Raw genomic sequence first — 55,867 nt, forward strand, 5'->3', positions numbered from 1 at the left:
CTTCGTGCTCGGTGATCGAGCAGAAGGTGCAGCCGCCGAAGCAGCCGCGCATGATGTTGACCGAGAAGCGGATCATTTCCCAGGCCGGGATATTGGCGTTGCCGTAGCTTGGGTGCGGGGCGCGGCTGTATTCCAGGTCGTACACGCCGTCCATTTCATCCATGGCGAGCGGCAGCGGCGGCGGGTTCATCCACACGTCGCGGTCGCCGTGCTTCTGCACCAGCGCGCGCGCATTGCCCGGGTTCGATTCCAGGTGGAACACGCGCGAGGCGTGCGCGTACATCACCGGGTCGTCCTTCACCACCTCGTACGATGGCAGGCGCACCACGGTCTTGTTGTGCTTTTCCTTGGCGGCGGCCAGGCGCTCTTCGCGCGTCATGATGACGATCGGCTTGACGGTCGGTTCCGGCGCCGCGTTCTCGGTCGCGCATTCCTTCTTGTCTTCCTTGGCCATGGCGTAAGGATCGGGATGCGGGTCGACCCGGCCCGGCACGTCGACCCGGGTCGAGTTGTGCACGGCCCATTCTTCCGAGGGCAGCCAGCCGTGCGGCACGAGGAAGGCGGTGCCGCGCAGGTCTTTGATGTCCTTGATCTTCTCGCCCATGTCCAGGCGGCGCGTCAGGTCGACCAGGGCACGTTCGGCGTTGCCGAAGATCAGCAGGTCGGCCTTGGATTCGGTCAGCACCGATTTGCGCACCTTGTCCGACCAGTAGTCGTAGTGGGCGATGCGGCGCAGCGAGGCTTCGATCGAGCCGATGATGATCGGGGTGCCGGGGAAGGCTTCGCGCGCGCGCTGGGCGTACACGGTCACGGCGCGGTCCGGGCGCTTGTTCGGTTCACCGTTCGGGGTGTAGGCGTCGTCGGAGCGGATCTTGCGGTCGGCCGTGTAGCGGTTGACCATGGAGTCCATATTGCCGGCGGTGATGCCGAAGTACAGGCGCGGCTTGCCCAGCACGCGGAAGGCTTCGGCCGAATTCCAGTCCGGCTGCGCGATGATGCCGACGCGGTAGCCTTGCGCTTCCAGCAGGCGGCCGACGAGGGCCATGCCGAAGCTTGGGTGGTCGATGTAAGCGTCGCCGGTCACGAGGATGATGTCGCACTGGTCCCAGCCCAGGGTTTCCATCTCCGCACGGGACATGGGCAGGAAAGGGACAGCGGCAGCACGCGCAGACCGCTTGGCGACGGCCGCGAAAAGATTGGTAGGGGGATTCATCCCGGCATTGTACCGGAAATCGCTGGCTTTCGCCCGCTACGGCCCACAAAAAACCTTTAAGTTTCAGTAACTTGTGACGTTCCGGCAAGCCGCCGCGGGCAAAATCCCATTGAACATCGTGCCATTTTTGCTATAACGGGTATACAACGTCTTCCATGGAGCGTAAATCATGCGACGCAGACTGTATTACATGCTTCCCAACGTTAAGGCCGCCCGCGCAGAATTGGACGAGCTGCTGCTGGCACGCATCGAAGAACGGCATATCCACTTCCTGGCGAAAGAAGGCACCCTGCCTGATGACATGCCAGACTGCAATTTCCTGATGAAAACCGATTTGGTCCACGGCGCCAAGCTGGGGATCGCCATTGGCGGGATTGTGGGCTTGTGCGCCGGTATCTTCCTGGTGGCTTTCCCTCCCGAAGGGCTGACGCTGCGCGCCATGACCATCTTGCTGGTCATGCTGGGCGGTGCGCTGTTCGGCGGCTGGGCCAGCGGCATGAATGCGGCGGCAATCCCCAATAAAAAGCTGGAGCAGTACGCGGAAAGGATTGAACAGGGTCAGGTTTTGATGATGGTAGACGTGCCAGTGCGGCGCATGAAGGAGATCGAGGAAATGATCGCCAAACGTCATCCTGACTTCAACTTTGGCGGTGAAGAACCGCCCTTGCTGGCCTTCCCATAAGGCCAGCCTCCCGGGGGTCGGCCCATGGCCGGCATAACCCCGGGTTCCCTACCGGAGGCGGGCTGCGGCCCGCCTTTTTATATGCCCATATTGCCCAGGATGCGCGTCAACTCGCGCAGGGTCGGCTCCAGCGCCGGATGCTTGGCAGCAAATTGTGCGGTGATTTCCTGGGTGCGCTCGGCCAGGCCGTAAGTGCTGGTGCCGCCCTCGGGCTCGGGCGGTTGCTCGAGGATGTGCTTGATGTCGCCATCGAGCTGGCGCAGCAAGTCTTGTAATTCCTCGTCGACCGGGCCGTGGTGGGCCAGCGTGGCGTGCAGTTGGCGCAAGGTCTCCTTCAGCTTGGTTTCCATGGTGCTTCCCCGTTGAAGTGGCTATACCCCATTTATACACCCATCCGCCGCGACCAGCTACGGATGCGCTCAATTTCGGCGGCTGGCAGGCCGAGCGAACGCAGGAAGCTGGCGTGCGCCTGCGGCGCCTGCTGCTCGAACAAGGCATGCCAGCGCGCCATGGCGTCGTCGTCGAGGCCTGCCGCGCGCAGCAGGGCGCTCCAGCCGGCCTTGTCGAGGCCGCCCGCCCCGGGGCCGGGCGCGGCGGCGCGCGGGTCGGGCCGGCGTCCACCGGCGGCGCCGGCCAGGACGCGCAGCAGCACCTCCTGCTGTTCGCGCAGGCGCGCCATGTCGGCGGCGATCTGCGCCAGGCGCTGTTCGATCGGCCCGTGCCGGCCGCCATCCTGCAGCAGCGCGGCGATGGCATCGATACCCATGCCGGTGGCGCGCCAGGCGCGGACCTGCTCGGCGCGCGCGACGTCGGCCTCGCTGTAGCGGCGGTAGCCGGCCGCGCTGCGGCGCGGCGCCAGCAAGCCCTGCGCCTCGTAATACAGCAGCGTACTGCGCGAGATGCCGCAGCGGCGCGCCAGCTGGCCAATGCTGAGGGTGGCGGCGTTGTTCATGGCAGCGGCGCCCGGTCGGGTGCGGCGAAGGCGGCGCGCGCAGCGGGCGAGGCGAGCAGCTCCGGGCTGTAGTGCAGCGCCAGCACGGCGCGCGCATCGTCCAGTGCGGCCGGACCCAGCGCATGCACCAGCCGCACCAGGGCGACGGTGATGGTGGCGTGGTATTTGTCGGCGGCGCCCAGGTGGCGGGCGTAGGCGCGGATGGTGGCGCAGGTGCGCGCCACAGCCTCGTCCAGCGGGTGCTGTGCGAGGTAGAGGCACGCCAGCCGCAAATGGCCGGCGTGGTTGAATTGCTGCGCGGGCAGCGTGCAGTTTTCCAGGCTGCGGAGGAAGGTTTGATCGTCCATGGCAGTAGCATAAAGCTGTCTACCATGGACAGGTCAAGCGCCTGGCCGCCGCCTTTACTTCAGGCCGCGGCGTTCCAGCAGCGGGTCGATCTTGGCATCGCGGCCGCGGAACTCGCGGTACATCTGCATCGCGTCCATGGTGCCGCCTTTCGACAGCAGCGCCTTGCGGAAGTGGTCGCCGTTCTTGCGCGACAGGCCGCCGTTTTCGGTGAACCATTCCACGGTGTCGGCATCCAGCTTCTCGGACCACAGGTAGCCGTAGTAGCCGGCCGAGTAGCCGCCGGCGAACACGTGCGAGAAGTAGGTGGTGCGGTAGCGCGGCGGCACCGGCGCGAAGTCGATGCCGGCTTCCTTCAGCACGGACGATTCGAAGCCCAGCACGTCGGTCGGGATCTTGTCGGCCGGCAGCTGGTGCCAGCGCTGGTCGAGGATGGAGGCTGCCAGGTACTCGGTGGTGCGGAAGCCTTCGTTGAACTTGGCGGACGCCTGCACCTTGTCCAGCAGTTCCTTCGGCATCGGGGCGCCGGTCTGGTAGTGCTTGGCGTAGTTATTCAGGATTTCCGGCCAGGTCATCCACATTTCGTTGACCTGGGACGGGAATTCCACGAAGTCGCGTGGCACGCGGGTGCCGGCGAAGCGTGGGTATTTCACATCGGAGAACATGCCGTGCAGGGCGTGGCCGAATTCGTGGAACAGGGTGCGCGCCTCGTCGTAGGTCAGCAGGGTCGGCTCACCGGCGGTCGGCTTGGGGATGTTGAGGTGGTTGGCCACCACCGGCTTGGTGCCCATCAGCTTGGACTGCGACACGTAGGCATTCATCCAGGCGCCGCCACGCTTGTTGCTGCGCGCGTAGAAGTCGCCGAGGAAGATGGCCAGCTGCTTGCCGTCGGCATCGAACACGTCCCACACGCGCACGTCAGGGTGGTACACCGGCAGGTCCTTGCGTTCCTTGAAGGTGATGCCGAACACCTTGGTGGCGGCGAAGAAGACGCCGTTGTTGAGCACATTATCCAGCTCGAAGTAAGGCTTCAGCTGGTTCTGGTCGAAGGCGTACTTGGCCTGGCGCACCTTGTCGGTGTAGTAGGCCCAGTCCTGCGCGGCGTTGGTGAAGCCGCCCTTTTCGGCATCGATCACGGCCTGGATATCGGCCGCTTCCTTGCGCGCGTTGTTCACGGCTGGCTTGGTCAGTTCGGCCAGCAGCTTGTTGACGGCATCGGTATCGTGCGCGGTCTGGTCTTCCAGCTGGTAGGCGGCGTGCGATGGATAGCCGAGCAGCGCGGCGCGTTCGGCGCGCAGCTTGGTGATCTTCAGAACGACGTCGCGGTTGTCGAATTCGCCACCGCGGCTGCCGCGCGCCAGCGAGGTTGCCAGCAGGCGTTCGCGGGTGCTGCGGTTGGTCAGTACTTCCAGCGGGGCCTGGCCGGTGGTGTTGGAGACGGCGATCAGGAACTTGCCTTCCATGCCTTTGGCCTTGGCGGCGGCAGCGGCGGCGTCGATGGCTTTGTCGGACATGCCGGCCAGTTCTTCGCGGGTGTCTACCACCAGGGCCGATGCATTGGCTTCCTTCAGCACGTTCTGGCTGAAAGTGGTGGACAGGGCGGCCAGCTGCGAGTTGTAGGCCTTCAGCTTTTCCTTGTCGGCGGCGGACAGCTTGGCGCCGGCGCGCACGAAATCGGTGTGGTAGCGCTCCAGCAGGCGCTTGGATTCAGGGTCCAGCTTCAGCATGTCGCGCTTGTCGTACAGGGTCTTGATGCGGGCGTACAGCTTTTCGTTCAGGCGGATCGCGTCGCTGTGCGCGGACAGCTTGGGCGCCAGCTCGCGGTTCAGGGCTTCGAATGCGTCGTTGGTATTGGCGCCGGACAGGTTGCTAAAGACGGAGCTGACGCGGTCCAGCAGGCGGCCGGAGCGTTCCATCGCGACGATGGTGTTCTCAAACGTTGGCGCAGCCTTGTTGTTGGCGATCCTGGCGATTTCGGCAGCCTGCTCCTTCATGCCTTCTTCAAAGGCCGGGCCGTAGGTGTCGTTGCTGAATTTGTCGAAGGCCGGGTAGTTCAGCGGCAGCTTGGACACTTCGGCGAAGGGGTTGGACGCCGGCAGGGCGGCACTTGCTACACCGGCAACAGCCAGGCTGGCGGCCAGCACCAGCATTTTCGGACGGAACATTCTCTCTCCTGTTTGTAATGTTTCGGAGCGCCAGATGATAGCAACCCTGCTGGGCAAAGTCATGCTGCGCTGCGTATCGAAACGTTGCAGGATCAGTAGTGCGGCGGGCGCTCGTTGAGCGGGGTCTGGTTGGCCAGGGTCGAGGTGCGGACGCGCTCGGCGAGGGCGCGTACCAGGTCTTCCAGCATGTCGATCTGCTTTTGCTGCTCGTAGACGCGCTGGTTGAGCGACTCCACCAGGTCTTCCTGGTGTACCAGTTTCAATTCAATGTTGACAAAACGTTCTTCGCTGTCCACTGCCGGCTCCTGCTTTCGGGTAAAGCGGGCATTTTACCGGCTAGCGCAGAACATTGACGATGATGACGCCTTGCAGGGAGCAAACGGCGATGACGATACCGATCGTCCAGCAAATGGTTTCCCATTTGGCTTTCTCGATCCTGGCTTCAAGTTCAGCCCGGTTGCGATCGATCTTGGCGTCCAGCTTGGCCAGGCCGGCGTCTATCTTGGCGTCAAGCTTGGCCAAGCCAGTGTCGATCTTGCCGTCAAGCTTGGCCAGGCCAGTGTCAATCTTGGCGTCAAGCTTGGCCAGGCCAGTGTCAATCTTGGCGTCGAGCTTGGCCAGGCCAGTGTCGATCTTGGTGTTCAGCGCATCAAGATCTTTTTCAATCTTGGCAAAGCCTTGATCAACTTTGCATTCAATGCGCATCCCATTGGCGCGCTCGTCGATAGCGTCCAGCTCGGTCTTGACCTGGCCGATGGCCTCGGCGTGCACGTGCGCCTGCTCGGCCGGCACCCCGGCCTGGGTCAGGCGTTCTTCGTAGTCGAGCGGGTCGATACTGTTCGGCATGGCGGCTCCCGTTGCCACCATTATCCCGCCAGCCGGCGTGCGCTGGACGCACGCCAGTTTGATGCAGCGCAGCCTTACTTCAGATAGACCCCGCCACAGACGATCATGTCCTCTTCCGGCACGCAGTACATGGTTTTCGGTTCGATCTTGCCGGTGACCGGGTTGTTGAATTTATAGTCCTGCCAGAACGGGACCTTCTTCTTCGCCATGTCGACGCGCTCCTTGACGAAGGCTTTGCCGTCGACGTCTTTCAACTCCATCAGGTTCTTGCCGATCATCTTGGCGTTGGCGCCGTGCGCGCGCACCACACCGTCATTGCCGTAGACAACCAGGTACAGGTCGCGGTCGACGAACTGTCCGTCTTTCTTATTAATTTCAGCGAAGGTCTTGTCGGGGCCGTTGGCCTTCAGATAGCCCAGGGCTTTCTTCACCATGGCCTCGGCTTCAGGCTTGGTCACCACATCCGCGGCAGACGCTAGCGGCGCAACGCTCACCAGGGCAGCAAGCAGGCAAGTGCGTAAAAACATTGGAGCCTCCTGTTCAAAGGAAGAGCTTCCATCCTAGCACGGGGTGCTGCGCATTATTTGCAAATGTTGTCGATGTCCGGCGGAGCCGATGCCTTGAATTTGATGGAAAACGCAAAACGCAATTCGCTGAGCGTCGCAGAGCATTCCAGCTCATGCCCCGAATTCACCGCGCTTCTGACAATGCAGGCACCGCCAGGGTCCACTTTTGCCAGTACCGGCTTCCTGCCCTGGTCGGAATTGGAAATCATGAGCTCCCCTAGCACGTAGTGTTGCTCATTTTCGACATTGGCAGCGTCGCCCGGAGTTCCGATGTAAGTCCAGCGGATATTCTCCATCGCTTGGAAAACGAACATTCGCTTACCGTCGCTCTGGACAATGCTGGTCGCCACGCCGCCGCATTCGCGGGTGCGGTCTTCGCCCATTGCCAACGCTTCGAGGCATTTGCCCTCATAGCCGATTAATTGGTCAAGGTTCTTGAATTGCTCAATCCTGGGGACGCATTTCTTCGTCTCCGCCTGCGCCCAACCGAGCGAAATGCTTGCCGCAAGCAAAACCACTACTTTTTTCTTCATTGCACTCAGGTCGGGGCAGGCTTCGGCGTGGACAACAGCTCCTTCATGCGCGCCAGGCGTTCGCGCGGCGAGAGGATTTCGGTTTCCTTGGGCGGTGCGTCGCCCACGTCCAGCGCCATTTCGGCGATGAAGCGCGACACGTCGCACTGCACATGCTCGCCGCCGCGCTTGCGCTTCTTGCACCAGGTGAGCTGCAGGGTGCGCTGGGCGCGCGTAATGCCGACGTACATGAGGCGCCGTTCTTCCTCGATGCGCTGGCCCAGGGTTTCCACCGGCGCGTCCGGGTCGCCCTTGTGCGGCAGGATGCCTTCTTCCACGCCGACCAGGAAGACGTGCGGGTACTCCAGGCCCTTGGAGGCGTGCAGGGTGGACATGCGGATCGCATCCGGCTCCTCGTCTTTCCCTTCCAGCATGGACATCAGCGCCACCATCTGGGTCAGCTCGAGCACGTTCTTCTCTTCGCCGTCGCGGTCCTTGCCGCCGCGGCCGCGGTCTTTCAGCCAATTGACGAAGTCCAGCACGTTCTGCCACTTGCTCTGCGCGGCGCGCTCCTCGAACGAGTCGTACAGGTAGTGCTCGTAGTGCATGCCTTCCATCAGGTCGTCCAGCACCTGCGCCGCGTTGTCGCCGCTGCCGGACGGGCCGGGACGTGTGGCGCGCGACTCCAGCTCCAGGATGAAGTTGCAGAAGTCCTGCAGGGGCTTGAGCTGGCGCTCCTGCAGCACCGCTTCGATGCCGCCTTTGAAGACGGCTTCGAACAGCGAACATTGCCACTTGCCGGAGAAGGAGCCGAGCGCTTCCAGCGTGGACTGGCCGATGCCGCGGCGCGGCGTGGTGGCGGCGCGGATGAAAGCGGGATCGTCGTCCGGGTTGGCCATCAGGCGCAGGTAGGCCATGATGTCCTTGATCTCCGCCTTGTCGAAGAAGCTCTGCCCTCCCGAGATCGTGTACGGGATGCGCTGCGTGCGCAAGGCTTGCTCGATCACGCGCGCCTGGTGGTTGCCCCGGTACAGGATGGCGTAGTCCGACCACTTGTTCTTGCGCTCGAAGTGGTCGGCCGAAATCATGATCGCCACCTGCTCCGCTTCCTGCTCCTCGTTCGGCATGGAATGCACCTTGATCGGTTCACCGATGCCCAGCTCGGACCAGAGCGACTTTTCGAACAGCTTGGGATTGTTCTGGATCACCGCGTTGGCCGCCTGCAGGATGCGGGTGGTGGAGCGGTAGTTCTGTTCCAGCTTGATCAGCTTCAGGTCGGGGAAGTCGACCTGCAGCAGCGCCAGGTTTTCCATGGTGGCGCCGCGCCAGCCGTAGATGGCCTGGTCGTCGTCGCCCACTGCGGTGAACATCGGCTTCTTGCCCAGGCCCGTCACCATCAGCTTCACCAGCTCGTACTGGCAGGTGTTGGTATCCTGGTATTCGTCGATCATCAGGTAGCGCAGGCGGCGCTGCCACTTGTCGCGCACCGTGTCGTGGTTGCGGAACAGCTCCACCGGCAGGCGGATCAGGTCGTCGAAGTCGACCGCCTGGTAAGCCGCCAGGGTGGCGATATAGCTGCCGTAGATGCGCGCCGACTGCGCCTCGTCCTCGGTCTGCGCCTGCTTCAGTGCCTCTTCCGGCGTGACCAGGCCGTTCTTCCACAGCGAGATGTCGTTCTGGATGCTGCGGATCAGGTTCTTGTCGGTGGTGATGGCCAGATCCTGGACCAGCGAATAGCAATCGTCGCTGTCCATGATTGAAAAGCGGTCTTTCAGCCCCAGATGGTTACATTCCTGGCGCAGGATGCGCACGCCGAGGGAGTGGAAGGTGCAGACGGTCAGCAGCTTGGCCTGTTTCGGCTGCTTCAGCATTTTGCCGACGCGTTCCTGCATTTCCAGCGCCGCCTTGTTGGTAAAGGTGAGCGCGGCGATCGTGCGCGGGTCGTAGCCGCGATCCTCGATCATATGGGTGATTTTTTGCGTGATGACGCGTGTCTTGCCCGAGCCGGCCCCCGCCAGTACAAGGGCAGGGCCGTCGAGATAGAGCACGGCTTCGCTCTGGGGGCCGTTCAGGCCGAACTGGGGTGCATTGGACATCCCGGCATTGTACAGAATATAGTGGTATCCAAGCCCCAAATACAGCAGGACTAAGTGTTATGAAATTTGAACATTTGATAGAAGTGAACGACATCCTCAATCCGCTGGCCGACACCATCAGCCACCTGCAATTGTGGCGCGGCCTGGTGCTGCGCGCGGAGTCGCCGAAATTGTTCGTGCCGCACCTGGACGAGGCGGATATCAGCGAGCGCACGGGAACCGGTTTCGCGCGCCGCCTGCGCTACGGCGAAGTGGTGATCGAGGACGTGGTGGAGCTGCACGAACCCTACGTCGTGCGCTACAACGTGCCGGCGCAGAAGGACATCAGCGCATCGAGCCTGACCATGACGATTGAAATGCCGCAGCCGGACCGCCTGTTCGTGCGCTTCCAGTACGATGACGGCCACGACGCGGCAACCGACGCCGCCAACCAGATGTACGACGATTTCCGCCGCTCCGCCTACAAGGAGTCGGACCTCGACACCATCCGCGTGGTGCGCGAGCTGGCCAGCCAGGGCCGGCTCGACGCCTCGCTCAATTAATCAGCAGCCGGGCGTGCAGTCCGGCACCGGCTTGGGCGGGGGCGGCGGTTTTTGCAGCTCCTGCGCCAGGCCGCGCAGGGCGGTGCGCAGGCCTTCCTCCACCACCGGGTGGTAGAACGGCATATCCAGCATCTGCGCCACCGTCAGCCCGGCCTGGTGCGCCCAGGCCAGCAGGTGGCCGATATGTTCTGCGCGCGGCCCCACCATTTCGGCGCCCAGGAAGCGCCCGCTCCCATATTCCGCATACACGCGCAGCATGCCCTTGTTCTGGCGCATGACGCGGCTGCGCCCCTGGTCGTCGAAGCTGACGGCGCCGATCGCGAACGGTTCGCGGCCGTTCGACAGCTCCTTGTAGCCCTGGCCCACGGTGGCGATCTGCGGCTCGCAGAAGGTGATGGCGAGCGGCGTGCGGCGCAGGCCGGGCTTCACAGCGGGATAGCTGGCGGCGTTGGCGCCGGCGATCTTGCCCTGGTCGGCCGCTTCCGGCAGGACCGGGATGTCGGCACTGGCGTCGCCGGCGATGAAAATGCCGCTGCCGCCGCACTGCATGGTGTGCCGGTCGTACTTGGGCACGCCGCGTTTGTCCAGCGCCAGCCCGGTGTGGTCCAGGCCCAGTCCGTGCACGTTGGGCGTGCGGCCGGTGGCCACCAGCACGTAATCGAAATGCTCGACGCGCTCGGCGCCGTGGGCGTCGCGCGTGCGCAGTTCCACGCCGTCGGCGGCGCGCGCCATGCCCGCCACCTCGGTGCGGAAGCGGATGTCGAGTTCCTCGCTCAGCGCCTGCGCGGCGGCGGCCAGCACCTGCGGGTCCTTCAGCTGCGCCACGCCGTTGCTGCGCGCCACCACGGCAACGCGCACGCCCAGGCGGTGCAGGGCCTGTCCCAGCTCCAGCCCGATCACGCCGGCGCCGATCACCGCCACGGAGCGCGGCAGGTCGGTCCATTCGAACACGGCGTCGCTGTTGATCACGCGCGCGCCGGCGGCGGCCCATTCGGACGGGATGTCGGGACTGGAACCGGTGGCGATCACCACAGCGCGCGCCGCCACTTCCAGGTTGGCGCCGATCTGCAGCCGGTTGGGGGCGATGAAACGCGCGCGGCCGTGCAGCTTGTCTGCGGCCGGCATGGCGGCCACGTTCTCCAGCACGAAGCCGACAAAGCGGTCACGCTCGCTGCGTACGCGTGCCATCACGGCCTTGCCGTCGATGGCCAGCGGGCCGGGAAGCACGCCGAAGCCCGGCGCCTCGCGCACCGCTTGCGCCGCCTCCGCCGCCGCGATCAGCAGTTTGCTGGGCATGCAGCCGACGCGGGCGCAGGTGGTGCCGTGCGGGCCGTCTTCGATCAGCACCGCGTGTTTGCCGGCGTTGCGCGCGGCCCGATAAGCGCTTAGCCCGGCCGTTCCGGCCCCGATCACCGCCACATCGCACTGGATGGTTTCCATCTTGCCTCCGCCATGATTAATGCATTAGTATGACTTATCTTTTCAAGCATATATAAGCATACCTTATGGAAAATCTGGACTACCGCGCGCTGGCGGTGCTGGATGCCGTTGCCAGCCAAGGCAGCTTCGAAAAGGCGGCCAACGCGCTGGGCATCAGCCAGCCGGCCGTATCCCAGCGTATCAAAGCGCTCGAGGACGCGGTCGGACGACTGCTGATCGTGCGCGGCTCGCCCGCCGAAGCGACCGGCCTGGGCCAACGCCTCATTTCGCACTACCGTAACGTCAAACTGATGGAGGCAGCGCTCGACATCGACCTGGGACACCAGACCAGCATGCCGGAAATCGCCATGGCTGTCGATGCCGCCAGCCTGGCGACCTGGTTCCCGCTCGCCCTGCGTCCCCTGCTGTCGCCGCCGCGCTGCCAGGTCGATGTGGAATGCGCCGGGCGCGACGCGGCGCTGCACCTGATGCGCGAGGGCGCGGTGTTCGGCTGCGTGGCGGCGCGCGGTGAAGTGCCGCTGCCGGCGGCTGCCGGCTCGTCGGCCACGGCGCTGGGGGCCATGCGCTATGTGTGCGTGGCGGCACCGTCCTTCGCGGCGCACTGGTTCGGCGACGGCGTGGGCGCCGATGCCCTTGCGCTGGCGCCGGCCGTGGTGCATGAGCGCGACCTGATGGCGCGCTTCCTGGCGCGCGAGGCAGGCTATGTGCGGCCCTTCCCGCACCACACCCTGCCTTTGTCGACGGCTTTGAACGATACGGTGTTCAACGGGCTGGCGTATGGGCTGCTGCCCTACCTGCAGGCGGCGCAGGGTTTGGCGCAGGGGGCGCTGGTCGACCTGCTGCCGGGGCGCTTTATCGACGTCGAGCTGGACTGGCATGCGTGGGAGCTGGATACGCCGTTCACGCACGCGCTGGCCGAGCAGATTATCGGCACCGCGCGGCGCTACCTGGTGCAGCCTTAAGCGGTCTTCCAGTCAGATATCCACCGGGTCGACTTCCAGCGACCACTTGATGCGCGTCTTCTGTTCGCGCAGCGCCTGCATCCACTCTTTGAGGAACGCCTGCAACGCCGGGCGCGAGGCCGATTCCACCAGCAGCTGCGCGCGTTCCATATTGTGCACGCGCGCCATGCTCATGGGGATCGGGTCATTGATGGTGATGCCGTCGTGCGCCACCAGGCCGCGCGCCGCGCGCAGGAATTCCAGCGCCAGTTCCAGCTCGCGCGCCTCGGCGCGCAGGATGGCCTGGTACAGGAAGGGCGGCAGGCCGGCCATTTCGCGCTCGCCCAGCAGCGCGTTGGCGAAGTAGTCGTAGTCGTGCGCCACCAGCGCCGAGAACAGCGGGTGCTGCGGATAGCTGGTCTGCACCAGCACCTCGCTCTCGCTGCCGCCCTGGCGCCCGGCGCGCCCGGCCACCTGCATCAGCTGCGCAAACAGGCGCTCGCTGGCGCGGTAGTCCTGCGAGAACAGCGAACTGTCCGGATTCATGATGCCGACCAGCGTCAGGTTCTTGAAGTCGTGCCCTTTAGCGACCATCTGCGTGCCGACCAGGATATCCACCTCCTGCCGGTGCACGCTGTCGAAGGCTTCCTGCGCGCTGCCCTTGCGGCGCGTGCTGTCGGCGTCGATGCGCAGCACGCGCGCCTGCGGGAACAGCTCCTGCAGGCTTTCCTCGATGCGCTGGGTGCCGCGCCCGAGCGGCTGCAGGTCGATATTGCCGCAGGTCGGGCAGTGGCGCGGGATGCGCATCTCCAGGCTGCAATGGTGGCAGCGCAGGCGGTAGTCGGTCTTGTGCAGCACCATGGTCGCGGTGCAGCGCTTGCACTCGCTGACCCAGCCGCAGGATTCGCAGGTGATCACCGGCGAATAGCCGCGCCGGTTCAGGAACAGCAGGGATTGCTCGCCGCGCTCCATGCGCAGCCGGAGCGCGTCCACCAGCTGCTCGCTCAAGCCCTCCTGCCCGCGCCGGCGCGAGGTGTCGATCAGCTTCACGGACGGCAGCACCGCCTGCTGCACCGCGCGTTCGCGCAGCTCCAGCTTGCGGTAGCGCCCTTTCAGCGCGTGGTGCCAGCTTTCCAGCGAGGGCGTGGCGGAGCCCAGCACCACCGGGATCTGCAGCTGGTGCGCGCGCCATACGGCCAGGTCGCGCGCCGAATAGCGCAGGCCTTCCTGCTGCTTGTACGAGGGATCGTGCTCCTCGTCGATGACGATCAGGCGCAGGTTCGGCAGCGAGGCCAGGATGGACAGGCGCGTGCCCAGCACGATGCGCGCCTTGCCTTCATGCGCGGCCAGCCAGTGCAGCATGCGTTCGCCCTCCGACAGGCGGCTGTGCAGGGTGGACAGCATGACGCCCGGGAAGCGCGCGCGGATGTTCGACTCCAGCTGCGGCGTCAGGTTGATTTCCGGGACCAGCACCAGGACCTGACCCTGCGGCTCGCGCGCCAGCACTTCCGCGCAAGCCTGCAGGTAGACCTCGGTCTTGCCGCTGCCGGTCACGCCGTACAGCAGGAAGGGCGCGAAGCCCCGCGCGCCGGCAATGGCGTCGGCGGCCGCCTGCTGCCCCGCGTTCAGGGGCGGCGCCGCGACCGGCGCCGGATCATGCGGCAGCTCCATCTTGCCCAGCTTCTTGATGGCCCGGTCCAGCGCCACCGTGGCCACCACGCGCAGGTTCTTCGGCAAGCCCGGCAGGGCGACCTCGCCCAGCGGGCGCTGGTAATACTCGGCGGCAAAGCCGGCCAGCGCCAGCCATTGCGGCGAGAGCGGGGCCAGCTGGCTGCGCACGGCCAGCGCATCCTTCAGCTTTTCCTCGGGTACGTCGGTTTCATCCAGGATATCCACAATCAGCCCGACCACTTCACGCGGGCCGAACGGCACCATGGCAAGTTGTCCTACATGCGGTCGGCCGGTTTGAGCGGTATCCCAGCGGTAATCAAAGACCGCATTCAGCGGCGTATCGAGGGCAATTCGGAGAATGCAGTGCGCCATCCAGGCCTATCAGTTGAAGTTTTTTAACTATCCACAGAATCTGGGGATAACTTTGTGAACAAAGCCGCTGGAATCCTGAGCAAGCACTAACCCCCAGCTTGCAAGTCGGGAAAACTCAGCCGGAAAGCCAATTTTTTCCCTTTTAAATTCAATCACTTAGAATATGCGCCCTAGGAGAGCCAGAAAGCGCATATTTTTCCACGCTCTGTGCATAAGTGCGCTATTTAAGGACCAGATTTCCCCTGAAATCAAGCTTTTTTTGCGGTGCATCGCGGGGAAATCGTGCCTGCTGCACCACAATACCGAGCCAGCCATTGTACACATGCGCCTGCTGCAAGGTTTGTGTTTCCGCAACCGTTTTGGTCACCCAAAATGTTGGTGAAAAATTATGCAATGCAACATGGGGCTCGGACAATTCCTACGCAATTCGACTAAGTGCCGGTTTACTAAGCGCTTTTGGCTTTTTTCCACAGTTTTTGTGGATAACTTTGTGGAGAATGGACTGGCAAGCCTGTCTTCCCCCTTGGATAAGGTTTACAAAAGCCAAAACATTGACAAAAGCAGAAAATTTTTTGAGCTTTAAAATCAATAACTTACAAGTCGCCTGAGAGGGGAGTTCCGGCAGCTGCCTGTTATTTCCGCAGCAAAAAATTTTGTGCATAAGTCGCTTCTGCTGAAATAAAAAAGGGCGCCGCAGCGCCCTTTTGCTGAGCCGTCTTGCAATCAGGCGCCGCGCAGCTGGCGGCTGTAGCTGTGCACGGTATGCACCAGCACCGAGACCGATTCCGGCGGGGTGAACTGGGAAATGCCATGCCCCAGGTTGAACACGTGGCCGGTATTGTGCGGGCCGTAGCTGTCCAGCACGCGGCGCACCTCGGCCGCGATCTGCTCCGGGTTGGCGAACAGGATGGCCGGGTCGATATTGCCTTGCAGGGCCATCTTGTGGCCCACCAGCGCACGGATCTTGCCGATGTTGGCGGTCCAGTCCAGGCCCATGGCGTCGGCGCCGATGGCGGCGATTTCCTCGGCCCAGTGGCCGCCGCCCTTGGTGAACACGATGGCGGGGATTTTCACGCCGTCTTTTTCACGCTTCAGCAGGCTCACCACCTGCTGCATGTATTTCAGGGAGAACTGCTGGTAGGCGCCGTCCGCCAGCGCGCCGCCCCAGGAATCGAACACCATCACCGCCTGGGCGCCGGCATCGATCTGGGCGTTCAGGTATTCCGCCACGGCGCGCGCGTTGATGTCCAGGATGTGGTGCATCAGGTCCGGGCGCGCGTACATCATCTTCTTGATGGTGTGGAACTCGCGCGAACCCTGGCCTTCCACCATATAGCAGGCCAGCGTCCATGGGCTGCCGGAGAAGCCGATCAGCGGCACGCGGCCATTCAGCTCGGTGCGGATCTGGGTCACGGCCTTGAATACATAGTCCAGCGAGCCGGCTGGCGGCAGTTGCAATGCCTTGACGTCCGCTTCCGTTTTCAGCGGGCGCTCGAATTTCGGGCCCTCGCCTTCCACGAAATACAGGCCCAGGCCCATCGCGTCCGGCACCGTCAGGATGTCGGAGAACAGGATGGCCGCGTCCAGCGCATAGCGGTCGATCGGCTGCAGGGTGACTTCGGTCGCCAGGTCCGGATTGGTGGCCAGGCCCATGAAGGAACCGGCCTTCTGGCGCGTGGCGCGGTATTCCGGCAGGTAGCGGCCCGCCTGGCGCATCAGCCACACCGGGGTGTACTCGGTCGGTTGGCGCAGCAGCGCGCGCAGGAAGGTATCGTTCTTCAGCTGGGCAAATTGTGGCATGAAAGACAATCTAAAGCAGGTAGAAAGGCGTTATTATCGCATCCCTGCCCTGTTTTTATGCGTTTTGGAGACCCAATGACATCCACCTCCACCGCGCCTTATGGCGCCTGGCCTTCGCCGATCAGCGCTGGCGTTGTCGCCGCAGGCGCCACGCCGCTGTCTTCGGTCATGCTGGACGGGGCGGATATCTATTGGCTGGCCGGGCGCGCTGCGGAAGGCGGCCGCACCACCCTGATGCGCAAGCGCGCCGCCGCCCCGGCCGGCGAGCTGACGCCGCAGCCGTTCAATGTGCGCAACCGCGTCCACGAGTACGGCGGCGGCGCCTATGCCGTGGCCGATGGGGTGGTCGTGTTCTCCCATCATGCCGACAACCGCCTGTACCGCCTGGCGCCCGGCGCCGGTGGCGCGGCCGAGGCCTTCACCTCGCCGGGCCGCCAGCGCTTTGCCGATTTCGTGATCGATGCGGCGCGCGCGCGCCTGGTCGCGGTGCGCGAGCAGCACCCCGAGGACGACGGCTCGCATGCGCAGCCGGTGAATACCATCTGCGCGGTGGGCTTCGACGGCGGCGAGCGCGTGCTCGTGATGGGCAACGACTTCTATTCCTCGCCGCGCCTGGCGCCGGACGGCAGCCGCCTGGCCTGGCTGTCCTGGGACCATCCGCGCATGCCGTGGCAGGGCACCGAGCTGTGGGTGGCCGAGGTGCAGGCCGATGGCTGCCTTGGTACGCCAACGCGCGTGGCCGGCGGGCCGCAGGAATCGATCTGCCAGCCCGAATGGTCGCCATCCGGCGTGCTGCATTTCGTATCGGACCGCAGCGGCTGGTGGAACCTGTACCGCCTGCGCGACGGCGCAGCCGAGGCGCTGTGCCCGATGGAGGCGGAGTTCGCCACCCCGCACTGGACCTTCGGCAATTCCCTGTACGGCTTTGGCGCCGGCGGCGACGTCATCGCCAGCTATATTGAACAAGGCGTCAGCAAGCTGGCGCGCCTGCGCGCTGGCGGCGCGGCGCTGGAGCCGATCGACACGCCCTACCAGGAGATCCGTGAACTGCGCGTGGGCGACGGTTTCGTGGTGGTGCTGGCCGGCAGCCCGACCATCGCCGCCGAGATCGCGCGCATCGACCTGGCCACCGGCGAGCGCGCGGTGCTGGAACGCTCGATCGCCGAACTGCCCGCGCTGGGCTACCTGTCCGTCCCGGAGAGCATCAGCTACCCCAGCGCCAACGGCCGCACGGCATATGCCTTCTACTACCCGCCAGCCAACCAGGACGCGCGCGCGCCGGCCGGCGAAAAGCCGCCGCTGATCGTGATCAGCCACGGCGGCCCGACCGGCATGGCGGCCAGCACCCTGAACCTGAAAACCCAGTTCTGGACCAGCCGCGGCTTCGGCGTGCTGGACGTGAACTATGGCGGCAGCACCGGCTTTGGGCGCGCCTTCCGCGATGCGCTGCAGGGCCAGTGGGGCATCGTTGACGTGGAGGACTGCATCGCCGGCGCGCGCCACCTGGTGGCGCAGGGCCTGGCCGATGGCGAACGGCTGATCATCCGCGGCAGCAGCGCCGGCGGCCTGACCACGCTGTGCGCGCTGACCTTCCATGATGTGTTCAAGCTGGGCGCCAGCTACTACGGCGTGTCGGACCTGAAGGGCCTGGACGACGATTCGCACAAGTTCGAATCGCACTACAACGAATACCTGATCGCGCCGAAAGCGCAGGCCGACGCCGTCTACGCCGCGCGCTCGCCTATCAACCACACGCAGCGCCTGTCGCGCCCCATGATCTTCTTCCAGGGCCTGGACGACAAGGTGGTGCCGCCGCAGCAATCGGAAGCGATGGTCAATGCGCTGCGCCAGCGCGGCATCCCGGTCGAATACGTGGAACTGGAGGGCGAAGGACACGGCTTCCGCAAGGCCGACACCATCGTGCGCACGCTGCAGGCCGAGCTGGCCTTCTACCAACGCATGTTCGGCCTGGCTGCATGAGCGACACCCTGCTGGCCGAGTTCGAGGCGCTCGCACAGCCCGAGAAAGCCATCCTGGCTCTGCTGGCACTGGTGGGCGACCCGGTCGGCCGTACCGCCATCCTCGACCACATGGTGGCCGCAGGCGTGACCGACACCGATGGCCAGCCCTTCACCGCGCTGACGCTGGACGACCCGCTGCTCAAGCTGGAACGGCTGGCCTTTACCACCTCGGTGGTGGGGCGCGGCTACGTGTGCAATGCGCGCCTGCGCTGGCCGGCCATCCGCGCCGCCATCGGCGCCCACCTGCTGGACGACATCTGCAAGGCCTACGAAGCGCTCAACCCGATGCGCCAGAACTGGAACGGCGCCTACGAGCCGCGCAGCTACCGCCACGGCGTGGCGCGCCTGCGCATGGCCCTGCTGCGCGGCCGCCCGCCGCAGGACGTGCTGCCGCTGCTGACGGCCTGCATGGTGTGCTACGAGGCGGCGCAACTGAACCCCATCGTCGATATCTTCTCGCGCCCGTTCGAAGCCGGCATGCTGCTGCTGGTGCACCCGCTGCTGCAGGACGACGTGCTGATGCTGCTGGTGCAGCACACCCAGCGCGAGCCGGCGCTGGCGCCGCTGGTGCGCGGCTATGCCGAGCGCCACCTGCAGCGGCGCCAGGCTGCCGAGCAGGGCGTCAGTCCGGCGCTGCGCCTGGCGCTGGCGGAGCACGCCATCCTGTGCGGCAAACTGGCCGAGGCCACGCGCCTGCTGGAAGGGATGGACGGCGCCCTGGCGCAATGCTTCGCCAGCGCGGTCCTGGTGCTGCGCGGCGACGTGAACGGCGCCATCGCCGGCTTTGAAGCGGCGCTGAAATCGATCCGGCGCGAATCGGGCAAGCGCAAGCACCTGTTCCAGGGCATCGCCGGCCACCTGTACGTGCTGGCCCTGCTGCGCAACGGCGACCCGAAGCACCTGAAATCGGCCGAAAGCTACCTCGACCTGGCGGTGCACGCCCAGCACAACGCCGACAGCGCGGTGTACCAGCAACTGAGCATGCTGCGCCAGATCCGCGCCGGCACCATGCAGGCCGACCTGGTCACCCAGCGCGCGTGGGAGGCGCCGCTGCAGGCGCAGATGTTCCAGTCCATGCTGTACTACTGGCTCGCGCTGCCGCAGCTGAAGCAGCGCCACGCCGAACTGCAGGACCTGTCGCAGGCGGCCGAGGCGGCCGGCTTCCTGCTGCTGGCGGCCGGCGCCGAGAGCCTGCTCGGCCACCTGGGCGACGAGGCCGCGGCGGCGCGCGCGGCCGCCTGGCGCGAGCAGCTCGGCTTCAGCGACATGGCGGCCTGGTTCGAGCGCCAGGAAGCGTGGCAACGCCAGCTGGCGGCCCTGATCAACCTGCAGCAGGGCGGCGCCGACAGCGGCGGCGAAATGCGCCTGGTGTGGGTGGTCAGCTACGGCGAGCGGCAGGGCATTGCGGAAATCGAGCCGCGCGAACAGAAGCGCGACCTGCGCGGCGGCTGGGGCAAGGGACGCCCGGTGGCGCTCAAGCGCCTGCGCGACGACGCGGCGCAGATGGAGTACCTGACGCCGCAGGACCTGCGCATCAGCAGCGCCATCCTGCCGGCGCGCCAGGCCTATTCTTCCGGCCTGCGCTACGACATCGACATCGACCAGGCCGTGCTGGCCCTGGTGGGCCACCCGCTGGTGTTCTGGATGGACGCGCCGGATACGCGCGTCGAGCTGCAGGCGGGCGCGCCGCAGCTGCTGATCCGCACCGTGAAGGGCCAGCTGCACCTGTCGCTGCAGCCGGCCATCGACAACCTGAACGCCAACGTGATCGTGGTGCGCGAGGCGCCCAACCGGCTGCGCGTGGTCAGCGTGCAGGACGAGCACCGCCGCATCGCCGCCATCGTCGGCGACGGCCTGGCGGTGCCCGAGCATGCGAAGGACCAGGTGCTGAAAGCCATCGGCGCGGTATCGGCCATGGTCACCGTGCAGTCCGACATCGGCGGCGGCGCCGCCAACACCGAGCAATGCGACGCCGACCCGCGCCTGCACATCCACCTGCTGCCTTACCAGCAGGGCCTGAAAATGCAGATCCAGGTGCGCCCGCTGCGCGATGCCGGCCCTTACTACGCGCCTGGCGCCGGTGCCGAGAACGTGATCGCCGACGTCAACGGCCGGTCGGTGCAGGCGCGCCGCAACCTGGCCGGCGAGCGCGACGCCGAGCGCCAGCTGGTGCTCAAGTGCGAAGTGCTGGAGCAGGCCACCGAGGAGCACGGCGAATGGCTGCTGGGCGAGCCGGCCCTGTGCCTGCAGCTGCTGGCCGAACTGCAGGCGCAGGACGCCGACAAGGTGGTGCTGGCCTGGCCCGAGGGCGAGGCGTTCCGCCTGTCCAAGCCGGTCTACACCAAGCAGCTCAAGCTGAACATCAAGAGCAAGAAGGACTGGTTCGCCGCCAGCGGCCAGCTGGTGGTGGACGAGGACCGCGTGCTCGACCTGCGTTCGCTGCTCGACATGATCCGCGCCAGCAAGAGCCGCTTCATCCAGCTCGGCGACAAGGAATTCCTGGCCCTGTCGGAGGAACTGCACCGCCGCCTGTCCGAGCTGGCCACCTACGGCGAGGACGACGACGCCGGCATGAAGGTGCACCGCCTGGCCGCCTTCGTGCTGGAGGAGCTGGCGAACGACGTCGGCATGCTGGAAGCGGACACCATGTGGCGCGAGCACCTGCTGCGCATCGAGGCCAGCGCCGCCTACACGCCGCAGCTGCCGAGCACCCTGCAGGCCGAGCTGCGCGACTACCAGCTGGCCGGCTTCGAATGGCTGGCGCGCCTGGCGCATTGGGGCGTGGGCGCCTGCCTGGCCGACGACATGGGCCTGGGCAAGACGCTGCAGGCACTGGCCCTGGTGCTGCTGCGCGCGCCGCGCGGCCCGACCCTGGTGGTGGCGCCGACCTCGGTCTGCCTGAACTGGGCCAGCGAGGCGGCGCGCTTTGCGCCGACCCTGAACGTGAAGATGTACGCCACCGGCGACCGCGACGACATCATCAGCAATGCCGGGCCGTTCGACCTGGTGGTCACCAGCTATGGCCTGCTGCAGCTGGAATCGGAGCGCTTCACCAGGCAGAAATGGCACACCATCGTGCTGGACGAGGCGCAGGCCATCAAGAACGCCGCCACCAAGCGTTCGCAGGCCGTCATGGCGCTGCAGGGCGACTTCAAGATGGTGGCCACCGGCACGCCGCTGGAAAACCACCTGGGCGAGCTGTGGAACCTGTTCCGCTTCATCAATCCCGGCCTGCTGGGCAGTCATGAGCAGTTCAACCTGCGCTTCGCCGGGCCGATCGAGCGCCAGCAGGACCACCGCGCCGAAGTCGGCGCGCGCAACCGCCTGCGCCGCCTGATCGGGCCGTTCGTGCTGCGCCGGACCAAGGCGCAGGTGCTGACCGAGCTGCCGGCACGCACCGAGATCGTGCTGGAAGTCGATCTGTCGGCGGAAGAAACCGCGCTGTACGAATCGCTGCGGCGCGAGGCGCTGGAGAACCTGGCCGCCATCGAAGGCCCGGCCGACCGCAAGTCGATGCAGATCCTGGCCGAGATCATGAAACTGCGCCGCGCCTGCTGCAACCCGAACCTGGTGGCGCCAACCCTGCGCCTGGAATCGAGCAAGCTGGCGGCCTTTGCCCGCCTGCTGGAGGGCTTGCTGGAGAACCGCCACAAGGTGCTGGTGTTCAGCCAGTTCGTCGACCACCTGGCGCTGATCCGCGCCCACCTGGAGCGCAACGAGATACGCTACCAATACCTGGACGGCAGCACGCCGATGGCGGCGCGCAAGCAGGCAGTGGACGCTTTCCAGGCCGGCGAGGGCGATGTGTTCCTGATCAGCCTCAAGGCCGGCGGCGTCGGCATCAACCTGACCGCCGCCGATTACGTGATCCATATGGACCCATGGTGGAACCCCGCCGTGGAAGACCAGGCCTCCGACCGCGCGCACCGCATGGGGCAGCTGCGGCCGGTCACCATTTACCGCCTGGTGGCCCGCAATACCATTGAGGAAGGCATCGTCGAACTGCACGCGCACAAGCGCGAGCTGGCCGACAGCCTGCTCGATGGCAGCGATACCGCCGCGCGCATGACGGCGGAAGACATGCTGGCGATGCTGAACGAAGGCTTGCGCCGCTTCTGAACGGAGACATGATGCAAACAACGACCTGGCCCGCCCGCGCCCTGCGCGCCGCCCGCAGCGCCACCCTGGCCGCAGCAGTGGCTACGCTCCCCGCCGTGGCGTGGGCCAACGCCGTCAGCGAGACGGGCTCAATGTTCATGACTACTTTCGGCGGCAGCGGCAACGCGGCGTCCGGTGCCGCTGCCGCTGCTGGAGCAGGCCGCAGCGCCGGTCCGGCTGACAAATGTCCGGCCGCGGCGCTGCGCGAAGCCAAGGCGGCCAAATGGCAGGTGGCGGACGACACAAAGCGCCAGGCGCTGGCCCTGGAAAGCCTGGCCTGCCTGCGCTCGCCCAATCCCGTCGAGCGCGACGAACTGGCCTTCGAAGCCCTGCAAGCGTGGATGCGCGCCGACAAGCTGGACACCGCCACCGTGCAGGAGCTGCGCACGCGCCTGGGCGCCCAGCTGACCGCCCCCGACCCGCAAGGCTTCGCGCGCCCCTTCGCCGCCCTGGTGCTGGCAGACGTGGCGCGCGTGGACCGCGTCAAGCCCTACCTGGCGCCGGAACAGCGCGCGCAGCTGGTGGCCGCCGCCGCAGGCTACCTGCGCGGCGTGCGCGACTACCGCGGCTTCGACGAGAAGCAGGGCTGGCGCCATGGCGTGGCGCACGGCGCCGACATCATGCTGCAGCTGTCGCTCAACCCGGCGCTGGCACGCGCCGAGCACGAACAGATACTGGCCGCCATCGCCAGCCAGGTGGCGCCGGCGGGCGAACATTTCTATCACTATGGCGAAGGCGAACGCCTGATGGCCCCCGTCTTCTACCTGTCGCGCGCCAAAACGATGGAGTGCAGCGACTGGGACAACTGGTTCGCGGCGCTGGCAGCCAAGCCCGCCGCCGCCGGCACCAGGCAGGCCGCCCTGGCGCGCAAGCACAACCTGAACGGCTTCCTGCAGCCGCTGTACGTCAACATCAGCGAAAGCAAGGACGAGGCCCAGCGCAACTGCCTCAAGCCGCTGCTGCTGCGCGCGCTGAGGCAAGCTGCCGAATGAACGTCCAGCAGGCGCTCGCCTTCGTCGAACAGCATGGCGTGGTGCTGGTGTCCGCGCGCGGCAAGGCGCCCACGCTGACGGAAGCGATTGTGGGTGCGCCGATCAAGGGCAGCTGGTGGGGCCACCCTGAAGGCAAGCGTATTTTCGCCGTGCTGGGCGAGGTACAGGAGCACGACGATATCCTGGTGTGCCGCCTGCTGGCCGGCAAACTGACCCTGGTGCACCGCCGCCTGTGGCCCGAGTTGGCAGTGCTGGCGCAGTCAGGCGCCCTGCCTGCCGCCGCCACCGCGCGCGTGCGGCAGGTGCATAGCGCCGGCGGCAAGCACGTGGACGAAGAGACCCCTTTCCCGCAATGGCTGCCGGCGGAAGCTGCAAAGGCTGCTGCCGCCCTCGACCCCGACCGGGCGCGGGCCGCCCTCCGCTTGTGATAATCTCGCACGCTGCACTACGAAGAGGTTGATTATGATGAAGACCAAGATCGCTCTCGCCGCGATGATCCTGAGCCTGGCATTCGCGCCGGTGGAAGCGGCGACGACGCAAAAGAAATCCGGCACGCCGGCCAAGACCAGCGTGTCCAAAAAGAAGTCCGGCGGCAGCGGCAAATCCGGCAAAAGCAGCAAGGGCGGCAAATCCGGCAAATCGTCCAAAACCGGCAAATCCAAGGGTAAAACGGGCAGCGCCAGCGGCGCCAAAGCCAGCAAGGCCAAGCCGGCGGTCGCCAGCAAGCCCTTGCCGGCGGAGCGCCGCCAGGACAAGTCCTTCGACAACCAGGCCAACCAGTTCCTGGGCGCGCTGTGGCGCATCGATCCGGAAACGGCCATCGCGGCGGGCAAGTACGATACTGCCGCGCAGCTGACCGTCCCCGACCAGGCCACGCGCGACCAGCAGCTCGCCTTCATCGACCAGTGGCTGGAAAAGTTCAACAAGATCGACGCGCGCCAGCTGTCGCCCAAACAGCGCACCGACCTGGGCCTGCTGCAGAACAAGCTGAACTCCGACCGCTGGTACCTGACCACCTTCCGCGAATGGGAATGGAATCCTGCGCTGTACAACATCGCCAGCCCGATCGACTTCGTGCTGAACACCGAATACGCCGCCAAGCCGCAGCGCCTGCGCACGCTGCTGCGCCGCATCGCCGCCGTGCCGGCCTATTACGAAGCGGCGCGCAATAACATCAAGAACCCTACGCGTGAGCATGTGCAGCTGGCCATCGCCCAGGCGCCGGGCGTGCTGGCCGTGCTGTCGGACCTGGACCGTCAAGCGCAGGACTCGATCCTGAACGAGAACGAAAAATCGCTGTTCGCGCAGCGCATCGTCGCGGCAAAAATGGCGGTGGAAGCTTACGCCGCCTGGCTCGGCGAGCTGGAGAAGTCGCAGGCCGTGAGCGGCGCGCGGCCTTTCCGCATCGGCAAGGAGCTGTACGAAGCCAAGTTCGGTTTCGACATCCAGTCGGGCAGCAGCGCCGAGCAGACCTACCAGAAAGCGCTGGCGACGCGCGAGCAGCTGCTGTCGAACATGGAGCGCATTACGGACGAACTGTGGCCCAAATACCTGGCCGACAAGTCCAAGCCGTCCGACCGTTTCGCCAAGATCGGCATGATGATCGACAAGCTCTCCGCCAAGCACGTTTCGCGCGAAGAGTTCTTCCCCGAGATCCGGCGCCAGATCCCCGTGCTGCAGGACTGGGTGGTCAAGAACGACTTGCTGACGCTGGACCCGAACAAGCCGCTGGTGGTGCGCGAGACCCCGGCCTACCAGCGCGGCGTGGCCGGCGCCAGCATCGAAGCGCCCGGCCCTTACCGCCCGCAGGACCGCACCTACTACAACGTGACGCCGCTCGACGACGCCACGCCGGAGCAGGCCGAATCGACGCTGCGCGAGTACAACCACTGGATCCTGCAGATCCTGAACATGCACGAGGCGATCCCGGGCCACTATGCGCAGCTGGTGTACGCCAACAAGTCGCCGTCGATCGTGAAGTCGATCTTCGGTAACGGCGCCATGGTGGAAGGCTGGGCGGTCTACAGCGAACGCATGATGCTGGAGTCAGGCTACGGCAACAACGAGCCTGAGATGTGGCTGATGTATTCCAAGTGGAACCTGCGCAGCGTCACCAACACCATCCTCGATTACAGCGTGCACGTGCTGGGCATGACGGAACAGCAGGCGCTCGACCTGCTGACACGCCAGGCCTTCCAGACGCAGGCCGAAGCGAAAGAGAAATGGCGGCGCGCCACGCTGACCTCGGTGCAGCTCACCAGCTACTTCTCCGGCTACTCGGAAATCATGGAACTGCGCGAACAGCGCCGCGCCGCCCTGGGCAGCAAGTTCTCGCTCAAAGAGTTCCACGAAGACTTCCTCAGCTACGGCAGCGCACCTGTGCGCGTGATCAAAGAGCTGATGCAGTAATTGGTCTAGGCTGCTCCCATGCCCCGCGCGCGCTGCGGGGTGATTCTGCTAACATGAATCGAGGGAGTGGCCATGACCATGCCGATCCAGTTTGACACCGCTCAATACATCAAGCGGCTCATTGAGGCAGGCATTCCGCAGCAACATGCGGAGGCGCTTGCTGACGGGCTACAGTTTGCCCTGAGTCAGCCGGTCGCCAACGACGCCGACCTGCTGATCTGGCGCGCCGAAGTCGAGGCCATGTTCACACGGCATGAAATAAAGATGAAGGAATGGGTCCGCGCCCAGCTCAGGCCGCTTTATTGGCTGCATGGCGTGAACATCATCATGTCGACGATCATCCTTGCCAAGCTCTTCCTTTAATCGGCCTTCTCTTCCGGCGCCGTGGTGGCGCGGACGAACATCGGCGACACCATCACGCCGATCTCAAACAGCAGCCACATCGGGATCGCCAGCGCGAACTGGCTGACGATATCGGGCGGGGTCACAATGGCGGCGATCACGAAGGACGCCACGACCACATAGCCACGCCACTCCTTCAGCTTGGCCACGGACACCAGGCCCATGCGCACCAGCACCACCACCACCACCGGCACTTCGAAGGCGCAGCCGAAGGCCAGGCACATCGACATGACGAAATCGAGGTAGTTCTCGATATCCGGCATCACGGAGATCGAGGTGGGCGACACCTGGTTGATGAAGGCGAACACCTTGCCGAACACCAGGAAGTAGCAGAACGCCACGCCCGCCATGAACAGCGAAGACGAGGCGATCACCAGCGGCGCGATCAGGCGCTTCTCATGCGTGTACAGGCCGGGCGCGACAAAGGCCCACATCTGGTACAGCACCCACGGCAGCGACAGGATGAAGCCGAACAGCAGCGTCACCTTCATCGGCACCAGGAAGGGCGAAATCACGCTGGTGGCGATCATCTTCGAGCCGACCGGCATGGCGGCAATCATCGGCGCCGCGATCAGGTCGTAGATTTTGGCCGGGCCCAGGCCGAAGCCCAGCAGGGCCGTCATCACCGCAATGCCGATGCTGGCCTTGACCAGGCGGTCGCGCAGCTCAACCAGGTGGCTGATGAATGTCTCTTCGGCGGGTTCTTGTTGACTCATTTAGAAAAACGATGCGTTCTTGCGGCTGCCGGGGCGGTGGCGCTTCATGCGCGCCGCGCCGGAGATCACGTGGGTGCGGACGCCGGCCTGCTGCTTGTACCACAGCGGCACAGCGGAGGAACGCACCACGCGCTTGCGGCGGAAGTCCCTGGCCTTGCGGGCCACGTCGTCGGGGGACGGGGTGTACAGGTCCAGCGCCGGGGCCGCGGATGGGTCCTCGTTGCGCAGCGCCGCTTCCACTTCCGCCATATCCTTGCCGATGGAGTTTTCCATCTCATCCTTGAAAGTGCTGGCCGCTTCCTCCGCCTGCTTGCGCAGGTTCTTCAGCTCTTCCAGCTCCATTTCACGCGAGACTTCGGATTTGACGTCGTGCAGGTAGCGCTGGGCACGGCCGTACAGCGTCCCGGCCATGCGCGCCACCTTGGGCAGCTTTTCCGGACCGATGACGACCAGGGCCACTACCCCGATAACGGCAATTTTGGTAAGGCCAAGGTCGATCATCTCAGCTTACTGCTTGGTCTTTTCCTTGGCGTCGACTTCGATCGTGCCCTTGTCGGCCACCTGGGCCGGCGGTGCGGCAGGCTTGCCTTCTTCTTCCGAGCCCTTCACGCCATCCTTGAAGCCCTTGACGGCTTTGCCCAGGTCCGAGCCGATATTGCCCAGTTTCTTGGTGCCGAATACCAGCATGACGACTACCAGGACGATCAGCCAGTGCCAAATGCTCATAGAACCCATTACAAAACCCCTAAAAAAATCATTGGTTTGGACAGTATACGCGAAGCGCGCCTGTCATGTGCTTGTCATAATCTCAAGTCCGCATGCCGCGCCATGGCCGCGGGCCGCCGTACACGTGCATATGCAAGTGGTACACCTCCTGGCCGCCATCCGGACCGCTGTTGATCAGGGTCTTGTAGCCGCGCGTCGGTGTGCCGTCGGCTTCATAGGCCACGGCGATATTATGCTGCTCAGCCAGCTGCGGCACCAGCGCCAGCATCTTGCCCAGCAGGGGCGCGTGCTCCGGCGTGCAGTCGGACAGGGTCGACAGGTGCAGCTTAGGGATGATGAGCAAGTGTACCGGGGCGGCCGGGTTGATGTCCTTAAACACCATCAAGTCATCACCTTCATGTACCACCGTCGAGGGGATCTGTTTGGCTGCAATCTTGCAGAACAGGCAATTTTCCACGTTTATTCCTTACGAGATGCTTTTTCTTCCAGGCCGGACAGGCCTTCGCGGCGCGCCAGCTCATCAAGTACCTGCTGCGGCGTCAAACCGAATTGCGCCAGCAGCACTAGCGAATGGAACCACAGGTCGGCGCATTCGTACAGCACTTTCGACGCATCGCCGCTGGCGCGCGCATCCTTGGCGGCCATCACGGTCTCGGTGGCTTCTTCGCCGATCTTCTTCAGGATCGCATCGTCGCCTTTGGCAAACAGCTTGGCGACATAGGAGGACGACGGGTCGCCGCCCTTGCGCGATTCGATGGTGGCCGCCACGCGGTCCAGTACATTGCTCATTTCTTCGCTTCCGCGTAAATCTCTTCGGGGTCTTTCAGGACCGGCTCGGTGTTCTGCCAGTCGCCATTCTCGAACTTGTTGAAGAAGCAGGAATGGCGCCCGGTGTGGCAGGCGATATCGCCTTCCTGCTCGATCTTCAGCAGCACCACGTCCTCGTCGCAGTCGAGGCGGATTTCCAGCACCTTCTGCACGTGGCCGGACTCTTCGCCCTTGTGCCACAGCTTCTTGCGCGAGCGGCTCCAGTAGACGGCCTCGCCCAGCTCGACGGTCCTGTAGAGCGCGTCGCGGTTCATCCATGCGAACATCAGCACATCATTGCTGCCGGCTTCCTGTGCGATGACAGGCACCAGGCCGTGTTCGTCCCACTTTACCCTGTTCAGCCATTTGGCTTTGGCGACTTGCGCTGCAATTGCGGTAGCCATTGTGTGTTCCCCGAAGTTTAAGAAAGGCGCACGGGAATGCCCTGCGCCGCCATGAATTGCTTGGCTTCCTGCACGGTGTGCTGGCCGTAGTGGAAGATGCTGGCGGCCAGCACCGCATCGGCGTGGCCCAGCTTGATGCCGTCGGCCAGGTCCTGCAGGCCGCCCACGCCGCCGGAGGCGATGACCGGGATATTGACCGCGTCGCTCACGGCGCGCGTCAGGCCCAGGTCGAAGCCGGACTTGGTGCCGTCGCGGTCCATGCTGGTCAGCAGCAGTTCGCCGGCGCCCAGTTCGGCCATCTTCTTCGCCCATTCCACCGCGTCCAGCCCGGTGGCGTTGCGGCCGCCGTGGGTGAACACTTCCCACTTGCCCGGCGCCACGTTCTTGGCGTCGATCGCCACCACGATGCACTGGCTGCCGTGCTTCTGCGATGCCTCGTACACCAGCTGCGGGTTGGTGACGGCGGTGGTGTTCATGCTCACCTTGTCGGCGCCAGCGTTCAGCAGACGGCGGACGTCCTCCACCTTGCGCACGCCGCCGCCCACGGTCAGCGGGATGAAGACCTGCGAGGCCACCGCTTCGATGATGTGCAGGATCAGGTCGCGGTTGTCGCTCGAGGCGGTGATGTCGAGGAAGGTCAGTTCGTCCGCACCCTGCTCGTCGTAGCGGCGTGCGATTTCCACCGGGTCGCCCGCGTCGCGCAGCTCGGTGAAGTTGACCCCTTTGACGACGCGGCCATCGGTCACGTCGAGGCAGGGGATGATGCGTTTAGCAAGCATGTGATTACTCTGAAAGTTCGTCGGCGCGTTCCTGGGCCGATGCCAGGTCGAGCGTGCCTTCATAGATGGAGCGGCCGCAGATCACGCCTTCGATGCCTTCGTCCTGCACCGCGCACAGGGCTTCCACATCCTTCACGGTGTGCAGGCCGCCGGAGGCGATGATCGGGATGCGCACCGCCTGCGCCAGGCGCACGGTGGCTTCGATATTCACGCCGGCCATCATGCCGTCACGGCCGATGTCGGTGTAGACGATGGATTCGACGCCGTAGCCTTCGAATTTTTGCGCCAGGTCGATCACCTCATGGCCGGACATCTTGCTCCAGCCATCGGTCGCCACCTTGCCGTCCTTGGCGTCCAGGCCGACGATGATCGAGCCAGGGAAGGCGCCGCAGGCGTCCTGCAGGAAGCCGGGGCTCTTCACGGCGGCGGTGCCGATGATGATGTAGCTGATGCCGTCGTCGAGATAGCGCTCGATGGTGTCCAGGTCGCGGATGCCGCCACCCAGCTGCACTGGAATCTCAGGCAGGTCGAACTCTTCGGCGTAGTCCTGCACGGCCTTGACGATGGCCTTGACCGCGCCTTCGTTCTTCGGCTTGCCGGCAAAGGCGCCGTTCAGGTCCACCAGGTGCAGGCGGCGCGCGCCTTGCTCCAGCCAATGTCGCGCCATTTTGCCCGGGTCGTCGGAAAAGACGGTGGCATTTTCCATATCGCCTTGTTTCAGGCGAACGCAGTGACCATCCTTCAGGTCGATAGCAGGAATGAGCAGCATGATATTGTTCTTGAGGTTAAGGATTCCAGTGGATGAAATTTTTATACAGTTGCAGGCCGGTGGCCGCACTCTTCTCGGGGTGGAACTGTGTGGCAAAAATATTGTCGCGGGCGACGGCGCAGCAGAATGGCTGGCCGTACACGGTTTCCGCCGCGCTGTGCGCGGCGTCCGCCGGCTGCGCATAGTAGCTGTGCACGAAATAGAACCACGCGTTGTCGGGAATGCCTTCCCACATCGCATGCGGCGCGCGCTGGCGCACCTGGTTCCAGCCCATCTGCGGGACCTTGAAGCGCGAGCCGTCCTCCTGCAGCATGCCGTCGAGCTGGAAGCGCACCACCTTGCCGGGCAACAGGCCCAGGCCCGGCGTATTGCCGCCTTCTTCGCTCACGTCAAACAGCATCTGCTCGCCTACGCACACGCCCATCATCGGCTTGTTCGCCGCCGCGCGCAGCAGCGCGTCGCGCACGCCCGATTCGTTCAGGCTGCGCATGCAGTCGCGCATGGCGCCCTGGCCGGGCAGCACGATGCGCTCGGCGGCATCGATGGCGGCGGGGTCGCCGGAAATCAGTACTTCGGCTTCGGGTGCGACCGCGCGCAATGCCTGCGCCACCGAGCGCAGGTTACCCATGCCGTAATCGACTACTACGATTTTTTTCATGTCAGTCAGCCGTAGGTCGGTTACAGGCTTCCTTTGGTGGACGGGATGGTCCCGGCGGCACGCGGATCAAGCTCGGTGGCCATGCGCAGGGCGCGGCCGAATGCCTTGAACACGGTTTCGCACTGGTGGTGTGCGTTGGTGCCGCGCAGGTTGTCGATATGCAGCGTGACGCCGGCGTGGTTGACGAAGCCGCGGAAAAACTCCAGCGTCAGGTCAACGTCGAAAGCGCCGATCATCGCGCGCGTGAACGGAATGTGGTACTCGATGCCCGGGCGGCCGGAAAAGTCGATCACCACGCGCGACAGCGCTTCGTCCAGCGGCACATAGGCGTGGCCGTAACGGCGGATGCCTTTCTTGTCGCCGACCGCCTTGGCAAACGCCATGCCGAGCGTGATGCCGACGTCTTCCACCGTGTGGTGGTTGTCGATGTGGGTGTCGCCGGTGGCTTCGATATCCAGGTCGATCAGCCCGTGGCGGGCGATCTGGTCCAGCATATGGTCGAGGAAAGGCACGCCCGTGTTCAGCTTCTGGGCGCCGGTGCCATCAAGGTTGATGGCAACGCGGACCTGGGTCTCGCTGGTGTTGCGAGTGATTTCTGCGGTGCGGTTCATGGAAAGCTCTTGGGTTTCGCTTAGGCTGCCAGGGCGGCTTTCAAGCCGTCCAGCAAGATTGCGTTTTCCTCGGGCGTACTGACGGTGATGCGCAGACAGTTGGCCAGTACATTGTGCATTCTACCCACATTTTTGATCAAGACCTTGCGTTCGAGCAGAGCGGCATGCGCTGCGTCGGCGTTTGGTACACGGATGAGGATAAAGTTGGCCGCCGAGGGGAAAACATTGACACCCGGCAATTTCGCCAGTGCATCAGACAACTCACTGCGCTGTTGGCGCAGCAGGGCAGCCTGTTCGTTCAGCACATCGAGGTGGTCGAGGCAGAATTCAGCGGCAGCCTGGGTCAGGACATTGACGTTGTAGGGTGGGCGGATCTTGTCGAATTGCTCCAGCAGGGCTGGCGCGCACGACATATAGCCGAGGCGGATACCCGCCAGGCCAAGTTTCGACAGCGTGCGCATGACGATCAAATTCGGGAATTCCGGCAGGCGGCCCATGAAGCTTTGTTGCGCAAATGGCTCATAGGCTTCATCGACCACGCACAGGCCCTTGTCGCCGAGGGCCGCCAGTACGCGCTCGATATCGGCTGCGTCGAACAGGTTGCCGGTCGGGTTGTTCGGGTAGGCCAGGAACACCAGCGCCGGCTGGTGCTGCGCAATGGCGGCCAGCATGGCCGGCATATCCAGCGTCAGGTCGGCCTTCAGCGGCACGCCGACGAAATCCATGCCGGCCACCATGGCCGAGCGCTGGAACATGACGAAGCTTGGCGCCGGCGCCAGCATCACGGCACGGCCCCTGCCCTCCGCCGGCTGCAGCGCGCAAGCCTGGGCCATGATGGCGATCAGCTCGTCGGAGCCGTTGCCCAGCATGACGTCGTAGCCCTGCGGCACACCGAGCCTGGCGCGGATGCGCTGCTTGATGGTTCCGTAGCTGGCGACCGGATAGCGGTTCAGCGCCACAGCGGCAATACGGTTGGCCAGTTCATGATGCAGGTGGCTCGGCAGCACATACGGGTTCTCCATCGCATCCAGCTTCACAAATCCGCTGGCATCCGGCACATGGTAGATGTGGTCGGAGCGCACATCCTGGCGGATCGTATTGGCGATAAGGCTGTCGAGGGACATCTGCATTACTCCTGTTCTAAAGCCTCGCTGGGGACAGGCGCCGCTTTCGCCCTGCGCCCCTTGCGAGGAGGGGGTGTCTGACCCTCTGGGTCTGACACAGGTTTACCGGGTTCAGGCAACGCAGCCAAGCGCGCCCGAGCTATATCGCAATACTCAGGGTTCAGTTCAAAGCCCACGAAATTGCGCCCGCAACGGCGCGCCGCCACCGCAGTGGTGCCGCTGCCCATGAACAAATCCATCACCACGCCATCCGGCGGGCAGCTGGCCTTGACCATGCGTTCGATGATTTCGAGAGGCTTCTGCGTCGGGTGATCGACCCGCTCCGCGTGTTCCCGGTGCAAGCGCGATACGCTCCACAGGTCTTTCGGGTTGTACCCGACTTCCAGCCACTTCGCGCCGACGAAGATCGAACGCGTGCGAGCCTTCTTGGTCTCGGCGTCATACGGGATACGCACGGCGTCGAGGTCGAAGTAGTAATCCTTGCGGCGCACGAAGAAGCCAATGGTGTCGTGCACCGACGAAAAACTGCGGGTACTGCCGCCCATGGAAGGCACGCGGCGGTCCCAGATAATCTCATTCATCATCGTCATGCGCTTTTTCAGCATGACGAAAATCTCCGGCGAAAAGCGCCAGGTCAGGAAGATGTACAGGCTGCCGTTCGGCTTCAGCTTGGGCAGCGCGGCATCGATCCACGCCTCGGTCCAGGCCAGGTAGTCGTCCACCGACTGCTGGTCGGAAGCGTTGCCGTAATCCTTGCCCAGGTTATAGGGCGGATCGGTCAGGATCAGGTCGACGGAACCGTCCGGCACGCGGGCCAGTCCGGCCAGCGCATCCTCGCAGAAGACCTGGTTCAGCCAAGCAGTCATTTCAGGCGCAGCTCCGCGCTGCGGGCGTGGGCCTGCAGGCCTTCGCCGTACGCCAGTTCGGCCGCCACTTTGCCCAGCGTCTGCGCGCCGGCTTCGCTGACCTGGATCACCGAGGAGCGCTTCTGGAAGTCGTACACGCCCAGCGGCGACGAGAAGCGCGCGGTGCGCGAGGTCGGCAGCACGTGGTTCGGGCCGCAGCAGTAGTCGCCCAGCGATTCGGACGAGAAGCGGCCCAGGAACATGGCGCCGGCGTGGCGGATCTGGTCGGCCCACTGCTGTGGGTTCTCGGCCGAGATTTCCAGGTGTTCGGCGGCGATATCGTTGGCGATGGCGCAGGCCTCGGCCATGTCGCGCACTTTCACCAAGGCGCCGCGGTCGCGCAGCGAGGTTTCGATGACGGCCTTGCGCGGCATGGTTGGCAGCAGCTTGGCGATGCTGGCTTCCACTTGCGCGATGTAGCCGGCGTCAGGGCACAGCAGGATGGCTTGCGCCAGCTCGTCGTGCTCGGCTTGCGAGAACAGGTCCATCGCGACCCAATCCGGGTCGGTGCTGCCGTCGCAGATCACCAGGATTTCGGACGGGCCTGCGATCATGTCGATACCGACGGTGCCGAACACGCGGCGCTTGGCCGAGGCCACGTAGGCGTTGCCCGGGCCGACGATCTTGTCCACCGGCTGGATGGTTTCGGTGCCGTAGGCCAGCGCGGCCACGGCCTGCGCGCCGCCGATGCCGATCACGCGGGTCACGCCGGCAATTGCGGCGGCGGCCAGCACCATCTGGTTTTTCACGCCGTCCGGCGTCGGCACCACCATGATGATTTCCTGCACGCCAGCTACCTTGGCCGGCACGGCATTCATCAGCACCGACGAAGGATAGGCAGCCTTGCCGCCCGGGACGTAGATGCCGACGCGGTCCAGCGGCGTAATGCGCTGGCCGAGGATGGTGCCGTCGGCTTCGGTGTAGGTGAAGCCTTGCAGCTCCTGCTTCTGGCGCTCGTGGAAAGCGCGGATGCGGTCGGCGGCAGTCTGCAGCGCGCTGCGCTGCGCGGCTGGCAGGCTGGCCAGCGCGGCGTCCAGTTCCGGCTGGCCGATGTCGAAATTGGCCATGCTCGCGGCGTTCATGCGGTCGAAGCGGTTGGTGTATTCCAGCACCGCTTCGTCGCCGCGTGCGCGCACGTCGGCGATGATTTTGGCGACAGCGCTTTCGATGGCGTCGTCGGTTTCTGCTTCAAAAGCCAGCAGCGCGTCGAGCGCTTCCTGGAAATCGTCTTGCGTGGAGTCGAGTTTGCGGATCATGACTGGGCGGCCTTCGCAGCGGAGGCGCGTTCAAATGCTTCGATAATCGGTTGCAGGCGGGCGCGCTTCAGCTTGAGCGCGGCCTGGTTGACCACCAGGCGGGACGAGATATCCATGATCTCCTCCACTTCCACCAGGTTATTGGCGCGCAGGGTGCTGCCGGTCGACACCACGTCGACAATCGCGTCGGACAGGCCGACCAGCGGCGCCAGCTCCATCGAGCCGTACAGCTTGATCAGGTCGACGTGCACGCCCTTCTTGGCGAAGTGTTCGCGCGCAATCGAGGTGAACTTGGTCGCCACGCGCAGGCGCGCGCCCTGGCGCACCGCAGTCTCATAGTCGAAGCCCGCGCGCGCCGCGACCGACATGCGGCACTTGGCGATATGCAGGTCCACCGGCTGGTACAGGCCTTCGCCGCCGTGCTCCAGCAAGACATCCTTACCCGCCACGCCGAAATCCGCCGCGCCATGCTGCACATAAGTCGGCACGTCGGATGCGCGCACGATCAGTACGCGGATGCCAGGGTCCGAGGTAGGCAGGATCAGCTTGCGGGAGGTTTCCGGATTTTCGGTGACGGTGATGCCGGCCGCTTCCAGCAGCGGCAAGGTGTCTTCGAAGATCCGGCCTTTCGACAGGGCGAGGATAAGGTCCATAAAAGTTATTTGATTCGGGTGATATTGGCGCCTACGGCGGACAGCTTCACTTCCATGCGGTCATAGCCACGGTCCAGGTGGTAGATGCGGTCCACCAGGGTTTCGCCTTTGGCGGCCAGGCCGGCGATCACCAGCGAGGCCGAAGCGCGCAGGTCGGTCGCCATCACCGGCGCGCCGATCAGCTGCTCCACGCCGTCGATGTAGGCGGTGTTGCCGTCGATGGAGATCTTCGAGCCCAGGCGGTTCATTTCCTGCACGTGCATGAAGCGGTTCTCGAAGATGGTTTCGGTGACCTTGCTGCTGCCGCTGGCGATAAGGTTGACCGCCATGAACTGCGCCTGCATATCGGTCGGGAAGCCCGGGTACTCGGTGGTGCGGAACGACACCGGCTTTGGACGCTGGTCCATCTTGGCGCGGATCCAGTTATCGCCCACGGTCAGCTCCACGCCCATCTCGCGCAGCTTGTCCAGCGCCACGTCGAAGATGTCGGTGCGGGTGTTGCGGATGGTGATGTCGCCGCCGGCCGCCGCCACGGCGCACAGGAAGGTCGCCGCCTCGATGCGGTCGGAGATCACGTCGTGCTTGGCGCCGTGCAGTTCCGGCACGCCCTGGATCACCAGGCGGTCGGTGCCGATGCCCTCGATCCTGGCGCCCATGGCCACCAGCAGGTTGGCCAGGTCGGTCACTTCCGGCTCGCGCGCGGCGTTCTCCAGGATGGTTTCGCCTTCCGCCAGGGTGGCGGCCATCAGCAGGTTCTCGGTGCCGGTCACGGTGATCATGTCGGTCACGATGCGGGCGCCCTTCAACTTCTTGCACTTGGCGTAGATGTAGCCGCCGTCGATGCTGATCTCGGCGCCCAGCGCCTTCAGGCCCTTGATGTGCTGGTCGACCGGGCGCGAACCGATGGCGCAGCCGCCCGGCAGCGAGACCTTAGCTTCGCCGAAGCGCGCCAGCAAAGGGCCCAGCACCAGGATCGATGCGCGCATGGTTTTCACCAGCTCGTAAGGCGCCTCGAACTTGTCGATCTTCGAGCCGTTCAGGGTGACCTTCTCGCCGTCCTGCTCGACCGACAGGCCGGTCTGGCGCAGCAGCTTGAGCATGGTGGACACGTCGTGCAGCAGCGGCACATTGGTCAGTTCCAGGTCGCCCGCGGTCAGCAGGCCCGCGCACAGGATAGGCAGGGCAGCGTTCTTGGCGCCGGAAATCTTGATGTCGCCGACCAGGCGCTTGCCGCCGGTGATGAGCAGTTTGTCCATATTGTTTTTATCCTTGGAATTCTTCTGGGGTCAGGGTTTTCATCGACAGCGCGTGGATCTCCTCGCGCATGCGGTCGCCCAGCGCGGCATACACCAGCTGGTGGCGCTGGATCAGGCGCTTGCCGGCGAAGGCAGGCGACACGATCACAGCCTGGAAGTGCTGGCCGTCGCCCTCCACCTGCAGGTGGGTGCATTCGAGGCCGGCAGCGATGTAGCTGTGGATTGCTTCTGGAGTAGTGGTCACTTTGTATTCCTCAATAAATCAGTGGCGCAGGCGGTAGCCGCTGCGCAAAAGGCGGATGGCGAGCAGCGCCAGCACCACCAGGAAGGCGGAGACGATGGCGAGGCTGGTCCATGGGTTCACGTCGGACTGCCCGAAGAAGCCGTAGCGGAAACCGTCGATCATGTAGAAGAACGGGTTCGCGTGCGATACGGCCAGCCAGAACGGCGGCAGCGATTTGATCGAATAGAACACGCCAGCCAGGAAGGTCAGCGGCACGATCAGGAAATTCTGGAAGGCGGCCAGCTGGTCGAACTTTTCGGCCCAGATGCCGGCGATCAGGCCCATGGTGCCGAGGATCGCCGCGCCCAGCAGGGCGAACACCAGGATCCACAGCGGCGCGGTGAAGCTCAGGTGCGCGAACCAGGCGGTGATCGCGAATACGCCGAAGCCGACGGTGATGCCGCGCACGATCGAAGCGAGCACGTAGGCGGAGAAAATCTCCCAGTGCGACAAAGGCGTCAGCAAGACGAACACCAGGTTGCCGGTGATCTTGGACTGGATCAGCGAGGAGGACGAATTAGCGAACGCATTCTGCAGCACGCTCATCATCACCAGGCCCGGGATCAGGAACGAGACGTAGGTCACGCCCGGATAGACTTCGACATGGCCGGACAGCACGTGGCCAAAGATCAGCAGGTACAGCATGGCGGTCAGGATCGGCGCGGCGATGGTCTGGGTCGCCACCTTGTAGAAGCGCAGGGTCTCTTTGTAGACCAGGGTACGGAAGCCGGTGGAGATCATACGATGTTCTCGTCCATGATTTGCAGGAAGATGTCTTCGAGGTCAGCCTGTTGCAGCTGCATCTCGTCGATGGCGATGCCGCTTTCGCGCAGGCGCGCCAGGATCTTCTCCACTTCCGAGTACTCGTTGATGCGCAGGCTGTACTTGTTGTCTTCCGGCGGATGGTTCAGCAGCGCGGCCAGGTCCTCCGGCAGCTGGTGGTGCGGCAGGTGCAGCACCAGCTGCGAGCCGGACACGCGGCGGATCAGCTGCGACATGGTGTCGAGCGCTACCACCTTGCCCAGCTTGAGCATGGCGACGCGCTTGCACATGGCTTGCGCCTCTTCCAGGTAGTGCGTGGTCAGCACGATGGTGTGGCCTTCGCGGTTCAGGCGCGAGATGAACTTCCACAGCGTCTGGCGCAGTTCGACGTCGACGCCGGCGGTCGGTTCGTCCAGCACAATCACGGGCGGCTTGTGCACCAGGGCCTGCGCCACCAGCACGCGGCGCTTCATGCCGCCGGACAGGGCACGCATATTGGTGTCGGCCTTGTTGGCCAGGCCCAGTTCCTCCATCACCTCGTCGATCCACTTGTCGTTGTTCGACAGGCCGAAGTAGCCGGACTGCAGGCGCAGCGTTTCGCGCACCGTGAAGAAGGGGTCGAACACCAGCTCCTGCGGCACCACGCCCAGCTTCCTGCGCGCCTCGCGGAAGTCGCCCACCACGTCATGGCCGTGGATCTTGACGCTGCCGGCGTCGGCTCGGATCAGGCCGGCGATGATGGAGATCAAGGTGGTCTTGCCCGCCCCATTTGGCCCGAGCAGGCCGAAGAACTCGCCTTCTTCGATTTTCAAGGACACGCCGCCAAGCGCCTGCAACGCCTTGTAGCGCTTCTGGACGTTGCTGATTTCGATTGCTGTCATGCTTACTTGTATAGATAACTGGGACAACGATGACCGTTGTAAAGGCGCGCGCTCATCAGGCGCGGGAGACGGTCAATTATATTGGAAATTTGGTTCGGGCTCGCCGAACCGGTGAATCTACAGCGTACTACGGGCGGGGGGGTGGGGCGGGGGTCAATGATGATGCAGGTCGGCGGGCGACACGAGCGTGCACACGCCATAGAGCTTGGTCAAGCTCTTGAGCTGTTCTGGCAGGTTGCGCAGTTCCAGCGGGCTGCCGTTCTGGGCGGCAGCGCGCTGCCATGCCAGCATGACTGACACGGCAGCGGAGTCCACGGTTTCCACCTGGCCCAGGTCGAACACGGTCTGGCCGGCGCGCAGCGCGGCCAGGCCCTGCGCCAGCGCTTCCGTGGCGTTGGCCACGGTCAGCGACTGCAGGGACAGTTGGTTGGAAACGGTGGTATCAGGCATTACTTACCTGCGGTTTTCAGCGGCTTGGAGGCCAGCTTCTGGTTCTTGGCAGCCAGGGTCTTGATCAGGCCGTCGATGCCGCCTTTCGAGATTTCCGAAGCGAAGGTGCCTTTGTAGGCTTCCACCAGCCACGCGCCCAGCACGTTGATGTCATAGATCTTCCAGCCGGCATCGGTCTTGGCGACGCGGTACTTCAGCTGGATCGGCTCGCCGCGCTGCACGTTCACCTGCGACGCCACTTCCACTTCGGTGTCGCCTGGCGAGGCGCGCATCGGCTTGAAATCAACGGTCTGGTCTTTCACCTGGGACAGGGCGCCCGAGTAGGTGAAGATCAGCAGGGTGCGGAACTCCGCGGACAGCTGCTTTTGCTGTTCCGGGGTGGCTTCGCGCCAGTAGCGGCCGGCGGCCAGCGAGGTCATGCGCTGGAAGTCGACGTAAGGCAGGATCTTGGTTTCCACCAGGTCCATCACCTTCTTCTGGTTGCCGGCCTGGATGTCCTTGTCGGACTTGGCGGTTTCCAGCACTTCGGTGCTGATGCGCTTGACCAGCGCATCCGGCGCCTCATTCGCTGCAGGGGCTGGTGCGGCCAGCGCGCTGGTAGCAAACGCTACCGTGGCGACCGCGATCAGTTGTTTCATCAATTTCATTGTTCGTTACCTATGTTGGTTAGCTTCCGGGTCACAGGCTGCTAGTCGTTTCAGCCGGTGCCGCGATTATAGCCTGAGGCGGGTTTTTGGCCTCGTCCTCCTGCTCCGCTTGCTTCTGCTTGCCCTTCGGGCCGTCCTCGCCATCGTAAACCTGGCTGTTACGGCGCTGCATCCAACCGTCGCGCACGAATTCATAACGGTCCAGGGCGGCGTCTTCCAGCAAGGTGGACGCATCGAGCAGCGATGCCCGCTGGTCCACAACACGGGTAACGGTGCCGATGTTGCGGACGTTGACAGGCTCCTTGTATTTCCATGGATCGGCGGCGACGTCGGCCGGCAGGGCGACGGTATCGCGCACGGTCGACGGGCCCAGCAGCGGCAGCACTACATAGGGACCGGATGGCACGCCCCAGGAACCCAGCGTCTGGCCGAAATCTTCTTTATGTTTTTGCAACCCTGCTTCGGAGGCGATATCGAGCACGCCCAGCAGGCCAAAGGTCGAGTTCAGCGCCACGCGCATCACATCCGACATGCCATCGCCAACCTTGCCTTGCAGCAGGTTGTTGGCGGCGGTCCAGATATCGGCCAGGTTGCCGAAGAAATTGCTCACGCCGGTCTGGAAAAAGCCCGGGGTGACGTTCTTGTAGGCGGTGGCAACCGGCTTCAGGGCCACTTCATCGACCTTGTCGTTGAAGTTGAAGACGGCGCGGTTGTAGCTCTCGAACGGGTCGCGCGGGTTGCTCGAGGTGGCGCAGCCGCTCAGGGCGGCAGCCGCCACCACGGTCAGGGTCAACGTACGGAATTTGCTCATTGGGAGTCCTTTCCTTCTGCTGCCTTGCTATAGATAAACTGGTTGATCAGGTCTTCCAGCACGGTGGCCGACTGGGTACGGGCGATGCGGTCGCCTGCCACCAGGTTTTTCTCGTCGCCGCCGGCTTCAATGCCAATGTACTGCTCGCCCAGCAGGCCAGCGGTCAGGATCTTGGCCGAGCTGTCTTTCGGGAACTTGAAGCCTTCTTCCATGTCCAGCGTGACAACCGCTTTATACACCTTATCGTCGAAACCGATCGACGCGACACGGCCCACCACCACGCCGGACGCCTTCACCGCCGCCTGCGGACGCAGCGAGCCGATATTGTCGAAACGCGCGGTCACCTGGTAAGTCTTGCCGAAGGCCATCGAGCCCATATTGCCGGCCTTGAGCGCCAGGAACATCAGCGCAGCGGCGCCGATAACGATGAACAGGCCAACCCAGATATCGAGAGATTTACGTTGCATTTCAAAATTCCTTAGTCATGGCGCGCTGCGCCTTACTTGCTAAACATCAGCGCCGTCAGCATGAAATCGAGCCACCAGATCATCAGGGACGAGATGACCACAGTGCGCGTCGTCGCACCGGAAACGTCCTCCGGCGTAGGCTGGGCTTCATAGCCTTGGTACAGCGCGATATAAGTGATGGCGATACCGAACACCACACTCTTCACGAATCCGTTGAATACGTCCTTCCACACATCCACGCCGCCCTGCATCTGCGACCAGAACGCGCCCTCGTCGACACCGATCAGGCCCACGCCGATCAGGTAGCCGCCGAGGATACCTACCGCGCTGAACATGGCAGTCAGCAGCGGCACCGAAATCACGCCAGCCCAGAACCGCGGCGCCAGCACGCGCTGGATCGGATTCACCGCCATCATTTCCATGGCCGACAGCTGCTCGCCCGCCTTCATCAAGCCGATCTCGGCCGTCAGCGAGGTGCCGGCGCGGCCGGCAAACAGCAGCGCGGTGATGACCGGCCCCAGTTCGCGCGTCAGGCCCAGCGCCACCAGCAGGCCGAGCGACTCCGAAGCGCCGTATTTATTCAGCGTGTAATAGCCCTGCAAGCCCAGCACCATGCCGACGAACAGGCCGGACAGGATAATGATCAGCAAGGAATAGTTACCGATCACATGCAGCTGTTCCACCAGCAGGCGCGGACGGCGCAGCAAGCCCGGCGACAGGCCCAGCATAGTAAAGAAAGTACGAGTGGAAAAGCCAATGCTTTCCACATAATCGCGTGCGCCACCACCCACGCTCAGCAGGAAACGGCGCATCATGCGCGTGCTCCCAGGCCCAGGTCCTCGGCCAGGGTCTTGCCCGGATAGTGGAACGGCACAGGGCCATCCGCTTCCGCGTGCACGAATTGCTTCACGTAAGGGTCGGTCGAAACCATCATGTCAGCCGGAGTGCCGTGGGCCACGATCTTGCCCTGCGACAGGAAATACACATAGTCAGCAATCTGGAACGATTCCTTCACATCGTGCGAGACGAGGATGGTGGTCGAACCCAGCGCATCATTCAGGTTGCGGATCAGGTTGGCGGTCACGCCCATGGAAATCGGGTCGAGGCCGGCGAACGGCTCGTCATACATGATCAGCTGCGGGTCGAGCGCGATGGAGCGCGCCAGCGCCACGCGGCGCGCCATGCCGCCGGAAATCTCGCCCGGCTTCAGCTTGGCGGCATTGCGCAAGCCCACGGCGTGCAGCTTCATCAGCACCAGATCGCGGATCAGTTCTTCCGGCAGGTCGGTATGCTCGCGCAGCGGGAACGCCACGTTTTCGTACACGGTCAGGTCGGTGAACAGCGCGCCATGCTGGAACAGCATGCCCATTTTGCGGCGCAACACGTACAGGTCGCGCGTCTTTAACTGGTGCACGACCTGGCCATCCACCTTGGCCGCGCCCTTCTGCGGGCGCAGCTGGCCGCCGATCAGGCGCAGCACCGTGGTTTTGCCGCTGCCGGAACCGCCCATGACCGCCACCACCTTCCCGCGCGGGAAGTCCATATGGAGACCGGACAGGATGGCTCGCTTTCCATAGCTGAAGTGTAAGTCACGGATTTCGACTAGATTTGGCACAGATGTCGCTCTTTGTTCTTGAGGCCACATTGTAATTCAGAAACGGATATCTCTGCTTGGAGCCCCTCAAAGCCCCTGGTGGCGGATGTAAAGAGGTAAATAATACAACACTACTAACCCCAAAGTCAGCAATTTACAATTTGAAACTGCTGTTGCCTGCTGCACGGCAGCAAATTCCTGATATTTTAATAACTTTGGCTCATTAGAAGGAATATCGGCATGAAAATTCGTCGGACGGTCCTGGCTTGCTCCCTGGCGGCCATCTCGGCCCAGGTTTTCGCTGAAAGCGACAAGATCGAAGTCGTCACCGTGACGGCGCAAAAGCGCAAGGAAGACCCGAACAAGGTGGCGATGAGTATTTCCGCCATCAGCGGCAATTCCCTGCAGGCGCAGCAGGTGGACGACTTTACCGACCTGACGCGCGCCATCCCGAATATTTCCTTCACCGCCGCCACCGGCAATGGCGGTGCCGGACCCGGCACCTCCAATATTGAAATCCGCGGCATCAGCTCGGCCGCCGGGCAGGCCACGGTCGGCATCTACCTGGGCGACGTCTCGCTGACGGTGGGCAACCTGTACACCATGGGCACGGTGGAACCGAAGTTCTTCGACATCGACCGGGTGGAAGTGCTGCGCGGCCCGCAGGCCACGCTGTACGGCGCCAGCTCCATGGGCGGCACCATCAAGTTCGTGCCGAATGAGCCGGACCTGAAAGAGCGCGAAATCCTGGCCTACGCCGAAGCGTCGTCCACGCGCGGCGGCAGCCCGGGCTTTTCCACCAATGTGGTCGGCAACTTCCCGCTGGTGAGCAATGAACTGGCGCTGCGCATCGGCGCCCAGGCCCAGCGCGCCGGCGGCTTCATCGACCAGGTGGACGGCGACGGCAAGGTGCTGGCCAGCGATATCAACAAGATCAATGACCAGGAAGTGCGGGTGGCGCTGAAATGGGCGCCGACGCGCGACCTGACTATTACGCCGTCCTTGTATTACCAGCGCGTGGATGCCAAGGATATCGCCGCCTTCAGCCTGGATCGGCCACGCTACCAGGCGCAGAAGCAGGTGCGCGAACCGTCCATCGACAAGCTGCTGACGCCCAACGTGGCCGTCAACTGGGACCTGGGCGGCGCCGACCTGACTTCCAGCACCAGCTACTTCCAGCGCAAGTTCGACCGCCAGCAGAACGGCTCGGCCTACAACAGCTATTCGCTGTCGACCTTCCTGACCTCGACCGAGGATGGCGGCAAGGCGCCGCCCGAGCTGATCGAAGCGGTGGCCGGCCTGCCTTCCACCGTCTTCCTGAACAATGCGGTGCGCCAGATCTCGCAGGAGTTCCGCCTGGCCTCCAAGCCGTATGACGCCGCGCGTTCGCCCTGGACCTGGCTGGGCGGCTTCTACTTCTCGAACCAGCACACCAACCTGAACGAGAACGACCCGATCCACGGCGTGACCGAAACGTTCAGGAAATTCGGCTTCTCCATCGACGATCCCGAACTGCTGCCGGACGCCTATCCTGGCGCCTTCCCGAACGATAACTCGTTCGCCGGCGAGTTCCACTACCGCGAAAAGCAAAGCTCGATCTTCGGCGAAGTGAATTACTACTTCTCGCCGACGCTGCACGCCACGGTCGGCGCGCGCTACCTGAAAGGCAAATCCAACCTGGCCCAGCGCAACAGCAACTACCTGGCCGGCGCCGGCAACAACAGCAGCACCGAGCTGTCCTCGCACGCCTTCACGCCGAAATACGCCGTAACGTGGGAAGCCTCGCCCGACCACACCATCTACAGCTCCGTCGCCAAAGGCTTCCGCCTGGGCGGCTCCAATGTCTTCGTGCCGCCTACCACCTGCGGCCCGGACCTGGAAGAGAACGGCCTGAGCGAAGGCCCGCCTACCTATGCGCCGGACAGCCTGTGGAGCTATGAAGTCGGCAGCAAATCGCGCTTCCTGGGCGGCCGCGTCGCCGTCAACGCCGACGTGTTCTACGTGAAGTGGAAGAACATCCAGCAGGGCGTCTACCTGCCGACTTGCGCCTACACCTACAACGCCAACGCCGGCAACGCCACCAGCAAGGGCTTTGAGTTCGACATCAAAGCCAAGCCGATGGCCGGCCTGACGCTGAGCGCCGCCGGCGGCTACGTGAAAGCTGAGCTGTCCAACGACGAAGGCATCTCCAACGGCGTGCTGGGTGCAGTGAAAGGCGCGCAAGTGCAGGGCGTACCGAAGTACAACGGCACCATCACGGCGCAGTACAACTTCTCCACCGCCGGCGGCCGCAGCGCCTTTGTCATGGGCGGCGTGCAATGGGTCGGCCCGAGCAAAGGCTCGCTCAACCCCGAGTCCACCGACTACAACCGTCCGTCGTACCACACCACCAACTTCAGCGCCGGTATCACGCTTGACCGCTACCAGCTGACTGCCTTCATCAAGAACGCCTTCGATGAAGACAAGGTCATCCAGCATCCGCAGGTCGCCTCGATCGTGCAGGGCTACCGCCTGGCGCCGCGCAGCATCGGTGTGAGCGTGGCCGCCAAGTTCTGACCGGATGGTGCAGCCAACGGCCATTGGCAGCAAGGTTGTAGCGACGCTGCTGTTGCTCGCATTTGGCCTCGCGATGAGCGCCGTCGGCATTTTCGGCGGCCTCGCGAAGCTGCATGAGCAAGCACGGAACTGGACGGCTGCACGCAGCTATGTGCCGGTTCCGGCGCGCGTCGAGTCCGCCTACCTTGATTCCCTGCGCGGCAGGAAGGGCGGCACGACTTACCGGGCAATGGCGGAATTCAGCTATGAATTCCAGGGGCGCCGCTACGCCAGCAAGCGCGTCAGCTTCAGCGACTTTGCCGACAACATCGGCGACTTCCAACACCGCGTGCACAGCGAACTGCGCGCTGCGCTGGAGCGGGGTGAGAACGTCACCCTGTGGGTCGATCCACTTGATCCCGCCAGCGCGGTTTACGACAAGTCGGTACGGCCCGGGATGATGGCCATCCACCTCTTGTTTGCCATCGTCTTCCCGTCCGTCGGCTTTGGGGCGCTCTACCTGATTTTCCACCTCCTGCGTGGCGTCAGCCCAAAGTCCGACGTACCACCGCTGGTGCGGACACGCGGAAATGGCTACGGCTTCATGCTGTTCGCCACACTGCATGTGAACAGCGTAGGCTGGACCGTCGCCCAACCTGCGCTCAAGCAGCTCGTCTCAGGCCAGCATGCCCCGGCATTGGCCCCCTTGCTCTTGCCCCTGGCTGGCATGGCCATGCTTTACTTCACCTGGCGCCGCTGGAAGCGGCCGCGTTTGACAGGCCAGCCGGTGCTCCAGGTCTCCAGCCTGAAACCGCTGCGCGGCCGCATTCTCTTCCATCCCCGCACCGGACTCCCGTCGCCCTCCGGCCAACCGCTGGTGCCGGTGGCGATCGATGCCGCGCAACTGCGCGAACGGCGCATCGGCCGCAAGCTGGAATACGAAACAATATGGCAGCAGCGCGTGCTGGAGCGGACAGTTCCGCGCGGCGTGGAGATGCTGGAATTCGAAGCCAACGCCCCGCACCTGGGCGATAAACGCTGGCGCATTACACTCCACGTGGACGCGCGCGCAATAATATTTGACCTGCCAAACGCGACCTGAACTGCGCCTGCGATGCCAACCGAATTGTAAAGAACCGGGCTATGGGGCGCGTTTATCGGAATCGTGCGCGGCCATTCATGGATGCAACAGTAGAATTGCCGTTTTTTTAACTTTCGGTATGAACGAGCACACTGGAAAAGCACCGGGCCTCATATCAGCCATCATCATCTTCGCCAACCTGGCGCTACTGCTTGTCATCATCATGTTCCTGGGACTCGACTCAGTCCCCGGCGCGCACGAAGGGCATGCAATCGGGCTGGCCTTATTGGGTATGTACACCTATGGGTTCGCGCTGCTCTGCCTGGTGGTGGGCTTAGGCTACTTTGGCATCAAGTCGTACTTCCTTGAACAGCCCGCGCAAGGGTGGCAGTGGCTCCTGCTCGTTTGCTTGTTCATTGAGTTGACGATACCACCGTACTACTTTCTGGCCTAAGGGAATGCGGCGGCCGGGCTGACGGCAGCACATTCAGGCCGTCGACCTGTGCCGCCGCACGCAGCGCTTCGTCATACTGCAGCAGCGCATCGTCAAAACAGACGTCGAAGATGCACAGCTCGCCGCTGGCGCGCAGGCGTTGGGCGCGGAAATAGTGCGCGCCCTTCAATGCCGTCCCTGCTGCTTGCCAGCCAAACGGTTGGCCCCAGCGCGTGACCTGGAAGCCGCGCGCTTCGAACCAGCGCACCAGCTGGCACAGGAGATCCACCCGCTCCGGCACCAGCAGGTCGACATCGGACGGCAGCCGTTCCGCCTTCTGCCCTGCCAGCCAGCGCGCAAAGCCGCCGTAGACAAGCACCTCGGGAAAGTCGGCGGCCAGCTCGCGCAGGCAACGCAGGCTGTCCTGCAGGTCGACCGGCTTGCGGTCGTTGCGGGCGATCAGTGCGTATTCGTGCGCGCGGTTGCTGCCAGCGTCCAGCGCCGGCAACGGTGCTGTCGGGCGCTCGTAGAGCAGGATGCGCTCGTCGACCAGGTTGAAATGCTCGGCCAGCATGCGGCCCAGGTCCCAGGCCATGGGCACGAAATGCGTGCCGATGCGCAGGTTCTCCGCCATCACGATCAGGTATCCGCCTTCGCGCAGCATTGGCTTGAGCGACTTCAGCACGCGGTAGAACATGTCGAGGAAGCCCGCGTAATTGCTTGCGCTGTACAGCTGGCCGTCGCTGTCGTGCGCGGACTGCCAGCGGCATCCGAAGTAGGGCGCGTTGGTCAGCACCAGGTCCGCCTGCGGCAAGGAGGCTGCCACCTCGACCAGGTCGCCGGCCAGCACCGTCTGGTTGCGCGCGTCCAGCCGGCGCAAGCGTTCTTCCGCAATGGCTGCGCGGGCGGGCTCCAGCTCCACGCCGATGCCGCGCCGGCCCTCCAGCGAGGCGGCAACCAGGGTCGTGCCGAAACCGTTGAACGGGTCGATCACCATGCCGGCGGGCGGCGAAAAGTGGCGGATGAAAGGGCGCATCTGCTCCACCCAGCCGCAATCGCGCGCACCCAGCGCATCGTTCGCTGCCAGGTCGGGCGGGAGCTTGTAGGCGGGATCGCTGTCCCGCAGTATGAGCCAGCTGTTGTTATCCATTTGCGCGCTCCGCCGCCAACAATACGTGCCGTTCGGGATTCCAGTCGGCGCAAAGGTTGCCGTTGGCGTGGAAGACCAGCTTGTAGACGTCGCCCGAGTTGTGCTGCCGGTGCATCTGGGAGTAGTCGGATGCTTCGAAAGTGACGTTCATGTCGCGGAACCTGCCGACCAGGTTCCAAAAGTAATAGCCTTCCGTCACTTGCTCGAAGGCGAAGCTGTCCGCAAACTCCGTGGTCGCCAGGCATTGCGCGAGCAGGCTGTCCATCGATACGCGCGCGTTGCCGATGTAGCGTGCCGTCACATTGTCCTTGTAGCTGTCGTCGAGTTTTGAGAACTCGCGGAAGATCACCGAGCGCACTCCCAGCGCGTGCGCCCATTCCAGGTAGCGCAGGACATCCGCCGTCTGTGCCACGCCGCCTTCCTGGACGATGCACACCATCTTCACATTCAGGCGGCCAGCCAGGCGCTGCACCATGGCGCTGAATGCCGGCTGGTGCTGCACCTGGACGCCGGGCCGGAAGCGCATGATGGACTGGTTGGTCGCTGCGTCGAAATGGTGGCGCGACAGTTCGAGCCAGTCGAGGCCGAAATCGACCAGGCGCTCGGTCAACGCTTCGCCTTGCTGCGCTACGGCGAGGCCGGCGCCGTTTGTGTACAGTACGCGGTTCAGGACGGGCGATACCGCCGCATGCTGCGCCAGGATATCCAGCATGGCGCCCATCCAGCCTGCATCGTCCGTCGTCTCCAGGCCGGAAAGGGAGTAGGACAGCGGCAAGCCGCGCAGTTGTTCGAGCGCGCTTTCCAGCGCCGCGAAGTAGCCAGGCCCGGGGCGTAGCGCGCTCGATGGACGGGCGCCGCCGGCTTCGATCAGCGTTTCGGAGCAGAAGCGACAACGCGCCGAGCATGGCTGCGCCGATGCGTAGGGCGTGAAGGTCACCGGCTGCGCGACGCGGTAGGTGCGTCCGCCGATGGCGTGCCTGCGCCAGCGCTCTTCGTCGGCGGGATCGGGGGCGCGGAATGCGACTGCCGGTACGGATTTGCGCAGACCCGCCAGGACGGGAGCCGCAAACAGGCTTGCCGAAATCGCGTCGGTGAGGGGCTGGATCGGGATGACATTACGTTCGCTCATGAATCCAGTGTAGATCACTTAGGATAGTTTTGCAACTAAGCTTAGTCAGCGATTAGCTGGAGCCATCACTAATTAGTATAATTCTCGTACTAAGACTGCCCGAGACCCATCCTGCCCATGCAACAAGTAATCTGCACTGTCGACGTTGTCCTGCTCACGCTGCAGGAGGATGCCCTGAAAGTCGCGCTGCTGAGCCGCAGCCATGAACCGTTCCAGGGCGTTGCGGCGCTGCCGGGCGGGTACATCCATCCGCAAAGCGATAGCGACGCGCAGGATGCGGCGCTGCGCGTGCTGCGCGAGAAGACGGGTATCACGCCGCCCTATCTGGAACAACTCGCCACCTTCTCTGGGCCGGCACGCGATCCGCGCGGGTGGTCGGTGTCCATTGTCTATTACGCGCTGGTTCCGGCTGGCGTGCTTGAGGAGAATGTGCATCCGGGCGTGAAACTGGCCAGCGTCGACAAGCCACTCAAGCTGCCTTTCGACCATCTGGAGATAATCCATGCGGCGGTGGCGCGGCTGCGCAGCAAGAGCCAGTACTCGTCGCTGCCATGCTACCTCGCGGGCGAGACCTTTACCTTGCCGCAGTTACAGCGCGTGTACGAATCGCTGATGGGTGAGCCGATCAACAAGGTCAGCTTCCGCCGCAAGATCAGCGAGATGGATATGCTGGAGGCAGTGGAAGGCGCTTTCTCCAGCGGCGCGGCGCACCGGCCGGCGCAGCTCTATCGGCTCAAGCAGGAGGTCCATGAAAGGCTTGCGCTGCTGGAAAGGGGCATGTAGAGCCGACTTACGCCCCGTACACTTTTGCCAGGAGGGCGAAAACCCCCAGCACTACCGTGAAAAGCATGCCTGTAAGGATGCGAACTCCGGCATGGACGCGGTCAAAATTCCTGCGCGTTTCATCCTTAAAGTCTTTTAGGGTCTCAGCTTGATGCGTGGAAGAGGATTCGATGCGAACGACACGACATTCAAGGTCACCGTTCGGCTTGCGGTTATTGTCGCTGTGCATTTGGCGCCTCGCTTTGAAGTGCGTGGTGCCAGTTTACGCTGATGGGCAGGAGCGTCAAGCGCACTGGGCTGTGCGCATCAATACGCCGAAAAGGACTTCGGCGTATTGAGCAACATCAAAGAGGATGCACCGGTGTCCAAATGACAGACCTGGCACCGGTTTGTGGCACCGGTTTGGGGTCAGCGTGGCAGGACGGAGCTGCCCATCAGGTATTCGTCGACGGCGCGGGCGCATTGGCGGCCTTCGCGGATGGCCCAGACCACCAGCGATTGACCACGGCGCATGTCGCCGGCGGCGAAAATGCCGGGCTTGCTGGTCTTGTAGCTGTTGTCGCCTTCGGTCTGGGCGCGCGCGTTGCCGCGTGCGTCTTTGTCGACACCGAAGGCGTCAAGCACTTGCTGCACCGGGGAGACGAAGCCCATGGCCAGCAGCACCAGGTCGGCCTTCACTTCGAATTCGGAGTTCGGCACTTCGCTCATCTTGCCGTCTTTCCATTCGACGCGGCAGGCGATCAGCTTTTCGACTTTGCCATTCTTGCCTTCAAAGCGCTTGGTGGCGACGGCCCAGTCGCGCTCGCATCCTTCTTCGTGCGAGGAGGAGGTGCGCAGCTTGGTTGGCCAGTAGGGCCAGACCAGGGGCTTGTTCTCCTGCTCGGGCGGCATCGGCATCAGCTCGAACTGGGTGACGCTGGCGGCGCCGTGGCGGTTGGAGGTGCCGACGCAGTCGGAGCCGGTGTCGCCGCCGCCGATCACGACCACGTGCTTGCCGGTGGCTTTGATCTGGTCTTTGATCTTGTCGCCGGCGTTGACCTTGTTCTGCTGCGGCAGGAAGTCCATGGCGAAGTGGACGCCTTTCAGTTCGCGCCCTGGCACTGGCAGGTCGCGCGGCTGCTCGGCGCCGCCGGCCATCACTACAGCGTCAAAGTCTTTTTCCAGGTCTTCCGGGAAGATGGTTTCTTTGGCGCTGTTGGCGACGGTGGCCGGGAAGTCTTTGCCGATCAGGACGGAGGTGCGGAATTTCACGCCTTCCGCTTCCATCTGTTCGATGCGGCGGTCGATGTGGTGCTTCTCCATCTTGAAGTCGGGGATGCCGTAGCGCAGCAGGCCGCCGATGCGGTCGGCTTTTTCAAACACGGTCACGTCGTGGCCGACGCGGGCCAGCTGCTGGGCGGCGGCCAGGCCTGCGGGGCCGGAGCCGACCACGGCGACTTTCTTGCCGGTCTTGTTGGCCGCTGGCTGCGGCACGACCCAGCCGTGCTCCCAGCCTTCGTCGATGATCTTGTGTTCGATCGATTTGATGCCGACCGGGAGTTCGTGGATGCCGAGGGTGCAGGCGCTTTCACATGGGGCGGGGCAAATGCGGCCGGTGAACTCGGGGAAGTTGTTGGTCGAGTGCAGGACGTTCAGTGCTTCGCGGTAGTGGCCGCGATATACGAGGTCGTTCCAGTCGGGGATGATGTTGTTGACCGGGCAGCCCGAGTTGCAGAACGGGATGCCGCAGTCCATGCAGCGCGCGCCCTGGATCTTGGCCTGGTCGTGGCTCAGGTGGATGACGAACTCTTTGTAGTTCTTGAGGCGTGCCTCAGGGGCCAGGTAGCTTTCTTCCTGGCGCTGGAATTCCATGAAACCGGTGATCTTACCCATTTTTCTCTATCCTCTCTTACGCTGCGATTGCTTGGGTTTCCGCTTCGATCGCGGCGTTGTCTGCCATTTCCACCAGGGCGCGTTTGTACTCGCTCGGGAACACTTTGACGAACTTGGCGCGGCTTTCGTTCCAGTTGTCGAGCAACAGGCGCGCGCGCGTGCTGCCGGTGTGTTTGAAGTGGCGCTCAATCAAGCGTTTGAGGATGGTTTCGTCGGCCTCCGGTTCTCCATTACGGTGCTGGCTGTGCCAGGTGGCTTTGTCGACTTGCTGGTCGGCGGCTGCCTTCACTTCTTCCAGGCTGACCATGGACATATTGCACTTGCTGTGGAATTCGCCGTCGGGGTCGTACACGTAGGCGATACCGCCCGACATGCCGGCGGCGAAGTTGCGGCCGGTGGCGCCCAGTACGACCACGGTGCCGCCGGTCATGTATTCGCAGCCGTGGTCGCCCAGGCCTTCGACAATGGCGGTGGCGCCGGAGTTGCGCACGGCGAAGCGTTCGCCGGCCACGCCGTTGAAGAAGGCTTCGCCGGCCACGGCGCCGTACAGCACGGTGTTGCCAACGATGATGTTGTTCACGGCCCAGCCACGGAACTCGGTGTTCGGGCGTACGATGATGCGGCCGCCCGACAGGCCTTTGCCGACGTAGTCGTTGCCTTCGCCCACCAGGTCGATGGTGATGCCGGCGGCCAGGAAGGCTGCTGCCGATTGGCCTGCGGTGCCTTGCAGCTGGATGTGGATGGTGTCGTCCGGCAGGCCGGCGTGGCCGTATTTCTTGGCCACTTCGCCAGACAGCATGGTGCCGACGGTGCGGTTGACGTTCTTCACCGGCGAGATGAAGGACACGCGCTCGCCTTTTTCCAGCGCGGGCTTGGCTTGGGCGATCAGCTTGAGGTCGAGCGCTTTGTCCAGGCCGTGGTCCTGTTCTTCGCTGTGGAAGATGGACATACCGTCGTTGGTCTTCGGCTGGTAGAACACATTGCTGAAGTCGAGGCCTTTGGCTTTCCAGTGGGTGATGGCTTTCGACTTGTCCAGCAGGTCGGAGCGGCCGATCAGTTCTTCAAAGGTGCGGATGCCCAGTTGCGCCATCAGCTGGCGGGCTTCTTCGGCGACGAAGAAGAAGTAGTTGACCACATGTTCCGGCTTGCCCTGGAATTTCTTGCGCAGCTCGGGATCCTGGGTGGCGACGCCGACCGGGCAGGTGTTCAGGTGGCACTTGCGCATCATGATGCAGCCTTCCGCGACCAGCGGTGCGGTGGCGAAGCCGATTTCGTCGGCGCCCAGCAGGGCGGCGATCACGACGTCGCGGCCGGTGCGCATCTGGCCGTCGGCCTGCACGCGCACGCGGCTGCGCAGGCCGTTCAGCACCAGGGTTTGCTGGGTTTCGGACAGGCCCAGTTCCCATGGGGTGCCGGCGTGCTTGACCGAGGACAGCGGCGAGGCGCCGGTGCCGCCGTCGTGGCCGGCCACCACGATGTGGTCGGCCTTGGCTTTGCTGACGCCTGCGGCAACGGTGCCGATGCCGACTTCCGACACCAGCTTGACCGAGATCGAGGCGCGCGGGTTGGCGTTCTTCAGGTCGTGGATCAGCTGCGCCAGGTCTTCAATCGAGTAGATGTCGTGGTGCGGCGGCGGCGAGATCAGGCCGACGCCCGGTACCGAGAAGCGCAGCTGGGCGATGTATTCGGAGACCTTGTGGCCTGGCAGCTGGCCGCCTTCGCCCGGCTTGGCGCCCTGCGCCATCTTGATCTGGATCTGGTCGGCGGAATTCAGGTATTCCGCCGTCACGCCGAAGCGGCCGGAGGCGACCTGCTTGATGCGCGAGCGCAGGGAGTCGCCTTCCTGCAGCGGGATATCGACTTCGATCTTGTCCTTGCCCAGTACGGAGGCGAAGGTGGAGCCGACCTTGATCGGGATGCCTTTCAGTTCGTTGGTGTAGCGTGCCGGGTCTTCGCCGCCTTCGCCGGTGTTGGATTTGCCGCCGATGCGGTTCATCGCAACGGCCAGGGTGGCGTGGGCTTCGGTCGAGATCGAGCCGAGCGACATGGCGCCGGTGGCGAAGCGCTTGACGATCTCTTTTGCCGGCTCCACTTCGTCCAGCGGGATCGCTTTCGACGGGTCGATCTTGAACTCGAACAGGCCGCGCAGGGTCAGGTGGCGCTTGCTCTGGTCGTTGATGATCTGGGCGTACTCTTTATAGGTCGAGTAGTTGTTGGCGCGGGTCGAGTGCTGCAGCTTGGCGATCGCGTCCGGGGTCCACAGGTGGTCTTCGCCGCGAACGCGGTAGGCGTATTCACCGCCGGCGTCCAGCTGGTCGGCCAGCACCGGATCGTCGCTGAAGGCCAGCTTGTGCAGGCGCAGGCCTTCTTCGGCCACTTCGAACAGGCCGATGCCTTCCACGTTCGACTGGGTGCCGCGGAAGTACTTGTCCACCAGCTGGCGGTTCAGGCCAACGGCTTCGAAAATCTGCGCGCCGCAGTAGGACATGTAGGTGGAAATGCCCATCTTGGACATTACCTTCATCAGGCCTTTGCCGACTGCCTTGGTGTAGTTGTAGATGGCCTTTTCCGGGGTCAGGTCGCCTGGCAGCGAGTGCGCCAGTTCGGTCAGCGTTTCCATCGCCAGGTATGGGTGGACGGCTTCGGCGCCGTAGCCGGCCAGCAGGGCGAAGTGGTGGGTCTCGCGCGCAGAGCCGGTTTCCACCACCAGGCCGGTGGAGGCGCGCAGGCCTTTGCTCACCAGGTGCAGGTGAATGGTGGAGGTGGCCAGCAGGGCCGGGATGGCGACGCGGTCCGGGCCGACCGAGCGGTCGGACACGATCAGGATGTTGTGGCCGGATTTCACGGCGTCGACGGCTTCCGCGCAGAGCGATGCCAGCGACGCTTCCACGCCTTCCTTGCCCCAGGCCAGCGGATAGCAGATGCTCAGTTCATAGGACTTGAACTTGCCGCCGGTGTGCTGGCTGATGGTGCGCAGGCGCGCCATGTCGTCGAAGCTCAGCACCGGCTGCGATACTTCCAGGCGCATTGGCGGGTTGACGTTGTTGGTATCGAGCAGGTTCGGTTTCGGGCCGATGAAGGACACCAGCGACATCACCATGGCTTCGCGGATCGGGTCGATCGGCGGGTTGGTGACCTGGGCGAACAGCTGCTTGAAGTAGTTATACAGCGGCTTCAGTTTGTTGGAGGTGACGGCCAGCGGCGAGTCGTTGCCCATGGAACCCACGGCTTCTTCGCCGGCGGTGGCCATCGGTGCCAGGATGAAGCGCATGTCTTCCTGCGTGTAGCCGAACACCTGCTGGCGGTCCAGCAGGGAGGCGGTCTGCTTTTCGCCGGCCGCCGGGCCGTATTTGGCGACGTTGGCGGCGGTCTGGCTTTCGCTCAGTTTCAGCTCGCCCAGCTTGATGCGCACGGCGTTGATCCAGGCTTTGTATGGCTTGGCGTTGGCGTAGGTGTCTTTCAGTTCCTTGTCGTCGATGATGCGGCCGGCTTCCAGGTCGATCAGGAACATCTTGCCCGGCTGCAGGCGCCATTTCTGGATGATCTTCGATTCCGGGATCGGCAGTACGCCCGATTCGGATGCCATCACCACCAGGTCGTCGTCGGTGACGATGTAGCGGGCAGGGCGCAGGCCGTTGCGGTCCAGGGTGCCGCCGATGTAGCGGCCGTCGGTAAAGGCCATGGCGGCCGGGCCGTCCCATGGTTCCATCATCGACGCATAGTATTCGTAGAAGGCTTTGCGGTTGTCGTCCATCAGCGTGTGGTTCTCCCACGCTTCCGGGATCATCATCATCATCGCCTGCGCCAGCGGGTAGCCGGCCATCAGCAGCAGTTCCAGCGCGTTGTCGAAGCAGGCGGTGTCGGACTGGCCTTCGTAAATCAGCGGGAACAGCTTCTGCAGGTCTTCGCCCAGCACGGCGGACTTCATTACGCCTTCACGGGCGCGCATCCAGTTGAAGTTGCCCTTCACGGTGTTGATCTCGCCATTGTGCGCGATCAGGCGGTAAGGGTGGGCCAGCGGCCATTCAGGGAAGGTGTTGGTCGAGAAGCGCTGGTGCACCAGCGCCAGCGCCGAGATGCAGCGCGGGTCCTGCAGGTCTTTGTAGTACACGCCCACCTGGTCGGCCAGCAGCAGGCCTTTGTACACGACGGTACGGGCCGACATGGATGGCACGAAGAATTCTTTGCCGTGGATCAGTT

Annotated in this window: 56 protein-coding genes (1 of these 56 cut by a window edge); 13 read left to right on the top strand and 43 right to left on the bottom strand. The window is 64.0% G+C overall.

Annotated elements, in window-relative coordinates; translation table 11 throughout:
* Positions 1–1,138: YgiQ family radical SAM protein (locus ACE3TQ_RS12760; RefSeq protein WP_374582595.1), on the bottom strand; the 1,138-nt coding region annotated here is incomplete at its 3' end.
* 244 nt (positions 1,139–1,382) lie between these two features.
* Between ACE3TQ_RS12760 and ACE3TQ_RS12765 the strand changes: the two genes are divergently transcribed.
* Complete coding sequence (locus tag ACE3TQ_RS12765) at positions 1,383–1,895, top strand: DUF1269 domain-containing protein (protein WP_374582596.1); 513 nt, start codon at positions 1,383–1,385, stop codon at positions 1,893–1,895.
* 77 nt (positions 1,896–1,972) lie between these two features.
* Here ACE3TQ_RS12765 and ACE3TQ_RS12770 read toward each other — a convergent pair whose 3' ends face one another.
* The 9 genes from ACE3TQ_RS12770 to ACE3TQ_RS12810 form a co-directional block, all read right to left on the bottom strand.
* Positions 1,973–2,245, bottom strand: coding sequence for a DUF4404 family protein (locus ACE3TQ_RS12770; protein WP_374582597.1), 273 nt, complete (start codon positions 2,243–2,245; stop codon positions 1,973–1,975).
* A 32-nt stretch (positions 2,246–2,277) separates the two neighbouring features.
* Positions 2,278–2,847, bottom strand: coding sequence for a MerR family transcriptional regulator (locus tag ACE3TQ_RS12775; RefSeq protein WP_374582598.1), 570 nt, complete (start codon positions 2,845–2,847; stop codon positions 2,278–2,280).
* Positions 2,844–3,194, bottom strand: a complete 351-nt coding sequence (locus ACE3TQ_RS12780) for a hypothetical protein (RefSeq protein ID WP_374582599.1) — start codon at positions 3,192–3,194, stop codon at positions 2,844–2,846. Before ACE3TQ_RS12780 ends, ACE3TQ_RS12775 begins: the two co-directional genes overlap by 4 nt.
* A 54-nt stretch (positions 3,195–3,248) precedes the next feature.
* Complete coding sequence (locus ACE3TQ_RS12785; protein WP_374582600.1) at positions 3,249–5,357, bottom strand: M3 family metallopeptidase; 2,109 nt, start codon at positions 5,355–5,357, stop codon at positions 3,249–3,251.
* Between the two features lie 92 nt (positions 5,358–5,449).
* On the bottom strand, positions 5,450–5,653 hold the full coding sequence (locus ACE3TQ_RS12790; RefSeq protein WP_374582601.1) for a SlyX family protein: 204 nt from the start codon (positions 5,651–5,653) through the stop codon (positions 5,450–5,452).
* Between the two features lie 40 nt (positions 5,654–5,693).
* Positions 5,694–6,203, bottom strand: coding sequence for a coiled-coil domain-containing protein (locus ACE3TQ_RS12795; protein ID WP_374582602.1), 510 nt, complete (start codon positions 6,201–6,203; stop codon positions 5,694–5,696).
* A gap of 74 nt (positions 6,204–6,277) precedes the next feature.
* Positions 6,278–6,730 (bottom strand): cache domain-containing protein, encoded by a 453-nt coding sequence (locus tag ACE3TQ_RS12800; RefSeq protein ID WP_374582603.1) that lies wholly within the window; start codon positions 6,728–6,730, stop codon positions 6,278–6,280.
* A gap of 53 nt (positions 6,731–6,783) precedes the next feature.
* The gene (locus tag ACE3TQ_RS12805) at positions 6,784–7,302 is read right to left on the bottom strand and encodes a hypothetical protein (protein WP_374582605.1); all 519 of its coding nucleotides are present in this window, start codon (positions 7,300–7,302) and stop codon (positions 6,784–6,786) included.
* Positions 7,303–7,307: 5 nt separating this feature from the next.
* The gene (locus ACE3TQ_RS12810; RefSeq protein WP_374582606.1) at positions 7,308–9,377 is read right to left on the bottom strand and encodes a UvrD-helicase domain-containing protein; all 2,070 of its coding nucleotides are present in this window, start codon (positions 9,375–9,377) and stop codon (positions 7,308–7,310) included.
* Positions 9,378–9,436: 59 nt separating this feature from the next.
* On the opposite strand from ACE3TQ_RS12810, the gene ACE3TQ_RS12815 reads away from it, so the two are divergent.
* Complete coding sequence (locus ACE3TQ_RS12815) at positions 9,437–9,919, top strand: SRPBCC family protein (protein WP_374582607.1); 483 nt, start codon at positions 9,437–9,439, stop codon at positions 9,917–9,919.
* Here the strand turns inward: ACE3TQ_RS12815 and ACE3TQ_RS12820 are convergent, their stop codons facing one another.
* Positions 9,920–11,359 carry a dihydrolipoyl dehydrogenase gene (locus ACE3TQ_RS12820; protein WP_374582608.1) on the bottom strand — a complete coding sequence of 480 codons (1,440 nt, stop codon included), beginning with the start codon at positions 11,357–11,359 and terminating at the stop codon, positions 9,920–9,922.
* Between the two features lie 65 nt (positions 11,360–11,424).
* Here ACE3TQ_RS12820 and ACE3TQ_RS12825 point away from each other — a divergent pair, with 65 nt between their 5' ends.
* Positions 11,425–12,321 (top strand): ArgP/LysG family DNA-binding transcriptional regulator, encoded by an 897-nt coding sequence (locus ACE3TQ_RS12825; protein WP_374582609.1) that lies wholly within the window; start codon positions 11,425–11,427, stop codon positions 12,319–12,321.
* Positions 12,322–12,333: 12 nt separating this feature from the next.
* Here ACE3TQ_RS12825 and ACE3TQ_RS12830 read toward each other — a convergent pair whose 3' ends face one another.
* The 3 genes from ACE3TQ_RS12830 to hemE form a co-directional block, all read right to left on the bottom strand.
* Positions 12,334–14,343, bottom strand: coding sequence for a primosomal protein N' (locus tag ACE3TQ_RS12830; protein WP_374582611.1), 2,010 nt, complete (start codon positions 14,341–14,343; stop codon positions 12,334–12,336).
* Between the two features lie 220 nt (positions 14,344–14,563).
* Positions 14,564–14,758 (bottom strand): hypothetical protein, encoded by a 195-nt coding sequence (locus ACE3TQ_RS12835; protein ID WP_374582612.1) that lies wholly within the window; start codon positions 14,756–14,758, stop codon positions 14,564–14,566.
* Between the two features lie 308 nt (positions 14,759–15,066).
* Complete coding sequence (gene hemE / locus ACE3TQ_RS12840) at positions 15,067–16,143, bottom strand: uroporphyrinogen decarboxylase (RefSeq protein ID WP_374582613.1); 1,077 nt, start codon at positions 16,141–16,143, stop codon at positions 15,067–15,069.
* A gap of 75 nt (positions 16,144–16,218) precedes the next feature.
* On the opposite strand from hemE, the gene ACE3TQ_RS12845 reads away from it, so the two are divergent.
* The 6 genes from ACE3TQ_RS12845 to ACE3TQ_RS12870 all read left to right on the top strand — a co-directional run bounded on the left by ACE3TQ_RS12845 (position 16,219) and on the right by ACE3TQ_RS12870 (position 26,086).
* Complete coding sequence (locus ACE3TQ_RS12845; protein ID WP_374582614.1) at positions 16,219–18,123, top strand: prolyl oligopeptidase family serine peptidase; 1,905 nt, start codon at positions 16,219–16,221, stop codon at positions 18,121–18,123.
* Positions 18,120–22,283: a DEAD/DEAH box helicase gene (locus ACE3TQ_RS12850; RefSeq protein WP_374582615.1), complete on the top strand. Its 4,164-nt coding sequence runs from the start codon at positions 18,120–18,122 to the stop codon at positions 22,281–22,283. The genes ACE3TQ_RS12845 and ACE3TQ_RS12850 overlap by 4 nt, the downstream gene beginning before the upstream one ends.
* Before the next feature lie 8 nt (positions 22,284–22,291).
* The gene (locus ACE3TQ_RS12855) at positions 22,292–23,314 is read left to right on the top strand and encodes a DUF2785 domain-containing protein (RefSeq protein WP_374582617.1); all 1,023 of its coding nucleotides are present in this window, start codon (positions 22,292–22,294) and stop codon (positions 23,312–23,314) included.
* A complete protein-coding gene (locus tag ACE3TQ_RS12860; protein ID WP_374582618.1) occupies positions 23,311–23,742 on the top strand; it encodes a hypothetical protein in 432 nt (143 codons plus the stop codon). Before ACE3TQ_RS12855 ends, ACE3TQ_RS12860 begins: the two co-directional genes overlap by 4 nt.
* A gap of 34 nt (positions 23,743–23,776) precedes the next feature.
* A complete protein-coding gene (locus tag ACE3TQ_RS12865; RefSeq protein ID WP_374582619.1) occupies positions 23,777–25,723 on the top strand; it encodes a DUF885 domain-containing protein in 1,947 nt (648 codons plus the stop codon).
* Between the two features lie 72 nt (positions 25,724–25,795).
* Positions 25,796–26,086: a hypothetical protein gene (locus tag ACE3TQ_RS12870; protein ID WP_374582621.1), complete on the top strand. Its 291-nt coding sequence runs from the start codon at positions 25,796–25,798 to the stop codon at positions 26,084–26,086.
* On the opposite strand, the gene tatC is transcribed toward ACE3TQ_RS12870, so the two are convergent.
* The 24 genes from tatC to ACE3TQ_RS12990 form a co-directional block, all read right to left on the bottom strand.
* The gene (tatC, locus tag ACE3TQ_RS12875) at positions 26,083–26,841 is read right to left on the bottom strand and encodes a twin-arginine translocase subunit TatC (RefSeq protein WP_374582622.1); all 759 of its coding nucleotides are present in this window, start codon (positions 26,839–26,841) and stop codon (positions 26,083–26,085) included. The two genes, ACE3TQ_RS12870 and tatC, sit on opposite strands and share 4 nt — an antisense overlap.
* Positions 26,842–27,342 (bottom strand): Sec-independent protein translocase protein TatB, encoded by a 501-nt coding sequence (gene tatB, locus ACE3TQ_RS12880; protein WP_374582624.1) that lies wholly within the window; start codon positions 27,340–27,342, stop codon positions 26,842–26,844.
* A 6-nt stretch (positions 27,343–27,348) separates the two neighbouring features.
* Complete coding sequence (tatA, locus tag ACE3TQ_RS12885; protein ID WP_374582625.1) at positions 27,349–27,576, bottom strand: Sec-independent protein translocase subunit TatA; 228 nt, start codon at positions 27,574–27,576, stop codon at positions 27,349–27,351.
* 73 nt (positions 27,577–27,649) lie between these two features.
* Positions 27,650–28,024 (bottom strand): histidine triad nucleotide-binding protein, encoded by a 375-nt coding sequence (locus ACE3TQ_RS12890; protein WP_374582626.1) that lies wholly within the window; start codon positions 28,022–28,024, stop codon positions 27,650–27,652.
* 2 nt (positions 28,025–28,026) lie between these two features.
* Positions 28,027–28,356 carry a phosphoribosyl-ATP diphosphatase gene (locus tag ACE3TQ_RS12895; RefSeq protein ID WP_374582627.1) on the bottom strand — a complete coding sequence of 110 codons (330 nt, stop codon included), beginning with the start codon at positions 28,354–28,356 and terminating at the stop codon, positions 28,027–28,029.
* Entirely contained in the window at positions 28,353–28,778 is a 426-nt protein-coding gene (gene hisI / locus ACE3TQ_RS12900; protein ID WP_374582628.1) for a phosphoribosyl-AMP cyclohydrolase, read from the bottom strand. The genes ACE3TQ_RS12895 and hisI overlap by 4 nt, the downstream gene beginning before the upstream one ends.
* 17 nt (positions 28,779–28,795) lie before the next feature.
* A complete protein-coding gene (gene hisF, locus ACE3TQ_RS12905; RefSeq protein ID WP_374582629.1) occupies positions 28,796–29,557 on the bottom strand; it encodes an imidazole glycerol phosphate synthase subunit HisF in 762 nt (253 codons plus the stop codon).
* A 4-nt stretch (positions 29,558–29,561) separates the two neighbouring features.
* Positions 29,562–30,326 carry a 1-(5-phosphoribosyl)-5-[(5-phosphoribosylamino)methylideneamino]imidazole-4-carboxamide isomerase gene (gene hisA, locus ACE3TQ_RS12910; RefSeq protein WP_374582630.1) on the bottom strand — a complete coding sequence of 255 codons (765 nt, stop codon included), beginning with the start codon at positions 30,324–30,326 and terminating at the stop codon, positions 29,562–29,564.
* A 16-nt stretch (positions 30,327–30,342) separates the two neighbouring features.
* Positions 30,343–30,984, bottom strand: coding sequence for an imidazole glycerol phosphate synthase subunit HisH (gene hisH / locus ACE3TQ_RS12915; protein ID WP_374582631.1), 642 nt, complete (start codon positions 30,982–30,984; stop codon positions 30,343–30,345).
* Between the two features lie 20 nt (positions 30,985–31,004).
* Positions 31,005–31,595 (bottom strand): imidazoleglycerol-phosphate dehydratase HisB, encoded by a 591-nt coding sequence (gene hisB / locus ACE3TQ_RS12920; RefSeq protein ID WP_342118433.1) that lies wholly within the window; start codon positions 31,593–31,595, stop codon positions 31,005–31,007.
* Between the two features lie 20 nt (positions 31,596–31,615).
* Complete coding sequence (hisC, locus tag ACE3TQ_RS12925; RefSeq protein WP_374582632.1) at positions 31,616–32,725, bottom strand: histidinol-phosphate transaminase; 1,110 nt, start codon at positions 32,723–32,725, stop codon at positions 31,616–31,618.
* Positions 32,725–33,585, bottom strand: coding sequence for a site-specific DNA-methyltransferase (locus ACE3TQ_RS12930; protein ID WP_374582634.1), 861 nt, complete (start codon positions 33,583–33,585; stop codon positions 32,725–32,727). Before ACE3TQ_RS12930 ends, hisC begins: the two co-directional genes overlap by 1 nt.
* Positions 33,582–34,880 (bottom strand): histidinol dehydrogenase, encoded by a 1,299-nt coding sequence (hisD, locus tag ACE3TQ_RS12935; RefSeq protein ID WP_374582635.1) that lies wholly within the window; start codon positions 34,878–34,880, stop codon positions 33,582–33,584. The genes ACE3TQ_RS12930 and hisD overlap by 4 nt, the downstream gene beginning before the upstream one ends.
* Positions 34,877–35,533: an ATP phosphoribosyltransferase gene (gene hisG / locus ACE3TQ_RS12940; protein WP_342118430.1), complete on the bottom strand. Its 657-nt coding sequence runs from the start codon at positions 35,531–35,533 to the stop codon at positions 34,877–34,879. Before hisG ends, hisD begins: the two co-directional genes overlap by 4 nt.
* Positions 35,534–35,538: 5 nt before the next feature.
* Positions 35,539–36,789 carry a UDP-N-acetylglucosamine 1-carboxyvinyltransferase gene (gene murA, locus ACE3TQ_RS12945; RefSeq protein WP_374582636.1) on the bottom strand — a complete coding sequence of 417 codons (1,251 nt, stop codon included), beginning with the start codon at positions 36,787–36,789 and terminating at the stop codon, positions 35,539–35,541.
* Between the two features lie 7 nt (positions 36,790–36,796).
* Positions 36,797–37,033 carry a BolA family protein gene (locus tag ACE3TQ_RS12950; protein WP_055938984.1) on the bottom strand — a complete coding sequence of 79 codons (237 nt, stop codon included), beginning with the start codon at positions 37,031–37,033 and terminating at the stop codon, positions 36,797–36,799.
* 18 nt (positions 37,034–37,051) lie between these two features.
* Positions 37,052–37,813, bottom strand: coding sequence for an ABC transporter permease (locus tag ACE3TQ_RS12955; protein WP_374582637.1), 762 nt, complete (start codon positions 37,811–37,813; stop codon positions 37,052–37,054).
* Complete coding sequence (locus ACE3TQ_RS12960) at positions 37,810–38,715, bottom strand: ABC transporter ATP-binding protein (protein WP_374582638.1); 906 nt, start codon at positions 38,713–38,715, stop codon at positions 37,810–37,812. Before ACE3TQ_RS12960 ends, ACE3TQ_RS12955 begins: the two co-directional genes overlap by 4 nt.
* Positions 38,716–38,868: 153 nt before the next feature.
* Complete coding sequence (locus tag ACE3TQ_RS12965; RefSeq protein WP_374582640.1) at positions 38,869–39,165, bottom strand: lipid asymmetry maintenance protein MlaB; 297 nt, start codon at positions 39,163–39,165, stop codon at positions 38,869–38,871.
* Complete coding sequence (locus ACE3TQ_RS12970) at positions 39,165–39,812, bottom strand: phospholipid-binding protein MlaC (RefSeq protein WP_374582642.1); 648 nt, start codon at positions 39,810–39,812, stop codon at positions 39,165–39,167. The genes ACE3TQ_RS12965 and ACE3TQ_RS12970 overlap by 1 nt, the downstream gene beginning before the upstream one ends.
* A gap of 31 nt (positions 39,813–39,843) precedes the next feature.
* Complete coding sequence (locus tag ACE3TQ_RS12975; RefSeq protein WP_374582643.1) at positions 39,844–40,623, bottom strand: VacJ family lipoprotein; 780 nt, start codon at positions 40,621–40,623, stop codon at positions 39,844–39,846.
* The gene (gene mlaD, locus ACE3TQ_RS12980) at positions 40,620–41,090 is read right to left on the bottom strand and encodes an outer membrane lipid asymmetry maintenance protein MlaD (protein WP_374582644.1); all 471 of its coding nucleotides are present in this window, start codon (positions 41,088–41,090) and stop codon (positions 40,620–40,622) included. Before mlaD ends, ACE3TQ_RS12975 begins: the two co-directional genes overlap by 4 nt.
* A gap of 32 nt (positions 41,091–41,122) precedes the next feature.
* A complete protein-coding gene (mlaE, locus tag ACE3TQ_RS12985) occupies positions 41,123–41,905 on the bottom strand; it encodes a lipid asymmetry maintenance ABC transporter permease subunit MlaE (protein ID WP_374582645.1) in 783 nt (260 codons plus the stop codon).
* The gene (locus ACE3TQ_RS12990; protein WP_374582646.1) at positions 41,902–42,705 is read right to left on the bottom strand and encodes an ABC transporter ATP-binding protein; all 804 of its coding nucleotides are present in this window, start codon (positions 42,703–42,705) and stop codon (positions 41,902–41,904) included. Before ACE3TQ_RS12990 ends, mlaE begins: the two co-directional genes overlap by 4 nt.
* Positions 42,706–42,924: 219 nt before the next feature.
* Between ACE3TQ_RS12990 and ACE3TQ_RS12995 the strand changes: the two genes are divergently transcribed.
* The 3 genes from ACE3TQ_RS12995 (at position 42,925) to ACE3TQ_RS13005 (ending at position 46,754) form a co-directional block, all read left to right on the top strand.
* On the top strand, positions 42,925–45,240 hold the full coding sequence (locus ACE3TQ_RS12995) for a TonB-dependent receptor (RefSeq protein WP_374582648.1): 2,316 nt from the start codon (positions 42,925–42,927) through the stop codon (positions 45,238–45,240).
* A 4-nt stretch (positions 45,241–45,244) separates the two neighbouring features.
* Positions 45,245–46,321, top strand: a complete 1,077-nt coding sequence (locus ACE3TQ_RS13000; RefSeq protein WP_374582649.1) for a DUF3592 domain-containing protein — start codon at positions 45,245–45,247, stop codon at positions 46,319–46,321.
* Positions 46,322–46,439: 118 nt separating this feature from the next.
* A complete protein-coding gene (locus tag ACE3TQ_RS13005; RefSeq protein ID WP_374582651.1) occupies positions 46,440–46,754 on the top strand; it encodes a hypothetical protein in 315 nt (104 codons plus the stop codon).
* Here the strand turns inward: ACE3TQ_RS13005 and ACE3TQ_RS13010 are convergent.
* A complete protein-coding gene (locus tag ACE3TQ_RS13010) occupies positions 46,714–47,883 on the bottom strand; it encodes a TRM11 family methyltransferase (RefSeq protein WP_374582652.1) in 1,170 nt (389 codons plus the stop codon). The two genes, ACE3TQ_RS13005 and ACE3TQ_RS13010, sit on opposite strands and share 41 nt — an antisense overlap.
* Positions 47,876–49,012, bottom strand: a complete 1,137-nt coding sequence (locus tag ACE3TQ_RS13015; protein WP_374582653.1) for a hypothetical protein — start codon at positions 49,010–49,012, stop codon at positions 47,876–47,878. The genes ACE3TQ_RS13010 and ACE3TQ_RS13015 overlap by 8 nt, the downstream gene beginning before the upstream one ends.
* Before the next feature lie 117 nt (positions 49,013–49,129).
* Between ACE3TQ_RS13015 and ACE3TQ_RS13020 the strand changes: the two genes are divergently transcribed.
* The gene (locus ACE3TQ_RS13020) at positions 49,130–49,795 is read left to right on the top strand and encodes an NUDIX domain-containing protein (RefSeq protein WP_374582654.1); all 666 of its coding nucleotides are present in this window, start codon (positions 49,130–49,132) and stop codon (positions 49,793–49,795) included.
* A 7-nt stretch (positions 49,796–49,802) separates the two neighbouring features.
* Here the strand turns inward: ACE3TQ_RS13020 and ACE3TQ_RS13025 are convergent, their stop codons facing one another.
* The 3 genes from ACE3TQ_RS13025 to ACE3TQ_RS13035 form a co-directional block, all read right to left on the bottom strand.
* Complete coding sequence (locus ACE3TQ_RS13025) at positions 49,803–50,024, bottom strand: hypothetical protein (protein ID WP_374582655.1); 222 nt, start codon at positions 50,022–50,024, stop codon at positions 49,803–49,805.
* 179 nt (positions 50,025–50,203) lie between these two features.
* The gene (locus ACE3TQ_RS13030; protein ID WP_374582657.1) at positions 50,204–51,667 is read right to left on the bottom strand and encodes a glutamate synthase subunit beta; all 1,464 of its coding nucleotides are present in this window, start codon (positions 51,665–51,667) and stop codon (positions 50,204–50,206) included.
* Positions 51,668–51,683: 16 nt separating this feature from the next.
* Positions 51,684–55,867: the 3' portion of a glutamate synthase-related protein gene (locus tag ACE3TQ_RS13035; RefSeq protein WP_374582658.1), read on the bottom strand. It continues 538 nt past the right edge of the window; only the last 4,184 of its 4,722 coding nucleotides appear in the window; its start codon lies beyond the right edge, outside the window — the gene reads right to left on this strand; its stop codon occupies positions 51,684–51,686.

Source organism: Pseudoduganella sp. (assembly GCF_041914865.1).
Taxonomy (GTDB): Bacteria; Pseudomonadota; Gammaproteobacteria; order Burkholderiales; family Burkholderiaceae_D; genus Rugamonas.

Coding starts and splice junctions, on each gene's coding strand:
- ACE3TQ_RS12765 (WP_374582596.1), top strand. CDS start 1,383: ATGCGACGCAGACTGTATTACATGCTTCCCAACGTTAAGGCCGCCCGC.
- ACE3TQ_RS12770 (WP_374582597.1), bottom strand. CDS start 2,245: ATGGAAACCAAGCTGAAGGAGACCTTGCGCCAACTGCACGCCACGCTG.
- ACE3TQ_RS12775 (WP_374582598.1), bottom strand. CDS start 2,847: ATGAACAACGCCGCCACCCTCAGCATTGGCCAGCTGGCGCGCCGCTGC.
- ACE3TQ_RS12780 (WP_374582599.1), bottom strand. CDS start 3,194: ATGGACGATCAAACCTTCCTCCGCAGCCTGGAAAACTGCACGCTGCCC.
- ACE3TQ_RS12785 (WP_374582600.1), bottom strand. CDS start 5,357: ATGTTCCGTCCGAAAATGCTGGTGCTGGCCGCCAGCCTGGCTGTTGCC.
- ACE3TQ_RS12795 (WP_374582602.1), bottom strand. CDS start 6,203: ATGCCGAACAGTATCGACCCGCTCGACTACGAAGAACGCCTGACCCAG.
- ACE3TQ_RS12800 (WP_374582603.1), bottom strand. CDS start 6,730: ATGTTTTTACGCACTTGCCTGCTTGCTGCCCTGGTGAGCGTTGCGCCG.
- ACE3TQ_RS12805 (WP_374582605.1), bottom strand. CDS start 7,302: ATGAAGAAAAAAGTAGTGGTTTTGCTTGCGGCAAGCATTTCGCTCGGT.
- ACE3TQ_RS12810 (WP_374582606.1), bottom strand. CDS start 9,377: ATGTCCAATGCACCCCAGTTCGGCCTGAACGGCCCCCAGAGCGAAGCC.
- ACE3TQ_RS12815 (WP_374582607.1), top strand. CDS start 9,437: ATGAAATTTGAACATTTGATAGAAGTGAACGACATCCTCAATCCGCTG.
- ACE3TQ_RS12820 (WP_374582608.1), bottom strand. CDS start 11,359: ATGGAAACCATCCAGTGCGATGTGGCGGTGATCGGGGCCGGAACGGCC.
- ACE3TQ_RS12825 (WP_374582609.1), top strand. CDS start 11,425: ATGGAAAATCTGGACTACCGCGCGCTGGCGGTGCTGGATGCCGTTGCC.
- ACE3TQ_RS12830 (WP_374582611.1), bottom strand. CDS start 14,343: ATGGCGCACTGCATTCTCCGAATTGCCCTCGATACGCCGCTGAATGCG.
- hemE (WP_374582613.1), bottom strand. CDS start 16,143: ATGCCACAATTTGCCCAGCTGAAGAACGATACCTTCCTGCGCGCGCTG.
- ACE3TQ_RS12845 (WP_374582614.1), top strand. CDS start 16,219: ATGACATCCACCTCCACCGCGCCTTATGGCGCCTGGCCTTCGCCGATC.
- ACE3TQ_RS12850 (WP_374582615.1), top strand. CDS start 18,120: ATGAGCGACACCCTGCTGGCCGAGTTCGAGGCGCTCGCACAGCCCGAG.
- ACE3TQ_RS12855 (WP_374582617.1), top strand. CDS start 22,292: ATGATGCAAACAACGACCTGGCCCGCCCGCGCCCTGCGCGCCGCCCGC.
- ACE3TQ_RS12860 (WP_374582618.1), top strand. CDS start 23,311: ATGAACGTCCAGCAGGCGCTCGCCTTCGTCGAACAGCATGGCGTGGTG.
- ACE3TQ_RS12865 (WP_374582619.1), top strand. CDS start 23,777: ATGATGAAGACCAAGATCGCTCTCGCCGCGATGATCCTGAGCCTGGCA.
- ACE3TQ_RS12870 (WP_374582621.1), top strand. CDS start 25,796: ATGACCATGCCGATCCAGTTTGACACCGCTCAATACATCAAGCGGCTC.
- tatC (WP_374582622.1), bottom strand. CDS start 26,841: ATGAGTCAACAAGAACCCGCCGAAGAGACATTCATCAGCCACCTGGTT.
- tatB (WP_374582624.1), bottom strand. CDS start 27,342: ATGATCGACCTTGGCCTTACCAAAATTGCCGTTATCGGGGTAGTGGCC.
- tatA (WP_374582625.1), bottom strand. CDS start 27,576: ATGGGTTCTATGAGCATTTGGCACTGGCTGATCGTCCTGGTAGTCGTC.
- ACE3TQ_RS12895 (WP_374582627.1), bottom strand. CDS start 28,356: ATGAGCAATGTACTGGACCGCGTGGCGGCCACCATCGAATCGCGCAAG.
- hisI (WP_374582628.1), bottom strand. CDS start 28,778: ATGGCTACCGCAATTGCAGCGCAAGTCGCCAAAGCCAAATGGCTGAAC.
- hisF (WP_374582629.1), bottom strand. CDS start 29,557: ATGCTTGCTAAACGCATCATCCCCTGCCTCGACGTGACCGATGGCCGC.
- hisA (WP_374582630.1), bottom strand. CDS start 30,326: ATGCTGCTCATTCCTGCTATCGACCTGAAGGATGGTCACTGCGTTCGC.
- hisH (WP_374582631.1), bottom strand. CDS start 30,984: ATGAAAAAAATCGTAGTAGTCGATTACGGCATGGGTAACCTGCGCTCG.
- hisB (WP_342118433.1), bottom strand. CDS start 31,595: ATGAACCGCACCGCAGAAATCACTCGCAACACCAGCGAGACCCAGGTC.
- hisC (WP_374582632.1), bottom strand. CDS start 32,725: ATGCAGATGTCCCTCGACAGCCTTATCGCCAATACGATCCGCCAGGAT.
- ACE3TQ_RS12930 (WP_374582634.1), bottom strand. CDS start 33,585: ATGACTGCTTGGCTGAACCAGGTCTTCTGCGAGGATGCGCTGGCCGGA.
- hisD (WP_374582635.1), bottom strand. CDS start 34,880: ATGATCCGCAAACTCGACTCCACGCAAGACGATTTCCAGGAAGCGCTC.
- hisG (WP_342118430.1), bottom strand. CDS start 35,533: ATGGACCTTATCCTCGCCCTGTCGAAAGGCCGGATCTTCGAAGACACC.
- murA (WP_374582636.1), bottom strand. CDS start 36,789: ATGGACAAACTGCTCATCACCGGCGGCAAGCGCCTGGTCGGCGACATC.
- ACE3TQ_RS12955 (WP_374582637.1), bottom strand. CDS start 37,813: ATGATCTCCACCGGCTTCCGTACCCTGGTCTACAAAGAGACCCTGCGC.
- ACE3TQ_RS12960 (WP_374582638.1), bottom strand. CDS start 38,715: ATGACAGCAATCGAAATCAGCAACGTCCAGAAGCGCTACAAGGCGTTG.
- ACE3TQ_RS12965 (WP_374582640.1), bottom strand. CDS start 39,165: ATGCCTGATACCACCGTTTCCAACCAACTGTCCCTGCAGTCGCTGACC.
- ACE3TQ_RS12970 (WP_374582642.1), bottom strand. CDS start 39,812: ATGAAATTGATGAAACAACTGATCGCGGTCGCCACGGTAGCGTTTGCT.
- ACE3TQ_RS12975 (WP_374582643.1), bottom strand. CDS start 40,623: ATGAGCAAATTCCGTACGTTGACCCTGACCGTGGTGGCGGCTGCCGCC.
- mlaD (WP_374582644.1), bottom strand. CDS start 41,090: ATGCAACGTAAATCTCTCGATATCTGGGTTGGCCTGTTCATCGTTATC.
- mlaE (WP_374582645.1), bottom strand. CDS start 41,905: ATGATGCGCCGTTTCCTGCTGAGCGTGGGTGGTGGCGCACGCGATTAT.
- ACE3TQ_RS12995 (WP_374582648.1), top strand. CDS start 42,925: ATGAAAATTCGTCGGACGGTCCTGGCTTGCTCCCTGGCGGCCATCTCG.
- ACE3TQ_RS13000 (WP_374582649.1), top strand. CDS start 45,245: ATGGTGCAGCCAACGGCCATTGGCAGCAAGGTTGTAGCGACGCTGCTG.
- ACE3TQ_RS13005 (WP_374582651.1), top strand. CDS start 46,440: ATGAACGAGCACACTGGAAAAGCACCGGGCCTCATATCAGCCATCATC.
- ACE3TQ_RS13010 (WP_374582652.1), bottom strand. CDS start 47,883: ATGGATAACAACAGCTGGCTCATACTGCGGGACAGCGATCCCGCCTAC.
- ACE3TQ_RS13015 (WP_374582653.1), bottom strand. CDS start 49,012: ATGAGCGAACGTAATGTCATCCCGATCCAGCCCCTCACCGACGCGATT.
- ACE3TQ_RS13020 (WP_374582654.1), top strand. CDS start 49,130: ATGCAACAAGTAATCTGCACTGTCGACGTTGTCCTGCTCACGCTGCAG.
- ACE3TQ_RS13025 (WP_374582655.1), bottom strand. CDS start 50,024: ATGCACAGCGACAATAACCGCAAGCCGAACGGTGACCTTGAATGTCGT.
- ACE3TQ_RS13030 (WP_374582657.1), bottom strand. CDS start 51,667: ATGGGTAAGATCACCGGTTTCATGGAATTCCAGCGCCAGGAAGAAAGC.